Annotated in this window: 44 protein-coding genes (1 of these 44 cut by a window edge); 34 read left to right on the forward strand and 10 right to left on the reverse strand. The window is 61.3% G+C overall.

Going from position 1 to position 57,671, the window contains the following annotated elements:
- The first annotated feature begins 95 nt into the window (after positions 1-95).
- The 4 genes from O9Z63_RS17070 to rpiB all read left to right on the forward strand — a co-directional run bounded on the left by O9Z63_RS17070 (position 96) and on the right by rpiB (position 4,223).
- A complete protein-coding gene (locus O9Z63_RS17070; protein WP_270126575.1) occupies positions 96-869 on the forward strand; it encodes a porin family protein in 774 nt (257 codons plus the stop codon).
- A 506-nt stretch (positions 870-1,375) separates the two neighbouring features.
- Positions 1,376-2,668: a serine hydroxymethyltransferase gene (locus tag O9Z63_RS17075; RefSeq protein ID WP_270126576.1), complete on the forward strand. Its 1,293-nt coding sequence runs from the start codon at positions 1,376-1,378 to the stop codon at positions 2,666-2,668.
- A 150-nt stretch (positions 2,669-2,818) separates the two neighbouring features.
- The gene (gene tatC, locus O9Z63_RS17080; RefSeq protein WP_316963310.1) at positions 2,819-3,676 is read left to right on the forward strand and encodes a twin-arginine translocase subunit TatC; all 858 of its coding nucleotides are present in this window, start codon (positions 2,819-2,821) and stop codon (positions 3,674-3,676) included.
- A 106-nt stretch (positions 3,677-3,782) separates the two neighbouring features.
- Complete coding sequence (gene rpiB / locus O9Z63_RS17085) at positions 3,783-4,223, forward strand: ribose 5-phosphate isomerase B (RefSeq protein WP_044015210.1); 441 nt, start codon at positions 3,783-3,785, stop codon at positions 4,221-4,223.
- Positions 4,224-4,397: 174 nt separating this feature from the next.
- Here rpiB and O9Z63_RS17090 read toward each other — a convergent pair whose 3' ends face one another.
- Entirely contained in the window at positions 4,398-5,810 is a 1,413-nt protein-coding gene (locus O9Z63_RS17090) for a hypothetical protein (RefSeq protein WP_270126577.1), read from the reverse strand.
- Positions 5,811-6,064: 254 nt separating this feature from the next.
- Here O9Z63_RS17090 and rbfA point away from each other — a divergent pair, with 254 nt between their 5' ends.
- From rbfA to O9Z63_RS17110, 4 genes are all read left to right on the forward strand, one after another.
- Complete coding sequence (rbfA, locus tag O9Z63_RS17095; protein WP_270126578.1) at positions 6,065-6,502, forward strand: 30S ribosome-binding factor RbfA; 438 nt, start codon at positions 6,065-6,067, stop codon at positions 6,500-6,502.
- Positions 6,503-6,615: 113 nt separating this feature from the next.
- Positions 6,616-7,425: a class I SAM-dependent methyltransferase gene (locus O9Z63_RS17100; RefSeq protein ID WP_270126579.1), complete on the forward strand. Its 810-nt coding sequence runs from the start codon at positions 6,616-6,618 to the stop codon at positions 7,423-7,425.
- Positions 7,426-7,570: 145 nt separating this feature from the next.
- The gene (locus O9Z63_RS17105; RefSeq protein ID WP_270126580.1) at positions 7,571-8,800 is read left to right on the forward strand and encodes an ABC transporter permease; all 1,230 of its coding nucleotides are present in this window, start codon (positions 7,571-7,573) and stop codon (positions 8,798-8,800) included.
- Positions 8,801-9,048: 248 nt separating this feature from the next.
- Positions 9,049-11,937 (forward strand): DEAD/DEAH box helicase, encoded by a 2,889-nt coding sequence (locus tag O9Z63_RS17110; RefSeq protein WP_333490320.1) that lies wholly within the window; start codon positions 9,049-9,051, stop codon positions 11,935-11,937.
- A gap of 87 nt (positions 11,938-12,024) precedes the next feature.
- On the opposite strand, the gene O9Z63_RS17115 is transcribed toward O9Z63_RS17110, so the two are convergent.
- Genes O9Z63_RS17115 through O9Z63_RS17125 form a run of 3 tightly spaced genes read right to left on the reverse strand, consistent with a single transcriptional unit; the run spans position 12,025 to position 14,300 of the window.
- Entirely contained in the window at positions 12,025-13,023 is a 999-nt protein-coding gene (locus tag O9Z63_RS17115; RefSeq protein WP_270126583.1) for a sensor histidine kinase, read from the reverse strand.
- Between the two features lie 8 nt (positions 13,024-13,031).
- Positions 13,032-13,802 carry a hypothetical protein gene (locus O9Z63_RS17120; protein WP_270126584.1) on the reverse strand — a complete coding sequence of 257 codons (771 nt, stop codon included), beginning with the start codon at positions 13,800-13,802 and terminating at the stop codon, positions 13,032-13,034.
- 24 nt (positions 13,803-13,826) lie between these two features.
- On the reverse strand, positions 13,827-14,300 hold the full coding sequence (locus O9Z63_RS17125; RefSeq protein WP_270126585.1) for a hypothetical protein: 474 nt from the start codon (positions 14,298-14,300) through the stop codon (positions 13,827-13,829).
- Between the two features lie 109 nt (positions 14,301-14,409).
- Between O9Z63_RS17125 and O9Z63_RS17130 the strand changes: the two genes are divergently transcribed.
- From O9Z63_RS17130 to O9Z63_RS17155, 6 genes are all read left to right on the forward strand, one after another.
- Positions 14,410-14,886 carry an SRPBCC family protein gene (locus O9Z63_RS17130; protein ID WP_270126586.1) on the forward strand — a complete coding sequence of 159 codons (477 nt, stop codon included), beginning with the start codon at positions 14,410-14,412 and terminating at the stop codon, positions 14,884-14,886.
- Positions 14,887-14,968: 82 nt separating this feature from the next.
- Positions 14,969-15,523 (forward strand): hypothetical protein, encoded by a 555-nt coding sequence (locus O9Z63_RS17135; RefSeq protein ID WP_270126587.1) that lies wholly within the window; start codon positions 14,969-14,971, stop codon positions 15,521-15,523.
- Between the two features lie 121 nt (positions 15,524-15,644).
- Positions 15,645-16,835, forward strand: coding sequence for a class I SAM-dependent rRNA methyltransferase (locus tag O9Z63_RS17140; protein WP_270126588.1), 1,191 nt, complete (start codon positions 15,645-15,647; stop codon positions 16,833-16,835).
- 99 nt (positions 16,836-16,934) lie between these two features.
- Positions 16,935-18,416 (forward strand): 1-hydroxycarotenoid 3,4-desaturase CrtD, encoded by a 1,482-nt coding sequence (gene crtD, locus O9Z63_RS17145; RefSeq protein ID WP_270126589.1) that lies wholly within the window; start codon positions 16,935-16,937, stop codon positions 18,414-18,416.
- 77 nt (positions 18,417-18,493) lie between these two features.
- The gene (locus O9Z63_RS17150) at positions 18,494-19,180 is read left to right on the forward strand and encodes a carotenoid biosynthesis protein (protein ID WP_270126590.1); all 687 of its coding nucleotides are present in this window, start codon (positions 18,494-18,496) and stop codon (positions 19,178-19,180) included.
- An 87-nt stretch (positions 19,181-19,267) separates the two neighbouring features.
- Positions 19,268-19,882, forward strand: a complete 615-nt coding sequence (locus O9Z63_RS17155; RefSeq protein WP_270126591.1) for a TetR/AcrR family transcriptional regulator — start codon at positions 19,268-19,270, stop codon at positions 19,880-19,882.
- 78 nt (positions 19,883-19,960) lie between these two features.
- On the opposite strand, the gene O9Z63_RS17160 is transcribed toward O9Z63_RS17155, so the two are convergent.
- Both O9Z63_RS17160 and O9Z63_RS17165 read right to left on the reverse strand, forming a co-directional pair.
- The gene (locus tag O9Z63_RS17160; protein ID WP_044015186.1) at positions 19,961-20,203 is read right to left on the reverse strand and encodes a DUF6952 family protein; all 243 of its coding nucleotides are present in this window, start codon (positions 20,201-20,203) and stop codon (positions 19,961-19,963) included.
- Positions 20,204-20,214: 11 nt separating this feature from the next.
- Positions 20,215-20,532, reverse strand: a complete 318-nt coding sequence (locus tag O9Z63_RS17165; RefSeq protein ID WP_270126592.1) for a thioredoxin family protein — start codon at positions 20,530-20,532, stop codon at positions 20,215-20,217.
- Positions 20,533-20,834: 302 nt separating this feature from the next.
- Between O9Z63_RS17165 and O9Z63_RS17170 the strand changes: the two genes are divergently transcribed.
- A complete protein-coding gene (locus O9Z63_RS17170) occupies positions 20,835-21,410 on the forward strand; it encodes an arylesterase (protein ID WP_270126593.1) in 576 nt (191 codons plus the stop codon).
- 139 nt (positions 21,411-21,549) lie between these two features.
- Here O9Z63_RS17170 and glgP read toward each other — a convergent pair whose 3' ends face one another.
- Positions 21,550-23,199 (reverse strand): alpha-glucan family phosphorylase, encoded by a 1,650-nt coding sequence (gene glgP, locus O9Z63_RS17175; RefSeq protein WP_270126594.1) that lies wholly within the window; start codon positions 23,197-23,199, stop codon positions 21,550-21,552.
- A 344-nt stretch (positions 23,200-23,543) separates the two neighbouring features.
- Here glgP and O9Z63_RS17180 point away from each other — a divergent pair, with 344 nt between their 5' ends.
- The 5 genes from O9Z63_RS17180 (at position 23,544) to O9Z63_RS17200 (ending at position 31,419) form a co-directional block, all read left to right on the forward strand.
- Positions 23,544-24,896: a DNA/RNA non-specific endonuclease gene (locus O9Z63_RS17180; protein WP_270126596.1), complete on the forward strand. Its 1,353-nt coding sequence runs from the start codon at positions 23,544-23,546 to the stop codon at positions 24,894-24,896.
- Positions 24,897-25,185: 289 nt separating this feature from the next.
- Positions 25,186-27,096 carry a glycoside hydrolase family 13 protein gene (locus O9Z63_RS17185; RefSeq protein WP_270126597.1) on the forward strand — a complete coding sequence of 637 codons (1,911 nt, stop codon included), beginning with the start codon at positions 25,186-25,188 and terminating at the stop codon, positions 27,094-27,096.
- Between the two features lie 89 nt (positions 27,097-27,185).
- Complete coding sequence (locus O9Z63_RS17190; protein ID WP_270126598.1) at positions 27,186-27,893, forward strand: SDR family oxidoreductase; 708 nt, start codon at positions 27,186-27,188, stop codon at positions 27,891-27,893.
- Between the two features lie 300 nt (positions 27,894-28,193).
- Positions 28,194-29,873, forward strand: a complete 1,680-nt coding sequence (locus O9Z63_RS17195; RefSeq protein WP_270129283.1) for an alpha-amylase family glycosyl hydrolase — start codon at positions 28,194-28,196, stop codon at positions 29,871-29,873.
- A 133-nt stretch (positions 29,874-30,006) separates the two neighbouring features.
- Complete coding sequence (locus tag O9Z63_RS17200) at positions 30,007-31,419, forward strand: MFS transporter (protein ID WP_270126599.1); 1,413 nt, start codon at positions 30,007-30,009, stop codon at positions 31,417-31,419.
- A 110-nt stretch (positions 31,420-31,529) separates the two neighbouring features.
- Here the strand turns inward: O9Z63_RS17200 and O9Z63_RS17205 are convergent, their stop codons facing one another.
- Positions 31,530-31,937, reverse strand: coding sequence for a hypothetical protein (locus O9Z63_RS17205; RefSeq protein ID WP_270126601.1), 408 nt, complete (start codon positions 31,935-31,937; stop codon positions 31,530-31,532).
- A gap of 349 nt (positions 31,938-32,286) precedes the next feature.
- Here O9Z63_RS17205 and O9Z63_RS17210 point away from each other — a divergent pair, with 349 nt between their 5' ends.
- The 11 genes from O9Z63_RS17210 (at position 32,287) to O9Z63_RS17260 (ending at position 48,911) form a co-directional block, all read left to right on the forward strand.
- On the forward strand, positions 32,287-35,322 hold the full coding sequence (locus O9Z63_RS17210) for a M16 family metallopeptidase (RefSeq protein ID WP_270126602.1): 3,036 nt from the start codon (positions 32,287-32,289) through the stop codon (positions 35,320-35,322).
- A gap of 134 nt (positions 35,323-35,456) precedes the next feature.
- The gene (locus tag O9Z63_RS17215; RefSeq protein WP_270126603.1) at positions 35,457-35,861 is read left to right on the forward strand and encodes a hypothetical protein; all 405 of its coding nucleotides are present in this window, start codon (positions 35,457-35,459) and stop codon (positions 35,859-35,861) included.
- Positions 35,815-39,228 carry a DUF4175 family protein gene (locus O9Z63_RS17220; protein WP_270126604.1) on the forward strand — a complete coding sequence of 1,138 codons (3,414 nt, stop codon included), beginning with the start codon at positions 35,815-35,817 and terminating at the stop codon, positions 39,226-39,228. Before O9Z63_RS17215 ends, O9Z63_RS17220 begins: the two co-directional genes overlap by 47 nt.
- A 44-nt stretch (positions 39,229-39,272) precedes the next feature.
- Positions 39,273-39,728 (forward strand): ATP-binding protein, encoded by a 456-nt coding sequence (locus O9Z63_RS17225; RefSeq protein WP_270126605.1) that lies wholly within the window; start codon positions 39,273-39,275, stop codon positions 39,726-39,728.
- 16 nt (positions 39,729-39,744) lie between these two features.
- Positions 39,745-40,230 (forward strand): rRNA maturation RNase YbeY, encoded by a 486-nt coding sequence (ybeY, locus tag O9Z63_RS17230; RefSeq protein ID WP_270126606.1) that lies wholly within the window; start codon positions 39,745-39,747, stop codon positions 40,228-40,230.
- 222 nt (positions 40,231-40,452) lie between these two features.
- Positions 40,453-41,181 carry a GNAT family N-acetyltransferase gene (locus tag O9Z63_RS17235; protein ID WP_270126607.1) on the forward strand — a complete coding sequence of 243 codons (729 nt, stop codon included), beginning with the start codon at positions 40,453-40,455 and terminating at the stop codon, positions 41,179-41,181.
- Between the two features lie 308 nt (positions 41,182-41,489).
- Complete coding sequence (mnmG, locus tag O9Z63_RS17240) at positions 41,490-43,355, forward strand: tRNA uridine-5-carboxymethylaminomethyl(34) synthesis enzyme MnmG (RefSeq protein WP_270126608.1); 1,866 nt, start codon at positions 41,490-41,492, stop codon at positions 43,353-43,355.
- 329 nt (positions 43,356-43,684) lie between these two features.
- Positions 43,685-44,578: a class I SAM-dependent methyltransferase gene (locus tag O9Z63_RS17245; protein ID WP_044015164.1), complete on the forward strand. Its 894-nt coding sequence runs from the start codon at positions 43,685-43,687 to the stop codon at positions 44,576-44,578.
- A 347-nt stretch (positions 44,579-44,925) separates the two neighbouring features.
- On the forward strand, positions 44,926-46,545 hold the full coding sequence (locus O9Z63_RS17250) for an Ig-like domain-containing domain (RefSeq protein ID WP_270126609.1): 1,620 nt from the start codon (positions 44,926-44,928) through the stop codon (positions 46,543-46,545).
- 1,187 nt (positions 46,546-47,732) lie between these two features.
- Complete coding sequence (locus O9Z63_RS17255; protein ID WP_270126610.1) at positions 47,733-48,224, forward strand: DUF4385 domain-containing protein; 492 nt, start codon at positions 47,733-47,735, stop codon at positions 48,222-48,224.
- A 201-nt stretch (positions 48,225-48,425) separates the two neighbouring features.
- Positions 48,426-48,911 carry a hypothetical protein gene (locus tag O9Z63_RS17260; protein WP_052381321.1) on the forward strand — a complete coding sequence of 162 codons (486 nt, stop codon included), beginning with the start codon at positions 48,426-48,428 and terminating at the stop codon, positions 48,909-48,911.
- Positions 48,912-49,117: 206 nt separating this feature from the next.
- Here the strand turns inward: O9Z63_RS17260 and O9Z63_RS17265 are convergent, their stop codons facing one another.
- Complete coding sequence (locus O9Z63_RS17265; RefSeq protein WP_270126611.1) at positions 49,118-50,521, reverse strand: inorganic phosphate transporter; 1,404 nt, start codon at positions 50,519-50,521, stop codon at positions 49,118-49,120.
- A gap of 365 nt (positions 50,522-50,886) precedes the next feature.
- Here O9Z63_RS17265 and O9Z63_RS17270 point away from each other — a divergent pair, with 365 nt between their 5' ends.
- Both O9Z63_RS17270 and O9Z63_RS17275 read left to right on the forward strand, forming a co-directional pair.
- A complete protein-coding gene (locus O9Z63_RS17270) occupies positions 50,887-52,404 on the forward strand; it encodes a glycine--tRNA ligase (protein WP_270126612.1) in 1,518 nt (505 codons plus the stop codon).
- A 306-nt stretch (positions 52,405-52,710) separates the two neighbouring features.
- Positions 52,711-55,929 (forward strand): DUF7948 domain-containing protein, encoded by a 3,219-nt coding sequence (locus O9Z63_RS17275; protein WP_270126613.1) that lies wholly within the window; start codon positions 52,711-52,713, stop codon positions 55,927-55,929.
- 81 nt (positions 55,930-56,010) lie between these two features.
- On the opposite strand, the gene O9Z63_RS17280 is transcribed toward O9Z63_RS17275, so the two are convergent.
- Positions 56,011-56,409, reverse strand: a complete 399-nt coding sequence (locus O9Z63_RS17280) for a hypothetical protein (protein WP_270126614.1) — start codon at positions 56,407-56,409, stop codon at positions 56,011-56,013.
- 236 nt (positions 56,410-56,645) lie between these two features.
- Between O9Z63_RS17280 and O9Z63_RS17285 the strand changes: the two genes are divergently transcribed.
- Positions 56,646-57,671, forward strand: the 5' portion of a protein-coding gene (locus tag O9Z63_RS17285) for an efflux RND transporter permease subunit (protein WP_270126615.1). It continues 1,413 nt past the right edge of the window; only the first 1,026 of its 2,439 coding nucleotides appear in the window; the start codon lies at positions 56,646-56,648; its stop codon lies off the right edge, out of view.

Raw genomic sequence — 57,671 nt, forward strand, 5'->3', positions numbered from 1 at the left:
AACTGGCACGGTTTTGTAAAAGTCCCCATCAACAGCCCGCCTTTCAGCCCGCGCAGTGCGGCGGCCGGCACTTCACTTCAACCGTCCTCTTCGTTATGAAAGCTTCTTCTTTCTTTGGCCGCCTGGCCGCCGCTACGCTTCTCTTCTCTGCCGTAGGCACTGCCGCCCAGGCCCAGGTGCAAACCCACCGCGTGCCGGCGTATACCGGTAAGGCCCAGGCCCGTTCGGTATCGGCGGTGCGGAAGCCGGCGGCCAGCACGGGCGGCGCCCAGATCGGCATTCGGGCCGGCGTGAACGTGTCGGACTGGTCGGGCGATGCCGTGCAGAGCGTGATGGACCTGGCCGGCTACACCAACGGCGGCGTGACCAAGGAAATGAAAACCGGCTTCCACGCCGGCCTCTACGCCACGCTGCCCGTTGCGCCCGGCTTCTCCATTGAGCCCGGCGTGCTGTACTCCGAGAAAGGCGCCCGCCTGGTGGGCACGCTGCCCTTCGAGCAGCTGGACTTCCTGAATGCCCGCGTAACGGCCACCTCGCGCATGGCTTACCTCGACGTGCCGGTGCTGGCTAAAATCAACGTGACGCCTGGCTTCTACATCTTCGCCGGCCCGCAGGCCTCGTTCCTGCTCAGCAACAAGGTGCGCGTGGAAGCCGGCGCGCTGGGCTTCGATGCCTTCCAGCAGGACTTCGACGTGAAAGACCAGTTCCGCCCCGTTGATTTCAGCGTGACCGGCGGCCTGGGCTACCAGCACAGCAGCGGCATCGGCGTCAGCGCCGGCTACGACTACGGCCTGTCGTCGCTCGACAAAAACAACCGCTTCGACGCCCAGAACCGCGTCATCAAAGCCTCGCTGAACTACTCGTTCTAGGCCGGCTGTGGCACGGACTTCAGTTTGTAGCCCAACCAGCTGGCCCGGTACCGGCGGGCTGCGGACTGAAATCCGCGCCACAATCGACCAACAAAAAGACCCTGCCGGTTAGCCGGCAGGGTCTTTTGGCGTTAAACGGCACCGGCCGAAGCCGCTGCCAGGCCAGAGGTCAGGCCGGGTTCTGGCAAGTAGCGTAGCGCCGGCCGGCTGCAACCAGCCGGAGCCCCTTGCCGGAAGGGTGAGTGAAGCGCCCGACCTGACCCAATTTCTTTGCTGCTTAGGCAGTTACCCCCTTCGCAGGATACCTACTGAGCCCTTCACGTTGCATGCGTGGCGCGAACTGCGGCGCCGGCGCCTCCGCCAAACGCCCAAATCTGTTCTTCTGATGCGCCAGTGGGCCGGATTTCACACGCGGCCCCCTAAAAAATTTACGGCGCACGGCGCGCCCGCTGTGCCGCCTGCCGTATGTTCTTGGCAGTTCGGGCCGGTGGCGTACCTTTGGAAGTATGGAAACGCAAGCCCCCGCCCTCGTGCAAGACACCGCCATTTTCGACCTGATTGAGCGCGAGAAAGAGCGCCAGACCCACGGCATTGAGCTCATTGCCTCCGAAAACTACGTTTCGGAGCAGGTGATGCGGGCCCAGGGCTCTATTCTGACCAACAAATACGCCGAGGGCCTGCCCGGCAAGCGCTACTATGGTGGCTGCGAAATCGTGGACCAGATCGAGCAGCTGGCCATCGACCGCGCCAAGCAGCTGTTTGGCGTGGAGTGGGTGAACGTGCAGCCGCACTCCGGCGCCCAGGCCAACGCCGCCGTAATGCTGGCCATCCTCAACCCCGGCGACAAAATTCTGGGCTTCGACCTCAGCCACGGTGGCCACCTCACCCACGGCTCGCCCGTCAACTTCTCGGGCAAGCTCTACCAGCCGTCGTTTTATGGCGTGGAGAAGGAAACCGGCCTCATCGACTGGGAGAAAGTAAAGGAAACTGCCCGCCGCGAGCAGCCCAAGCTCATCATCTGCGGCGCCTCGGCCTACTCCCGCGACTGGAACTACCAGGCCCTGCGCGAAGCCGCCGACGAAGTAGGCGCGCTGCTGCTGGCCGACATCTCGCACCCTTCGGGCTTGATTGCCAAAGGCTTGCTGAATAACCCGTTTGATTATTGCCACATCGTCACGACGACCACGCACAAGACGCTGCGCGGCCCCCGTGGCGGCCTTATCATGCTGGGCAAGGACTTCGAAAACCCCTTCGGACTGAAAACGCCGAAAGGCGAGCTGCGCATGATGAGCAGCCTGCTGGACTCGGGCGTGTTCCCCGGCACGCAGGGCGGGCCGCTGGAGCACGTCATCGGCGCGAAGGCAGTGGCCTTCGGCGAATGCCTCTCTGACGCCTACACTGACTACACCCACCAGGTGATCCGCAACGCCCAGGCGTTGGCCAGCGGCTTCGTGGAGCGCGGCTACCAGATCATCTCGGGCGGCACCGACAACCACCTGATGCTCATCGACCTGCGCAGCAAAGGCCTGACCGGCAAGCTGGCCGAAAACACCCTCGTGAAGGCCGACATCACCATCAACAAAAACATGGTGCCCTTCGACGATAAGTCGCCCTTCGTGACCAGCGGCATGCGCATCGGCTCGGCCGCCGTCACCACCCGCGGCCTCAAGGAACCCGATATGGCCCGCATCGTAGACCTCATCGACCAGGCCTTACTCAACCACGACGACGACGCGTATCTGCTGCGCGTGCGTGGCCAGGTAAACGAGTGGATGCAGCAGTTTCCGCTGTTTGCCTAGCGGTGCCGTAGTGAGGTGGTGAACCGCTAAGCATCACTACCGAAGCCGGGCCCGTACATCCTGTCGGCCGGGTTTCTCGTTTGTGTCTTGCCGTTTCGTCTGCCGTCGCCGCCCTCACCCGTTCACCACCTCACTATTTTGCTGTCTGCTTTGAATACAGAACAACCCGTCCTGGGCCAGCCCCAGGAAATGTCTTTCATCGACCATCTGGAGGCCTTGCGGTGGCACATCATCCGCGCGGCCATTTCGATTGTCGTGTTTGCCAGCATTGCCTTCTTCTCCAAGGAATTCCTGTTTCACGATTTGATTCTGGGCCCGTCGCGGGCCGATTTCTGGACCTACAAGGCCTTCTGCCGCTTCGGCGCGTGGGTGGGCGCCCCGGACCTGTGCATCGACCAGATCGGGTTCGTGATTCAGAACCGCGAGATGAGCGGGCAGCTGACCATGCACATCAGCACCTCGCTGGTGGTGGGGCTGGTGCTGGCGTTTCCGTACACGTTCTGGGAAATCTGGCGCTTCATCAAGCCCGGCCTGTACCCGCACGAGCGGGCCAATTCGCGCGGGGCGGTGTTCTTCGTGTCGCTGCTGTTCATCGTGGGCTTGCTGTTCGGCTACTACATTGCCGCGCCGCTGAGCATCCAGTTTCTGGCTTCCTACCAGATCGACTCGACCATCGAAAACCAGATCGACATGCAGAGCTACATCAGTACGCTCACCACCATGTCGGTGTCGTGCGCCGGGGTGTTTGAGCTGCCGATGATTGTGTTCTTCCTGGCCAAAGCCGGCATCGTGACGCCCGAAATCATGCGCCTCTACCGCAAGCACGCCATCGTGGTCATCCTCATCGTGGCAGCCATCATCACACCGCCCGATATTTCGGCCCAGATCATCGTCACGATTCCCATCGTGCTGCTCTACGAGCTGAGCATTCACATTGCCCACATCGTGAGCCGCAACCGCACCAAGATGCTGAACGAGCGGCTCGCGGAAAACAACGGCATAGCGTAACTCCGAAATCCAGCACTGCACAATGGCCGGCAAAAAATGATGTTCTGAACTTCCAGACCCATTTTTTGCCGGCCATTTTCCGTCTTCACCCTCTCCTTCTTTTCCCATGTCCGACCAGACTCCCATTGCCCTCGGCTCCGACCACGCCGGCTTCGCCTACAAACAGATGCTCGCCGACTGGCTGCGCGACAACGGCTACGCGGTGCGCGACTTCGGCACCCACTCCGCCGACTCCGTGGACTACCCTGACTTTGTGCACCCGCTGGCCACGGCCATTACGGGCGGCGAGCTGGAGCGCGGCATTCTGGTGTGCGGCTCGGCCAACGGCGTGTGCATCACGGCCAACAAGCACCGCGGCATCCGGGCGGCCATTGCCTGGGAGCCGGAGCTGGCCGAGCTGGCCCGCCAGCACAACGACGCCAACATCATCTGTGTGCCGGCTCGCTTCGTGAGCGAAGAGCAGGCCCGCGCCATTGTCAGCCAGTTCCTCAACACCGCCTTCGAAGGCGGCCGCCACCAAAACCGGGTGAATAAGATTGATTGCTAACCCCTTGTCATTGCGAGGAGGCACGACGAAGCAATCCTTCCTCTCTTTGCGCGACACAACCCTAAGCGAAAAGCCCTCCGACGTTAGGTTACTAACCTACTGCCGGAGGGCTTTGCTACGAGAAAAATGTCTGCCACGAGAGGAAGGATTGCTTCTCTCTGCTCGCAATGACAGCTACTTCAACCGATACACGCGCTGGGTGGCGGTGGGCTGGTAGCGGCCGAACACGGCGGGTATCTTGTATTGCAGCTCCTCCAGGCGGTTGGTTTGGTCGATGAGGACCGTGGGCGGGGCGGGCGCCAGGTTGCGCGAGAGCCGGTAGACGGCCGCGTACTGGCTGAGGTGGCCGAAATCGGCCTGGGCGAGGCGCCAGTCGAGGTAGGGTGAGGCGGGCTGGTTGTTGATGTAGGGGCGCAGATCGGGCCCCAGCACCAGCAGGCGCTGCCCGCTCAGCTGCGCGTAGGCCGGGTGCAGCTGCATGGCATACGTGCTTTCCGACGGGAAGCGCAGGGCTACATCGAGGCCGGCCAGCGTGCGGTAGCGCACGGCCACCACGCCGCCCAGAACCACCAGAAACAGCACGTCCACGACCCAGGCACGGGGCGCTTTCTGCCACAGAAACAAGCTGAAATACGTGACGGGCGGCAGCACCAGCACCAGCGTGCCCGGCGCTGTGCCGCGCCCGGCGGCCACCATCAAGGCCGCCACCAGCAGCCACACCAGCATCAGCTGCTGAAACTTGATCTGAAACACCAGCCCCAATGACGTGGTGAACGAGCGGGCCAGTGCCAGCAGTAGCACCGCCCCCGGCAGCACCAGCAGCTTCCACTGCAGCGCCAGCGGCAGGCCGTCGGCGCCCAGCACCAGCCCGCTCAGCGTGGGCGTCAGGTGGTACTGCCGGAACTCGGGCAGGGCATCGTTGTAGAGCAGAAAGGTGGCCACCACCGCGTACGGAAAACCAAAGCCGCAGAGCAGCAGCAGAAAGCTCCGGAACGAGTTGGCGGCGAAGATGATAACGGCAAACAGGCCCACCAGCAGAAACAGCGCCAGCGGCAGGTAGCACAGCGCCGCCACGCCCACCAAGAAGCCCGCCCGGAACAGCCGGCGGTTGTCGTAGCCTTCCCGCGAGGTGGGCAGCAAGGCACTCAATGCCAGCATGATGAACGTCTGTCCCAGCAGCAGCGGCGACAGCACGTCGAGGTCGGTCGTGACGCTGGCCAGCACCATGTACACCAGCGCCGCCACGTAGCCGCGCTCCGGGTGCACATCGGCCCGGTTGAGCACGAAGCTCAGGCGCAGGGCCTGGGTCAGGAGCAGGGCCAGAGCCAGAATCCGGTACAGCCAGAGCGGGCGCGAGGCCACTACGTCGAGCAAACCGAACAGGGCCGCCGCCAGCGGAGCCGTGGCGTCGTACAGGTCGCGGTAGGGCAGGGCGCCGTCGTGCAGCCGCTCGCCCACCAGCAGGGCCCGCAGCTCTACGGCCGACAGCGGAATGCCCCACCAGAGCAGCGGCAGTCGCACGGCCAGTACCAGCAGCAGCAGCGCCAGCAAACGGGAAGGCAACGGGCTTTTAAAGAATTGAAGCAAGGGGGTGACAGGTTACAGGTGACAGGGTGATGAAGTGAATGGTGATGGGGTGAATGGTGATGAAGTAATGAGGGAATGAGGGGACAGGTGACGGGAGGCGGGAGACAGAAGGGGGTACAGGATTCAAATGTACTGTCATCCTCACCTACACCATCACTCACCTCATCCCCTCATCACCATTCACCCCATCACTTCATCACCATTCACGCCATCACCTATTCCCTGCCCCCAAGTTCCTATCTTTGCTTATTCATATGGAAAGCAAACGACAACAGAAAGTATCCAGCCTGCTCCAGCAGGAATTGGCCGCCGTATTTCAGCGCGACCTGCCGCACCTGTTTCCGGGCCTGGCACCGGGCATCAGCACCGTGCGCGTTTCGCCCGACCTGGGCGTGGCCCGCGTGTACCTGAGCCAGCTGCTGGCCCGCGAGGGTAGCGGCGAGGCCACCCTGGAGCTGGTGCGCGAAAACCAGAAAATCGTGCGCCAGGCCCTGGCCAAGCGCATCCGCCAGCAGCTGCGCATCGTGCCCGATCTGGTGTTCTTCCTCGACGACTCGGCCGCCTACGCCGCCAAGATGGACCAGGTGCTGGGTACGCTCAACATCCCGGCCCCCGAGCCCGAAACCGACGACCAGCCCGACACCGCCGTCCCCAAGCGCCCCAAGCTGTTCGCCGACGACGATGACGAGTAACTGAGTAATGGAGTAGCTGAGCAGGATGTTTTGATAATGAACGTCTTACTCAGTTACTCGTCTTACTCAGTTACTCGTCTTACTCAGTTACTCCGCTACTCAGTTACTCTCTCTTGCATTACGACCCGATCAAACGCTCCCTGGGCGAGGTATTCAACCGCACCCCGCTGCTGCGCCGCCTGTTCTATCATCTGCTGGATCTGCTGCTGCTGCGCACCTGGCACGTGCACCGCGAGCTGCGGGAGTGGGCCCGAGGCCGCACCGGCGAGGCCCTGAACATCCTCGACGCCGGTTCCGGCTACGGCCAGTACACCTACTGGCTGACCGGCCAGAGCAAGAAGTGGCAGGTGCTGGCCGTGGACGTGAAAGACGAGCAGGTAGCCGATTCCAACCGCTTCTTCCGCGAAATCGGGCGCCCCAACGCCCAGTTTGCCGTGCAGGACCTCGTGCTGTACCAGGAGCCCAACACTTTCGACCTGGCTTTGTCGGTGGACGTGATGGAGCACATTCTGGAAGACGTGGAAGTGTTCCGCAACATCCACGCCTCCCTCAAAGATGGCGGCATGCTGCTCATTTCCACCCCCTCCGACCAAGGCGGCTCCGACGTACACTCCGACGGCGAAACCAGCTTCATCGAGGAGCACGTGCGCGACGGCTACAACATCCACGAGATTCAGCAGAAGCTGCGCACCGCCGGCTTCGAGCGGATTGAGGCCCGCTACAGCTATGGCGAGCCAGGCCAGATTTCGTGGCGCCTGAGCATGAAATACCCCATCTTGATGCTGGGCCAGTCCAAGCTGTTTTTCCTGCTGCTGCCGTTCTACTACCTCGTCACGTTCCCGTTCTGCCTGCTGCTGAACTGGCTGGACGCCCGCACCCAGCACGACTCCGGCACCGGCCTGATTGTGAAAGCCTGGAAGTAGGGCTATTTTAGCTGCCACCTTTTTAGCCTAGGCGGCGTATCTTGCCCCATTGCTTACCCAGTAACCCCAACAAACAGCAGCGGGCCGGGAAAATTATCCGACCGCCCTCCGGGCCCGCGCTGCCGTTTCACCTCCCACGCCCCGCATGGACGTTCCGTTGCTCATTGCCCGGCGTTACTTTTTCTCGAAGAAGAAGCGCAACATCATCAGCATCATTTCCAACATCTCCATGATTGGCGTGGCGGTGGGCACAATGGCGCTGATTATCGTGCTGTCAGTATTCAACGGCCTCGAAGACCTAGTGCGCACGCTCTACGGCAAGTCGGACCCCGACCTGGTGGTGACGGCCGTGCAGGGCAAGTCGTTTACCGTGTCGGAGCCGCTGCTGGAAGGGGTGCGCCGCATTCGGGGCGTGGGGCTGCTTACGGAGGTGATTGAGGACAACGCCCTGCTGCAGTACCACGACCGCCAGATGGTGGTGAAGATGAAGGGCGTGTCGGAAAACTACTACACCCAGAGCCGCATCGACTCCTCGATTGTGGAAGGCGACCACCGCCTGCGCCGCAATGGCGAGCCCTACGCCCTGCTGGGGGCCGGCGTGCAGCACGAGCTCAGCATTGCCCTCAACAACCGCTTCGCCCCGCTCCACCTGCTCTACCCGCGCAACACGGGCAAGAAAACGCTTTCTATGAACCCCGAAAGTGCCTTCACCGAAAAGAGCATCACGGCGGGCGGCGTGTTCCTGATTGAGCAGCACATCGACGACAGCTATGTGTTCGTGCCGCTGGAATTTGCCGAGGAGCTGCTGCACTACGGCCCGCGCCGCACCGCCCTGGAGGTCAACGTGGGCGACGAGCACGACATTCAGAAGGTCAAGGAGCTCATCAAGAAGTACCTCGGCCCCAAATTCAAAGTCCTCGACTCCGACGAGCAGCACGTGAGCTTGCTCAAGGCCATCAAGGTGGAGAAGATGTTCGTCTTCATCACCTTCGCCTTCATTCTACTAATTGCCTCGCTCAACATCTTCTTCTCCCTGTCGATGCTCGTCATCGACAAGCGCAAGGACGTGGCGATTCTGCTGGCCATGGGCGCCACGCCGCGCCACATCCGGCGCATCTTCCTGCTTGAGGGCGCCATCGTGGCCTTGGTGGGCGCCGTGACGGGCCTGTTCCTGGGCATCACCATCTGCTGGGTGCAGCAGACGTTCCACGTCGTGAGTATGGGCATGGCCACCAGCGTGGTCGATTCGTACCCGGTTAAAATGCAGTTTTCTGACATTGCTCTCACCGGCCTGGCCATCGTGGTTATCACTATTGCCGTTTCCATTCGGCCCGCCCTTAACGCGGCGCGCCTGGATGTACGCGAAAACCTGTAACCTTCTGCCAACCCTTGCAGTAGTTCGTCTACCCAGAAGGTTCTTCCGGGAGCTATTCCTGTACCCTTCGTCTTTGAAATATAATTATATATAGAATATATTTTACTTTTTGGCAAATAATATAGTATTTAGCATTTGTCCTTACATTCAACGCTGCATTTTAGCTGCTGTTTATCCTCATGAAGGTTTCTACTGCTCTACCTTTTCAGATTGTTTACTCGCTGCTTGAGCACGAATATTTAGGCTATTTGTTTGAATCTTATGTTGTTCAGCGCAACGCGAAGGGTCAGCTGACCCTACAGCACCAGACAGTTTCGGCCAAGAATGCGCCCGAGTTTGCCGATGGCCTGGACGCCACCGACTTCGAGCTGGTGGCCCTCACCGACCAGATCCAGCAGGACGCCGTCATCAAGGAGTTCTGGCCCAAAAAAACCACGCCCGCTGACTTCTTCCTGAAGGTGTACGACCCCGAGAAAGGCGACAAAGCCCTGCAGGATGTTATCTGCCAGCACGTGCAGGAACGCATGGGCCAGATTCTGGAGCGCCTGCCCGGCAAGTGTGTGTTTATCATGGGCAAGGACGGCGAGCCAACGTGGCGCGAAATTGGGCTGGCCCCGGAGGCGGCGTCGGTGCTGTTCCACTTCCGGCGCAACGAAGACAACACGCACTACTTCCCTACCATCCAGTACCAAAATCAGCGGCTCGATTTTCAGTACAAAAACGCTGTTATCGTGTCGGAGCAGCCGGCCTGGCTGCTGGTAGACGATGTGCTCTACCACTTCCGCAACGAGGTGGATGGCAAGAAAATCAAGCCCTTCCTCAACAAGAAGTTCATCGTCATTCCGCGACAGGTGGAGGAAAGCTATTTCCTGCGCTTCGTGGCGCCGCTCGTCGAGTCGTTCGACGTGCACGCCCGCGGCTTTGATATCCGGTCGGAGCGCTACGTGGCGCGGCCGCAGCTCACGTTTTCGGATGCGCCCACGGCTAAAGTGGTAGAGGAGGTGCGCCCCACGGCCCGCCGCGCCGCCACCGAAACTGGCGGCACCAGCGTGGCCACCGCCCTTTCCGACCATATCCACTTCGACCTGTCGTTCCGCTACGGCGACCATACCGTGCACAACAGCTACGACAAGCGGGTGTGCGTGAAGCTGGAAAAGCAGCAGGACAACTACATTTTCCACCGCCTCGTGCGCAACCTCGACCGGGAGCAGGAAATCATCCGGGAGCTGGCCGACCGCGCCCTGGAAGTGCGCAACGGCCGCGCCGTGCTGGAAAAGGCCACTGCCTTCCGCTGGCTGCACCACCACGCCGACGAGCTGGCCCGCCTGGGCTTCACGGTGCAGCAAGGCAGCACTTCCGGCAAAGACTACTTCATTGGGGCGGTGAGCGTGGAAGTGGGCATCACGGAAGCCAACGACTGGTTTGATGTGCGCGGCACCGTGCGCTTCGGCGAGTTTGAAATTCCTTTCATCAAGCTGCGCACCTACATTCTGCAGCGCCGCCACGAGTTCCGGCTACCCAACGGCCAGATTGCCATCATCCCGGAGGAGTGGTTTACGCAGTACCTGGAGTTGTTTGCCTTCGCCGAGGAGCACGCCCAGAACCTGACGCTGCGCAAGCACCACCTGGCGCTGGTATCGGACCTGCAGAACGGCAACCTGGCCACCGTGGTCATCAGCCGCAAGCTGGAGAAGCTGCGCGGCTTTGAGGCCGTGGAAGACCAGCCCATGCCGGTGGGCTTCCAGGGCGAGCTGCGCCCCTACCAGAAGGCCGGCTACAACTGGCTGCACTTCGTGAAAGACTACCATTTCGGCGGCTGCCTGGCCGACGATATGGGTTTGGGCAAAACTATTCAGACGCTGGCGCTGCTGCTGCACCGCAAGGAAAGCGGCGAAGCGGGCGGGGCGGCGTCGTTGCTAGCCATGCCTACTTCACTGGTATACAACTGGTTGAGTGAGGCCCAGAAGTTTACGCCGGCGCTGCGCCTGCTGGTGTACACAGGCACCTACCGCGACAAAAACGTAGACCAGTTTGCCGACTATGATGTGGTGCTCACCAGCTATGGCATCGTGCGCTTGGATGCTGAGCTGCTCAAGACCTACAAGTTCGACTACGTGATTCTGGACGAGTCGCAGGCCATCAAAAACCCCGGCTCTACCACCTCGCACGCCGTGCGCGGGCTGCACTCGCGCCACCGCCTGATTCTGACCGGCACGCCGGTGGAAAACAGCACCATGGATTTGTGGTCGCAGATGTCGTTCATCAACCCGGGTTTGCTGGGCACCCAGACGTTTTTCCGCAAGGAATTCCTCAAGCCCATTGAGAAAGGCAAGGACGAAGGCCGCACGCGCAAGCTCCACGCCTTGATCAAGCCGTTTATCCTGCGCCGCCACAAGGCGCAGGTAGCCAAGGAGCTGCCCGAAAAAATCGAGAACCTGAGCTACTGCCCTATGACCGAGGAGCAGCAGCACTGCTACGAGGAAACCAAGAGCTACTACCGCAACAAGATTCTGCAGAATATTGAGGAGCACGGCACGGCCAGCACCCAGTTTATGCTGCTGCAGGGCCTCACCAAGCTGCGCCAGATTGCCAACCATCCCCGCATGGCCGACGAGGAGTATGCGCACGAGTCGGGCAAGCTGCGCGAGATTGTGCGCATGATCAAGAGCGTGGTTTCGGAAGGCCACAAAGTCTTGGTTTTCAGCCAGTTTGTCAAGCACCTGGATATTGTGCGGGCCTCGCTCGATGAGCGCGACATCGAATACGCCTACCTCGACGGCAACACCCGCGACCGGCACAAAGTGGTGACCCGCTTCCAGGAAACCGAGGAGCTGCGGGTGTTTCTGATCAGCCTGAAAGCCGGCGGCGTGGGCCTCAACCTGACGGCTGCCGACTACGTGTTCATCCTCGACCCATGGTGGAACCCGGCCGTGGAGGCTCAGGCCGTAGACCGGGCCCACCGCATCGGGCAGCAGCGCACGGTGTTCACCTATAAGTTCATCACCCAGAACACGGTGGAAGAGAAGATCCTAGCTCTGCAGCACAAGAAAATCCAGCTCGTCACGGACCTAATTACCACCGACGAAGCCATCATCAAGAGCCTCACCAAAGAGGACATTGAGGAGTTGCTGGGGTAGGGACCGACTAAGCGGCCAGGGTATTGTTTCCCATAAAATAGGCCTTTCCTACTCGTGCCTATTATGGCTTCGGCTGTAGGCAAGCCGCTATGCCGGCAGCCGCATGATAAACTCAGTGTAGGCGCCCTCTTGCGTCTGGCAGAGCAACTGCCCGCCGTGCCCCTGCGTCACGATATCGTAGCTAATGGACAGCCCCAGGCCCGACCCTTCGCCGGTGGGTTTGGTGGTGAAGAACGGCTGAAATATTTTGTCCAGCACGTCTGCCGCAATGCCTGGTCCGTTGTCGCGCACGCGCAGCTCCACCTGACCGGAGCGGCACTGCGTCGTGACCTGCAGTAGCGGTTTATAGCCGGGCTCCTGGGCTTGCTGGCGCTTGCGCAGGGCATATAGCGCATTGTTGAACAGGTTCAGCAGCACCCGCCCAATATCCTGCGGCGCCACGCTGACCAGGCCCATATCGGGCGCGAAATGCGTTTCGATAGTGACGTTGAACGCTTTGTCTTTGGCGCGCATGCCCTGGTAAGCCAGCCGCAGAAACTGGTCGGTGAGGGCATTGAGGTTGGTGGGCTGCCGCTCACTGGCCGAGGTGCGCGCGTGCAGCAGCATCCCCTGCACAATGCCGCCGGCCCGCTGCCCGTGCTGCGTGATGCGCTGCAAGTTGTCTTCCAGGTTCTGCAGCAACTCGGCGGCCGGCGCCATAGTGGTGGCGGGCAGCTGGTGCAGCACTTCTTCCTTCAGCTCCTGCACCAGCTCCACACTCACCTCTGAGAAATTGAGCACGAAGTTGAGGGGGTTCTGAATCTCATGCGCCACACCCGCCGTCAGCTCGCCCAGCGAAGCCAGCTTTTCGCTCTGAATCAGCTGGCGCTGCGTGGCCTGCAGATGATCCAACGACTGCTGCAAATCGGCGGTGCGCTGCTGCACCTGCTGCTCCAGCAACTCGTTCTGCTGCTCCAGCAGCAGATGCTTCTCGCGTTCCTGCTGCAACCTGCGGCGCTGCTCCCGCACCAGAATACCGATAATGCCGCCTACCAGCAACAGCAGCACCGGACCAATCAGCAGGAAGGGCAGCAGCGCGTCGGGCATAGCGAGAATCAGGAATAAATCCCCGGCAATATATTGTTTCCCAGTAATTTATACGACCGTTGCCGCCAGCGGCTGTAATGCAGCCAGTAGGGGAGGGCCTGCCTGGGGTTGATGCTCAACGGAAAGAAGCTGAACATCCAGGCCAGCAGCCCCATGTGCACGGCGTACAGCAGGGCATCGGGGGCGCTGATGAGCGTGTCGAGACGAATGTTGGTGGCCTTGTCGTAGCCGGCGCTATAGATGATATTGGAAGCCACGTACGTCACAACTGAGTAGGAGGAGTACACCAGCACGGCGATGCTGAAGAAGAATTCTGGTTGCTGCTCCAACAGCTGCGCGTTTCGGCTGAGTTGCAGAATATGCAGCAACGACAGCGTAATGAGGATGGTACTGCCGCAGGCCTGCGAATAGCTGTTGATATCGATAAACAGCTTATTGAGAAAAAGCGCGTCGGCCACTGCCACCAGCATAAACACGCCAATTGCCGGGGGCAGCAGTTTCTTTACTGCCCCCAAATCAATCAGCCGGTAATACACCCGGGACAGCAACAAAACAGTCACTATCGTGGAGAGGTGGAAAAGGTAAACGTTGTTGCGAAATACACTCCTGCTGACTACATCCAGTATATAGAAAAGCGACTTTGCGCCGACGTAGTAATACACCAGACGGTACAGCGGCGGCAGGTTCACCCGCCGCAGGTAGCCAGATATGAATGGCAGCAGTGGTGCGGCTTCCAGCACTCGGTTGGTCAGGTGGAGTGTGTCGGCCCAAGTGGTCATCAATCGTCTGACTATCGGTCGATACTATTTTCCTTTGTATAAAAAGCTTGATACATCGCAATTATCAGGACACTTCATAGTTGTCTGTCCTATGATATATTGTTCATCTATGTTTTTATCATTTTTATAGGTTCCTGTCAAATCAACACCTTCGCTATTAACGGAAACGACTAACAATGTCATTTCATCGTCTTTGGCATTTGCTAAATAAAAATTAAGTCCAACACAATCTTTTTGATTTTTCATTATATCCAAGAATCTATTGGTGAAATAATAACTCCTACCTCCCTTCTCTTTTGCTTGATTGACTATAAAATTATTGTTTGTATGCCTCTTGGCCCACTTATAGGCATCTTCTTTATTTACAACTGGCTCACCTCCCAAATTTGGATTTATAGGATCTGTCTTCAGCTTCCCGTCCGTGGAGAGATTGTCACATGAAGAAGACAAGATACAGCATGCGCTGAAAACTATTGAACTGAGAGTGCTGTACTTCATGTGTTCAGGTGCTAGGTAGCCCACGTTGGATCGTCGCTACAGTGAAAATCTAAACTTTTATATTATAATATTAATAAAATATATACATAAAACAAAATTTTACCCACCCATGCACCTCTACCTCCGCACTCACGTAGCCGCGCCACCCGCCCAAGTGTGGCAGGGCTTCACCCGCGACCTGTTTCTGGCCCTGGCGCCGCCATTTCCGCCGTTCCGGCTGCTGCGCTTCGATGGCTGCCACCGCGGCGACGAGGTGCACATCGAGCTGGGGGCCGGGCCCGCGCGCTTCCGCTGGAACTCGCTCATCACCGACCACGGCACCACCCCCGATGGCACCTACTACTTTGTGGATGAGGGCCGCAAGCTGCCCCCGCCGCTGCGCTACTGGCAGCACCGCCACCTGATGCAGCCCGCTCCGGGAGGCGGCACTTACATTGTGGAAGATCTGGAATACACCAGTGGCAATGGCCTGCTGGACCGGCTGCTGTGGCCGGCTATGTGGGCGCAGTTTGCGTGGCGGCGGCCCATTTATCGGCGCTGGTTTGGCAAGCCCGCCAAGGTGACGGCCGCACTGCCAGCGGGTTGAGGCAGCGCGCAGGCCGCCGCTCCCGTATACGGCCCGGGTTCCCGGCGCACCTAGCGTCGGAGCCGGCTTTCTCCTCTCCTCTATGCGCACCACTACTTCTGCCACCCCGGGCTGTTTGCGGCCGTTTTTTCGTTTGCTAAGCGCGCTGCTGGTGCTGGGCGCTACGGCCAGCTGCAGCAGCAGTCAGTCGGCTTTCCGGTTTCGGCCCGCGTCTTCCGAACGGGTGCCCGCGTCCGTAGCGGTTGTTTCCGCAGAGCCGGAAGCGGCGGTGCTGCCATCTGAAACGCCCGTTGCCGCGCAGGCCCCGAAGCCGCCAACGCGCGCAACTGCCACCGCCCGGCCCCGGCTGCGGCGTTTGGCGCAGCCGGTAGCGGCGTGGGCGCACGTGCCGGCCGCTTCGGCGGCCCAGGCAGCTCCCAAGGCTCGCGCAGCAGCGGCAAAGGCCAGGGTCCGGCGGGCGTTTGCGCCACAACGGCCCGCCGAGGTAGGGCTGGGCACTACGGTGCTGGGCGTGCTGGGCCTGATTGTCTTGCCGCTTTCCTTGCTGGGCCTACTGATCTGGGGTGGCCCCGTGTGGCTGGTGCTGGCCGGGCTATCGGCGCTGGCCGTGCTGATTGCCTACCTCGACCCGTTCTAACATTGTCCGGATTGCTCATTGGCGAGGGATATATCGGGTAGGGCAGGGGCAAAATCCGGAGCAGGTCCATCATCCTCGGCGGGTTAGGCTACCTTTGCAGTCCAATTCACTTCATTGCTCTATGACTGCTGCCATCGTCACCCTCAAACCCGGAAAAGACCAATCCCTGCGCCGCCGCCACCCGTGGGTGTTTTCGGGCGCTATTGGCCGCATGCAGGGTGAAGTGACCGAGGGCGAAGTAGTGACAGTGCAGGCCTCCAACGGCGAGGTGCTGGGCGTGGGCCACTACGCTCCCGGCTCCATTGCCGTGCGCATGCTCGATTTTGGCACCGAAGCCCAGCTGCCGGATGCGGCCTTCTGGGAAGCCCGCCTGCGCAATGCCTACCAGCTGCGCCAGGGCCTGGGCCTGACCGGCTCCGGCAACACCGACGTGTACCGCCTCACCCACGCCGAAGGCGACGGCCTGCCCGGCCTTATCATTGATGTGTACGGCGACACGGCCGTGGTGCAGGCGCACAGCGCGGGCATGTATAAGGCCCGCCCGCTTATCGCCGAGGCCCTGCAGGCCGTAATTCCGGGTTTGCGTGCCATCTACGACAAGAGCGCCGAAACCGTGCCCGCCAAAGCCGCGCCCGGTGCCCAGAACGGCTACCTGTTTGGCAGCAGCAGCGGGCAGGAGCACGTGGTGCACGAAAACGGCCAGCCGTTCGCCGTGGACTGGGAAACTGGCCAGAAAACCGGCTTCTTCATCGACCAGCGCGACAACCGCAGCCTGCTGGCCCGCTACGCGCCCGGCCGCCGCGTGCTCAACACGTTCTGCTACACCGGCGGCTTCAGCTCCTACGCGCTGCAGGCCGGCGCCGAGCTGGTGCACTCCGTGGACAGCTCCAAGCGCGCCATCGAGCTGACGGAGCGCAACGCGGCTCTCACTGGCCTCGAAAGCAAGCACGCCGCCTACGCCGAGGACGTGTTCAGCTTCATGAAAAACAGCCAGGAAGAATACGACCTCATCGTGCTCGACCCGCCGGCCTTTGCCAAGCACCTTTCAGCCCGCCACAACGCCCTGATGGGCTACAAGCGCCTGAACGCGGCCGGCATCCGGCAGATTGCGCCTGGGGGCCTGCTGTTCACGTTCAGCTGCTCGCAGGTGGTGAGCCCCGAGCTGTTTGAGGGTGCCGTGCTGGCCGCTGCCATTGAGGCTGGCCGCCCGGCCCGCATCCTGCACCGCCTCACCCAGCCCGCCGACCATCCCGTGAGCCTGTTCCATCCGGAAGGCGCTTACCTGAAAGGTTTGGTGCTGGCTGTGGAATAACCCGGCCAAGAGCCAAACGCTCAATCAACCCGTTTTTCACGGCGGCCCGCACAAAGGCGGCTCCTTTTTGTTGTATTGCCCGTGAATCAACAAGAATCTTTGGTACCTAAACCTTCCGCCGCCATCATCGGGGCCGGCATTGGCGGCATTGCTACGGCCGTGCGGCTGGCCGTGGCCGGGCACCGTGTCACGGTATTCGAGGCGCAGGAAAGCTTCGGGGGTAAGATGCACCAACTGGAGCTGCCCGGCGGCTACCGCTTCGACGGCGGCCCGTCGCTGTTTACGCTGCCCGAGCTGGTGGATGAGCTGTTTGCGCTGGCCGGCCGCAACCCCCAGGACTACTTCCGCTACCAGCGCCTCGACCCCATCACGCAGTACTTCTTCGCCGACGGCACCCGCCTCACGGCCTGGGCCGACGAAAAGAAGTTTGCCGACGAAGTACAGGCCAAGCTGGGCGTGCCGGCCGCCGAGGTGCTGGCGTTTCTGCGCCGCAGCGGCCAGGCCTATGATGGCACAACGGGCACGTTTCTGCAGAAGTCGCTGCACAAAGCCGCCACCTACCTCAGCTCCGAAACGCTGAAGGCCGTGGGCGTGCTGCCGCAGCTGGGGCTGCTCAGCACCATGCACCAGCGCCACGTCGCCGCCTTCCCCGACGACCCGCGCCTGGTGCAGCTCTTCGACCGGTTTGCCACCTATAACGGCTCCGACCCCTACCAGGCCCCGGCCACGCTCAGTTTGATTCCGCACCTGGAGCACGGCCGGGGCGCTTTCTACCCCGAAGGCGGCATCTACGCCATTGCACAGAGCCTCGTGCGGCTGGCCGAGGAGCTGGGCGTGGAGTTCCGCTACCAGGAGCCCGTACTGGAAATCCTGACGGAAGCGGGCCGCGCAACGGGCGTGCGCACCGCCCATGGCACATACCCATCGGGATTGATAATCAGCAATATGGACGTGGTGCCGACCTACCGGCGCCTACTGCCTACGCTGCCGGCTCCTGAGCGGACGCTTAGCCAACCCCGCTCCTCGTCGGCCCTGATTTTCTACTGGGGCATTGGCCGGCGCTTCCCGGAGCTGGGCGTGCACAACATCTTCTTCTCCCAGGATTACAAAGCGGAGTTTGAGGCCATCTTTCAGCACCAGACCATTGCCGACGACCCTACGGTGTACGTAAACATCACGAGCGGGCACACGCCCACCGACGCGCCGGCGGGCCACGAAAACTGGTTTGTGATGGTGAACGTACCCCACGACCAGGGCCAGGACTGGCCGGCCCTGATAGCGCGCACCCGCGCCGCTGTGCTTGCCCGCGTAAGCACCGCCCTTGGTACCGATGTGGGCGCCCTCATCCGGGCCGAGCAGGTGTGGGATCCGCCCGGAATTGCCGCCCGTACGTCATCGTTTGGCGGGGCCCTCTACGGCAGCTCCAGCAACAATCTGCTGGCGGCATTTCTGCGGCACCCCAACTTCTCGCGGAAGCTGGAAGGACTGTACTTTTGTGGCGGCTCGGTACACCCGGGCGGCGGAATTCCGCTGTGCCTGCTTTCCGCCCGCATTGTCTCTGAACTAATTAGCAACGAATAATTGGCAAGCTGCAGCAGCACGACCTGCTCGGCAGCAATCCACCGTGTTGTTCCTTGCTACTTACTACCTGCTCATAAATGCCCGAATCCATTCAACAACTACCGGCGGAGGCGCTTGCGCAACGTGCCCTGGCGCAGCAGCGCCGCCTGCGCTGGGCCCAAGGCATCCTGCTGCTGTTTCACGTCACGGGCTTTCTGGGGCTGGGCTTTTCGCAGGACCCGGCCTTCTTTCTGCAGTTCGTGCCGCTCAACCTGCTGCTCACGCTGGGCTTGCTGCTGGCGTTTCAGCCGGAGCGCAGTGCCACGTTCTGGTGGTTTTGCCTGGTGGCCATGGCCGTAGGCTTTGGTGTGGAAGTGGCCGGCATCCGGACCGGGCTGCTGTTTGGGTTCTATGAATACGGCAGCACGCTGGGCCTGAAGTGGCTGGGCGTGCCGCTCATCATCGGGGCCAACTGGCTGATGCTCACGTATACCGCCGGCATTCTGGCGCGCTACCTGCCTATTCCTGATTTTTTGCGAGCCCTAGTGGCCACGCTGCTGATGGTGGGCCTCGACGCCTGCCTGGAGCCCGTAGCCGTTCGGTTCGACTTCTGGCAGTGGCGCTTCGATGTGATTCCGCTGCAGAACTTCAAGGGCTGGTTTGCCGTCTCGCTCATCCTGCAGGTGTTTTTCAACCGCACGCAATTCGAGAAGCGCAATCCGCTGGCGGCGTTCGTGTACATGCTGCAACTGCTTTTCTTTTTCGGATTGGGGCTCCTGCACTAAAAATATTGGCACTTCGGAATACTTTTTGTTGGGCTATTCTTCGTTCTAGCCTAAATTCCGTTTTCCGCCTTTTATTCCCCATTCCCTATGGAGCAAGTTGTACTCCATCAACTACTTGATAAGGCTAACCTGTTACTGCGCGATATGGGCGTGCGGCTACTGCACGAAGAGCAGCTGGCTGTAGCCCTGGACCTGACGCCGGCCATGTTCCGCACTATTTTCGGCAACAAGGCCGAGTTTATGCTGCAGGTAACGCGCCACAACCTGGCCCGGCAGCGCCGCGAGCACGAGGAACTATTCGCCAACCTGGCCACCCCCGTAGAGTGCCTGCTGGGCATGCTGCACCACAGCCTGCACGAGTTGCGCCAGTCCCACCACGACTACCACGTGGTGCGCGAGCAGTTTCCGCTGGTCTGGGACGCCATCCAGGAATACACCCGCGAATATGCCTTTCCGCTGCTTACGCGCCTGCTGCAGGAGGGCGTGCAGGAAGGACAGTTCCGCGCCGCCCTCGACGCACCTTTCATTGCCCGCATCATCCTGGCGCAGTTCAGCTTGGTGCTGAACGAGCAGTTTTTCCCGCCCGACCAGGTAAACCTCGGCGAAGTGTACCGCAACATCTTCTTTCCCTACGTGCGCGGCCTCTGCACCGAAGAAGGCATGCGCCTAACGGCCCCGCACTTCGCCCGCATGTGGCAATAGCCCGCCGGGTACGGCCATAAAAAAAGGAGGACAGGCATAGCCAGTCCTCCTTTTTTTATAATACAGGTTTGCAGCAGCTTAGCTAATAGAAACCCGGACTTTCTTGGTGTATTCGCGCAGGGCGTCCTTGAACTCGGAGCCGTGGTCCTGCATGTGGTTGCGGATGAAGATGGCGGCAAACACGTGGGTCAGCTGTTCACCTTCGTCCTCGCCTTCCACCTCGAAAGCGGGCGTCTGCTCTTCCAGCAGGGCCTCTTCGGCGGCTACCAGGGCCTCCAGCGTCTGCGTTTCCACGAGGCGCTTGATGACGGGCATTTTCATGGCGGCAGCGGCTAGTTGAGGCGCGAAATGAGAGCGGCTACGGCTTCTTCTTTGCTGGCGGCTACGGTATCCAGCAGCTCGCCATTGCGGAATACGGCAAAGAACGGCAGGTTCGTAACGCTGGCCAGTTTGCGGGCTTCGGGGCTGGTTTCGGCATTCACATCCAGAAACTTGATGCCCTGCTCCTGCATGGCTTCGGCCATACGCTTGAACTTGGGCGAAAACAGGCGGCAGTTGCCGCACCAGTCGGCGTAGTATTTCACTACTACTTTATCGTTCGTTTCGAGGAGGGTCTGGAAATCAGCGTCGGTTGCTTTCGTAACGGGCATTGCAAAGAGGTTGATGGACAAAATATTGTCGGCAGATAAGAACAGTTCTTATCTGCCGACAAAGGTAAAGCCCAAATTTTCGAAAAAGGTTTGCCAGGGCCTGATTTAGCGGCCGGACTACGCATGGGCCCGGCAACTCTAGCAGGCCTATCGGCAGTATAGCAGGCAGAGCATCGGCTTTGATGCCCGCTTAGTTTGCTCTTATGCGCATCCTCCTGCTTGTTTTTTGCCTGGTGCTGGCCGCCTGCGGTGCTCCTGACTCCGCCGGCCGCCCCGTTGCGCCTCCCACGCCCCCTCCCCGTATGCAAAACGTCATTTTCTTCGGCAACAGCCTCACGGCCGGCTATCAGCTGCCCGCCAGCGCCGCTTTCCCCACGCTGCTGCAGCAGCGCATCGACTCACTCAGCCTGCCTTACAAAGCCTTCAACTACGGTGTGAGCGGCGAAACCACCGCCGGCGGTCGGCTGCGCGTGGCCAGCGTGCTGGAGCGCCAGCCCGTGGATGTATTCGTGCTAGAGCTGGGCGCCAACGACGGCCTGCGCGGCATTCCGGTGCGCGAAACCACCCAGAACCTGCAGGACATCATCGACCAGGTGCGGCGCCGGTACCCGGAGGCGCGTATTGTGCTGGTGGGCCTGGAGTTTCCGTTTGATCTGGGGCCGTTGGGCGGGCACCGCATGGCCCGCTACGCGCAGGAGTTCAAGGCACTGTTCCGGGAGCTGGCCGAAAAGAATAGCCTGCCGTTCGTGCCATTCCTGCTGCAGGGCGTCATCGGGCAGCGCGCCCTCAACCTGCCCGACGGCGTGCACCCCAACGCCGCCGGCCAGAAGATTCTGGCCGACAACGTGTGGGCGGTGCTGAGTGGGGTGCTGAAGTAGCCCCGGAAAAGCAGAGCGTCATGCAGAGGCGCCGCCGAAGCATCTCGCCAGTGTGGTAACCTCTTTGATTACCACACTGGCGAGATACTTCGGCGGCGCCTCTGCATGACGCTCTATTTCAAGACCTAAGCCCTATACGCTACGCTTTGTACAGCTTCTGGTAGTACTCCGTAGCCATGCGGCCCGACTCGAACTCGGGCTCCACTTCGCGCATGGCAGCTTTGGCCACGGCCAGGTACTTGGCGGGCTCGTTGTAGTAGAGCGGCACGATGTCGTTTTCCAGCACGTCCAGCAGGCTGCTGGCTTCGGTGGCGTCCTTCACGTGGTCGGGCTGGTGGATGTCGGTGTGAGGAATGATGAAGCCGTTTTCGCCGTGGCGCACGAACTCCGGAATCCAGCCGTCGGCGATGCTGAGGCTGAGGCTGCCGTTCATGGCGGCGGTCATGCCGCTGGTGCCGCTGGCCTCCCGCGGGAAGCGCGGGGTGTTCAGCCACACATCAGAGCCGCGCTTGAGGTAGCCGGACAGGGCCAGCTCGTAGCCGGTGAGCACGGCGCAGGTTTTCAGGTGCTTGGTTTTCTGGATGATGTCGTTGAAGAGGCCGATGGCGCCGTAGTCCTTGGGGTAGGGCTTGCCGGCCCACAGCACCTGCACTGGCCGGTCGGTGTTGTTCACCAGGGCCTGGAACCGCTCGAAATCGTGCAGAATCAGGTCGGCGCGCTTGTAGCCGGCAAAGCGGCGGGCCCACACCACGGTCAGCACCTCGGGGTCGAGGAGGGTGCCGGTCTGGTCGGCCACGAGGTCGAAGAGCTGCTTCTTGAGCTTACGCTTGCGGGCGAGCAGGGCCTGGTCGTCGTTGGCTTCCAGGGCTTCGTGCAGCTGCTGGTCGCGCCAGTAGCGGCCGTTCTGCGAGTTGGTGATGGGAATGATGGGGCAGATGCCCTTGTTGGCGCCCCACATCTGGTTGGCCACGGTGCCGTGCACCTTGCTTACGGCGTTGGCTTTGCGCGAGAAGCGCAGGGCCGTGAGCGTGTAGTTGAGCATCTCATGCTCCACGCCCGCCACGCGGCGAATTTCGTCGGCGGGCACCGAGCCGAAGAAGGTCATGTCGGTGAGCAGCTTCATGGGGTGCTCCTCGTTGCCGGCCAGTTCGGGCGTGTGCGTTGTGAACACCAGGCGCTTCTGCACTTCTTCCAGCTTGCGGCCGTGCTTTTCGTAGAGGTAGAACGCCAGCGGCAGGCCGTGGCCCTCGTTGAGGTGGTACACGTCCATCTTCACGCCCAGCAAATCGAGCAGCTTGCCGCCGCCCACACCCAGCAGGATGCTCTGCGCCACGCGGGCCGCCGTGTCGGCGTCGTAGAGGTGGTGCGAGATGGTGCGCGAGATATAGTCGTTTTCGGGAATGTCGGTGGTCAGGAAGAACATCGGGGCCGTGCCGAACGTGTCGGGGGCCAGGTACATGGCCTTCACCTGCACGGCCGCGCCGTGGATGGTGATGGGGAAGATCAGGCCGGTGTCCTGCAGAAACGAGTAGTCTTTGTGGCGGAAGTCGCAGCGCATGGTCTGGTCTTCGTTGCGGCCCTGGTCGTAGTAGCCGAAGCTCCAGAGGATGCCGATGCCAATCAGGTTCTGCTTGAGCTCGTAGGCCGAGCGCATGTGCGAGCCGGCCAGGAAGCCCAGGCCGCCGGAGTAGGTTTTGAGGGCCTGATCCAGGGCAAATTCCATGGAAAAGTACGCCGCCTGGGTGCTGAACTCGGGAGCGGGCGTGTAGGGGTTGAACTCGAAAGCCATAAAGGGAAGGTCAGAAAACAGAAGATGCCGCGTAGTCAGGCGGGCGCGGCGGATTCAAATATCGGATTTTCCGCGGGCTGCGCCACCAATGCGGGCTCAGAAGGCAAAAGCGGCCGCAAACTGGTCAACGCAGCATTAGCCGTAGGGCATTTTCGGGCGCAGTGGGTCCCGGTATCGGGCTCCGCCGTCGCCGCCGGCCTGCCCCACGCCGGGCGGCAGATTACGACCTCATTCGATGGTGGTTAACTTAACGCAAGCTTAACAGTTGGGGCCGTCATACCGGGCGATGGAGAGGGTAGCTTTGCGTTCTTTTTCGCTCTTTCCAACCATCTCCAACCAACCGCATGAAATTTCACTTTGCCTGGGCAGCCGCGCTGCTGCTCACAGCCTCCTGCGCCAAGCAGGACCTGAGCCCCGCCACGCCGGCCGCCACCGCCACCAGCACTGCCGACGTGAGCAGCGCCGGCTTCCCGGAAGGCTTCAACACCGGCACCAAAACCGCCTACACCACCGGCTCCGTCACGCTCGGCTCGGGCTCCTGGACCCTCAACGACGCCCTGCTGGGCAACACCACCGCCGACCGTAAAACCGGGGCGCAGTCGGTGCGGGTGCGCAACGTGGGCTCCCTCACCATGAACTTCAACGCCACCACCGGCGCGGGCGTGGTTACGGTGCAGCACGCCGTGTACGGCACCGACGCCGCCTCGCAGTGGGAGCTGTGGGTGAGCCAGAACAGCGGCAGCAGCTACGCCAAAGTGGGCAGCACCATCACCAGCAGCAGCACCGCCCTGAGCACAGCCTCGTTTACGGTGAACCTGAGCGGCAACGTGCGCCTGCAGATCCGCAAAACCAGCGGCGGCACCAACCGCATCAACTTCGACAACGTGACGGTGGAGCAGTACAGCGGAACCACGCCGCCGCCACCACCGCCCGTGGCTGGCGACAACCAGCACCTGACCATGGGCAACCCCAGCGGGGCTGCGGCCGACGTCAGCATGCCCACCAACTACCTACTCAATAAGCCGCAGTATGCGCTGAGCTACCACCGCGACCGGGGTATTCCTAACTGGGTCAGCTGGCACTTGGATACCAGCTGGCGCGGCTCCGCCGCCCGCCAAGATGACTTCCGGGCCGACAACACCCTGCCCGCCGGCTGGTACCAAGTGCAGGCTACCAGCTACAGTGGTTCCGGCTTCGACCGTGGCCACAACTGCCCCTCCGCGGACCGCACCAACACCGTGGCCAACAACTCGGCCACGTTCCTGATGACCAACATGATTCCCCAGTCGCCCAACAACAACCAAATTACCTGGGCAGCGCTGGAAAACTACTCCCGCACGCTCATGGACCAGGGTAACGAGCTCTACATCATCATGGGCGCCTACGGCCGCGGCGGCACTGGCTCGGCCGGCTACTTCGAAACCATCGACCAGGGCCGCATCCAGGTACCGGCCCGCGTGTGGAAGGTTCTCGTGGTGCTGCCTGTCGGCAGCACCGATGTGAGCCGCGTGTCGGCTGCTACCCGCATCATCGCCATCGACACGCCCAATCAGCAGGGGCTGACCAGCAACTGGGGTCAGTATCGCACCAGCGTCGACGCCATTGAGGCTGCCACCGGCCTCGACCTACTTTCCGCTTTGCCCGCCAGCGTGCAGCAGGTGGTGGAAGCCCAGGTCGACAACGGCCCGACCAACTAAGGTGCCCTGGCCCACCTGCGAGCCACGCCCGCCTGCACCTGAACGCCTCGCTGTGGCTGGCCAAGTTGCAGTAGTCCGCTAACGCCGGCGGCGTCCCGCCCCCTTTTTCCGAAGCCCCGCTGCCTGGTTTGCAGGCGGCGGGGCTTTTTCGTTGGCGGGGTGCCGGGCCGGCCCGCCGAAACCACAAAAACCAGTCAACAGGACACCATTTCCGCGCAGTTCAGCATTATCTTCTCCGGGTGTTCCGGCCGTAACTTGGCGGCCTTTCCGATCAATTCCCCCAGTGCTCATGATTTCTTCCCGCTTTCTGCCCTTGCTGGCTGGCGTGCTGCTGGCTACGGCGCCTGCCGCCACCGCCCTGGCTGCCCCGGCCCCGGCCGTTACCGAAGCTGCCGCCCCGGCCGCCAAAACCGCCGCCATCCAGCGCATAGACCCCACCTTCTGGTGGGTGGGCATGAAAAACCCCAAGCTGCAGTTGCTGGTCCACGGCCCCGGCATTGCCGGCAGCACCGCTACACTCAAAGCCTACGAGGGCGTGACGCTGGACGGCGTGCAGAAGCTGGAGAGCCCCAACTACCTGCTCATCAACCTCACCATCAGCCCCACGGCCAAGCCCGGCAAGCTGCAGCTGGAGTTTCAGGGCGCCAAGAAAACCACCTTCGCCTACGAGCTGAAGCAGCGCACCACGCCCGGCGACAAGCAGAAGGTGCAGGGCCTCACGCAGCAGGATTTCATCTACTTCCTGATGCCCGACCGGTTCTCGAACGGCGACCCGAAAAATGACTTCATTAAGGACATGCGCGCCCCCAAAGTGGCCCGCGACTCGATGTACGCCCGCCACGGCGGCGACCTGAAGGGCATCGAAAACCACTTCGACTACTTCAAGAGCCTGGGCGTGACGGCCCTGTGGATGACGCCGGTGGTGGAAAACGACATGCCCAAGGCCAGCTACCACGGCTACGCCCTCACCGACTACTACAACACCGACCGCCGCTACGGCACCCTAGAAGAGTACAAGCAGTTTGTGGACCGGGCCCACCAGAACGGCCTGAAAGTGGTGCACGACGTGGTGCTCAACCACATGGGCAGTAAGAACTACCTGTTCCTGGACCAGCCCGCCAAGGACTGGTTCAACCAGTGGCCCAACTTCACGCGCAGCAACTACAACTCGCAGGCTCTCAACGACCCCTACGGCTCCCAGCTGGATGGCAAGCTGTACAACAAAGGCTGGTTCGACACCACCATGCCCGACGTGAACCAGTCCAACCCACTAGTAGCTACCTACCTGATTCAGAACTTTTTGTGGTGGGTGGAATACACCGGCCTCGACGCCTACCGCATCGATACCTACCCGTATTCTGACCCCAAGTTTTTGATGCAGTGGGGCCAGGCCCTGAACGACGAGTTTCCGAACCTGTTCAAGTTTGGCGAGGCCTGGGTGGGCAGCACGGCCCAGCAGGCCTTCTTCGCCCGCAACATCTTCCAGCCGGTCGATGGCTTCAAGTCCAACCTGGAATCGGTGTTCGATTTCCAGTCGCAGAACGCCATTCACGAGGCGTTGCGGGGCGACCAGCCCAACCTGAACCGGGTGTACGAAGCTTTGCAGGGCGACTGGATGTACGAGGACGCCACCCGCAACGTCACCTTCCTCGACAACCACGACATGAGTCGCTTCTACTCGGTGATTGGGGAGGACTTCAACAAGTACAAGCTGGGCGTGGCCTGGCTGCTCACCACCCGCGGCATTCCGCAGCTCTATTACGGCACCGAGGTGCTGATGAAGAACTTCTCCAACCCCGACGGCAAGGTGCGCGAGGACTTCCCCGGCGGCTTCAGCGGCGACAAAATGAACTACTTCACGGCGGCCGGCCGCACGGGCCAGGCGGGTGAGGCGTTCAACTACCTCAGCAAGCTGAGCCTCTACCGCCAGGCCCACCCGGTGCTGGCTACTGGCAAGCTCATGCAGTTCATCCCGCAGGACGGCGTGTACACCTACTTCCGCTACAACGACCAAGGCGAGGCGGTAATGATCCTGCTCAACGGCAACAAAGACGAGAAAACCGTGGACGGCGCGCGGTTCGTGGAGCGCACCGGCGGCTTCTCGTCGGGCACGGAAATCACCACCGGCGCTTCTGTTTCGGACCTCAAGAGCTTTAAGGTGCCGGGCCGCACGGCTTGGGTGGTGGAGCTGAAAAAGTAAGATCTGTGAGGAGCAGCCGGAACCACGGCCGCTCCTTGCTATTTATTACCACCAACGGGTAGTATCTTCATCTTCAACCAGATAAAGCCATGACCGACCTAACCGACCAAGTAGCCATTGTATCCGGCGCGAGCCGCGGCATTGGCAAAGCCATAGCCCTGCTGCTGGCCATGCAGGGCGCCAAAGTAGTATGCGTGGCCCGCTCCGCCGAGGAGCTGGAGGAAGTAGCCCACAAAACCCAGGGCCTCGCCGTGCCCGCCGACGTGTCGGACGCCGACGACGCCCAGCACGTGGTAGACCAAGCGCTGCGCCACTTCGGCCGCCTCGATATCTTGGTCTGCAACGCCGGCGTGGGCTCGTTTGGGCTGCTGGAGCACTTCGATGCCGCCGAGTGGGACCGGATTTTCGACGTGAACGTGAAGGGCACCTTCCTACTGTGCAAGGCCGCCGTGCCTCACTTCAAGTCGCGCCACCGGGGCCACATCGTGGGCATTACGTCCGACGTGGCCCGGCGCACTTTCGAGAACGGCACGGCCTACGGGGCCAGCAAGTTCGCGCAGGATGCCGTGCTGGCCAGTTTGCGCAAGGAAGTCCGCTCGCACGGCATCAAGGTCAGCACCATCTTCCCCGGCCTCGTCGATACCTACTTCAACGACTCGGTCCCGGGCGGCCCCGACGCCGAGAAAACCCACCTCAAGCCCTCTGACGTGGCCCAGGCCGTGCGCTATGTGCTCGAAGCCCCGGCCCACGTGGTCATCGACGAGCTGATGATTCACCCGCTCACGCAGGAATGGTAGGATGGGCTTTAAGAACGTCATGCCGGGCGCAGCGAAGCATCTTGCCCGAGTAGTAATCTAGGCTATACCAGCGAGATGCTTCGCGCCGCCCGGCATGACGTTCTTAATTACCCAATCACCTATCTTACGCGGTATATGAAGAAAATCCTTCTCCCGGCTGCGGCAGCTGCATTTGCTTTGGCTGCTTTCACTCTTCCTTTCTCGCCTGATTCCACTTCCGTGTCTGACTCCGTTTCCCTGGCGGACCCCAACACTACCGATGAGGTACCCCAGGACAATAAAATCGTCATCTATCAGTTGATGACGCGCCTGTTCGGCAACAAGACTGCCCTCAACAAACCCTACGGCACGGCCCAGGAGAATGGCGTGGGCAAGTTCAACGACATCACCGACAAGGCGCTCCAGGAAATCAAGAAGATGGGCGTGAGCCACGTCTGGTACACCGGCGTGATTGAGCACGCCACCATGACCGACTTCACCAAGGCCGGCGGCCCCGGCCCCGACGATGCCGACGTGGTGAAGGGCCGCGCCGGCTCGCCCTACGCCATCAAAGACTACTACGATGTGGCCCCAGACCTGGCCGTGAACGTGAAAACGCGCATGCTGGAGTACGACGCCCTCATCAAGCGCACCCACGCCAACGGCCTGAAGGTGCTCATGGACTTCATCCCGAACCACGTGGCCCGCAGCTACAAGTCGGACGGTAAGCCGGTGGGCGTGGTGGACCTGGGCGCCACCGACGACAAAACCAAGGCCTTCGCGCCCAACAACAACTTCTACTACCTGCCCGGCCAGCCGCTGGTGGTGCCCAAAGCCGGCAATCCGCTGGGTGCTGCTCTGGGCCCCAAGGAAGACGGCAAGTTCCTGGAAAACCCCGCCAAAGCCACCGGCAACGACGTCTTCTCGGCCACGCCGAAGGTAGACGACTGGTACGAAACCGTGAAGCTCAACTACGGCGTGGACTACCAGAACGGCCGCAAGCTGTACCTGCAGCCCGTGCCCGACACCTGGAAGAAGATGCGCGACATCCTGATCTTCTGGGCCCAGAAAGACGTGGACGGCTTCCGCTGCGACATGGCCGAAATGGTGCCCGTGGAGTTCTGGACCTGGGTGATTCCGGAGGTGAAAAAGGTGAAGCCCGGCATCATCTTCATTGCCGAAGCCTACACGCCCAAGGAGTACAAAACCTACCTCGACAAAGGCAAATTCGACTTCCTCTACGACAAAGTGGGCCTCTACGACGGCCTGCGCCGCCTCATGACCGGCACCGGCACCACCGACGACATCACGAAGGTGTGGAGCGAGGAAAGCCGCGGCTTCTCGTCGAAAATGCTGCGCTTCCTGGAAAACCACGACGAGCAGCGCATTGCCTCCAAGGACTTCGCCACCGACCCGCGCACCGCCATTCCGGCCATGACCGTGTCGGCTACGCTGGCCTCGGGCCCGGTGATGCTCTACTCGGGGCAGGAGGTGGGCGAGCCCGCCCTAAAGTCGGAAGGCTTCTCGGGCGAGGACGGCCGCACCACCATCTTCGACTACTGGGGCGTGCCGGAGCACCAGAAATGGATGAACGGCGGCAAGTTCGACGGCGGCAAGCTCGACGACAGCCAGAAGCAGCTGCGCGACTTCTACAGCCGCCTGCTGAACCTGGCCAGCTCCAGCGAGGCCATCCGCAAAGGCAAGTTCTATGAGCTGCAGGACGCCAACAACCTGGGCAAAAACTACGACCAGAAGCACATCTACAGCTACCTGCGCTACACCGACACCCAGCGCCTGCTGATTGTGGTGAACTTCAGCCGCGACAAGACGATGACGCCAACCATTGAGATTCCGCGCGAGGTACGCCAGCGCATGGGCCTCAACCCCGACATCTTCTGCACCTACACCGACCTGCTCAACAACACGCCGCCCACCGAATTCCTCAACCTGACGATGCCCCCGCTGAGCGCCTACGTGTTCGAAATCAAGCCTAAAAAGTGATGAGGTGATGGGGTAAATAGTGATGAGGCGACTATCATAGCGTCCTGTTCTTTCACCACTATCCACTTCATCACCATTCACCTCATCACCCCATCACCATCCTTCCCCAAAACTCCCCCAATTCTTTCCCCTGATGGCAACAAACGTAGCGGCTGCGCCGAGCATCTCCCGCGAAAAACCCCGCCTGAGCTTCTGGCAAATCTGGAACATGAGCTTCGGCTTTTTGGGCATTCAGTTTGGCTTTGCGCTGCAGAATGCCAACGTCAGCCGCATTTTTGAAACCCTGGGCGGCACCGAAATAGCCCTGTATTGGCTGGCCGCGCCGCTCACGGGCATGCTCGTGCAGCCGATTATCGGCTACATGTCGGACCGGACGTGGAGCCCGAAATGGGGACGCCGCCGGCCGTTTTTCCTGATTGGCGCTATCTTGGCCTCGTTTGCGCTGCTGGTGATGCCCAACGTGTCGGCGCTATGGATGGCCGTGGGCATGCTCTGGATCATGGACTCCAGCATCAACATCAGCATGGAGCCGTTCCGGGCGCTGGTCGGTGACCTGCTGCCGTCGGAGCAGCGCACCACGGGCTTTGCGGCCCAGACCTTCTTCATTGGGGTGGGTGCGGTAGTGGCCTCGTCGCTGCCGTGGATGTTTACGAACTGGTTCGGCATTGCCAATACGGCTCCGGCCGGCCAGATTCCGCCCTCGGTGAAATATGCGTTTTACCTTGGCGGCGTTATTTTCTTCCTGGCAGTGCTCTGGACGGTGCTCAACACCAAGGAATATCCGCCCGAAAACATGGCCGAGTTCGAGGAAGAGAAGCGGCGCACGGCCGGCTTCTGGAACGGCATCCGCGAGTCGTTCAGCGGCATCTTCCACATGCCCAAAACCATGGCCCAGCTGGCCATCGTGCAGTTCTTCTCCTGGCTGGCGCTGTTTTCGATGTGGATTTACACCACGCCGGCCGTCACGAGCCACATCTACCACACCACTGACGCTACTTCCAAGATTTACAACGAGGGCGCCGACTGGGTAGGCATCTGCTTTGCGGTGTACAACGGTATTTCGGCCATTGCGGCGCTGCTGCTGCCGGCTATTGCACGCGCCACCAGCCGCCGCTTCACGCACATGCTGTGCCTGGTAGCGGGCGGCCTGGGCCTGATTTCCATCTACTTCATCCAGGACCCCAAAATGCTGCTGCTCTCGATGGTGGGCGTGGGCATTGCCTGGGCTTCTATCCTGAGCGTGCCGTACGCCATGCTGGCTGGCGCGCTGCCCGCCAACAAAATGGGCTACTACATGGGCGTGTTCAACTTCTTCATCGTAATTCCGCAGGTGGTAGCGGGCCTGATTCTGGGCTTCTTCACCAAGTCGGTGTTCGGCGGCGAGTCGGTGTACACGCTGGTGCTGGGCGGCTGCTCCATGATTATTTCGGGCCTGCTCACGCTGCGCGTGCAGGACGCCGACGACATCCGGCTGCCTGCCAACTCTACTGCCGCTCCCGTCAGCGCCGGCTACGACGCACCGGTGCAAGCTGACCCGCGCGTGTGAGGCAAGCTGCCCGTAAACAAAAAGCCCCGCCTGATAAGTCAGGCGGGGCTTTTTGTTTACGGGCAGCGCAGGATTATAACAGACAGCGCGGCCTTATGCAGAATATGGGGCTAGCGGGCCTGCAGCCACGCCTGGGCGGTTTGTTCTTCGGTGAAGGCGCGCACGGCTACCGTGTCCAGCGCGTCGGTGGCCATTTCGTCGGCCAGGCGCTCGTTGAGCAGCTCGGCGTGGTAGGGGGCCACGAGGTAGGCTAGGCGGGGCCGGGTGCCAGGCAGCGCGGCCGCCAGCGAGGCCCGGAAGTTGTGCATCAGCCACCGGAAGTCGGCGGCGTCGGCCAGGCCGCGGCTGCGCAGGTCAATCAGCCAGCGGGTCACTTTTTCCTGCTCAGCCAGCTTCAGGGCCACGGCGTAGCCGTCGCGGTGCTCGGTGGAGGTAGCCGGCCGCGTCCAGCGCAGCACCAACTGGCCCAGATCAGGACGGTGGGTGAGGAGCAGATAATCGAGATTGGCAACGAGCATAGGGTGGGGGAGGAAGAACCACAAAGGTACGTAGCGCAAAGCCCAAACGTATAGCGCACCGATGAATAGTGCGTGAAGTCCGGACTGATTTATGGCGCCGGCACCTATGCCGGGAGCCTTTCCGAATCCGGAGCGTTGCATTTGGCCTTGCTTTTTCTTTGCTGTTTTTCCCGATATGAGTAACGCCCGCGGGCATTCGGTAGCCCTGCGGTGCCGGCCCAGCCGTCGGGCGCCTTTTCCCGCCACCAACGAGCGGGGCGCCCTGCACAGGCCGCGCCATGCAGCCCCGGCGTTGCGCGGCAGTCTATTGCGCGTATTTTCACGCATCCATTTACCTATTCCCTCCCCCATGACCTTTAAACCGCTTTGGCTGCTGAGCCTGGGCTTGGCCCTGACCGCACAACCAGTGGCTGCCCAGCAGAAAGCTGCGGCCAAACCTGCTGCGGCCTCGGCCACCGGCACCCGCCTCGTGGAGAAAGTGACCCGTAAGGGCTCCGAGCTGGTGATTCCGTACGAGAAATACGTGCTGCCCAACGGCCTCACCCTGCTCATTCACGAAGACCACTCCGATCCGCTGGCTCACATCGACGTGACCTACCACGTGGGCTCGGCCCGCGAAACCATCGGCAAGTCGGGCTTTGCCCACTTCTTCGAGCACATGATGTTCCAGGGCTCCGACCACGTAGCCGACGAGCAGCACTTCAAGCTCGTGACGTCGTCGGGCGGTACGCTCAACGGCACCACCAACCGCGACCGGACCAACTACTTTGAAACCGTGCCCAGCAACCAGCTGGAAACCGCGCTGTGGCTGGAAGCCGACCGCATGGGCTTCCTGCTGGATGCCGTGACGCAGCAGAAGTTTGAAGTGCAGCGCTCCACCGTGAAAAACGAGCGGGGCCAGAACTACGACAACCGCCCCTACGGCCTGGCCAGCGAGAATATCGCCAAGACCCTGTATCCGTACGGCCACCCCTACAGCTGGCTCACCATCGGCTACCTCGAAGACCTGGACCGCTCCGACGTCAACGACCTGAAGAACTTCTTCCTGCGCTGGTACGGCCCTAACAACGCTACCGTAACGGTGGGCGGCGACGTGAAGCCGGCCGAAGTGGTGAAGCTGGTGGAGAAGTACTTCGGCAGCATCAACCGCGGCCCGGCCGTGCAGAACATGAAGCTGCCCGAGCCCGTGCTGACCCAGGACCGCTACGTGAGCTACCAGGACAACGTGCGCTTCCCGATGCTGCAGATGGTGTTCCCGACCGTGCCCCAGTACCACCCCGACGAGGTGGCCTTAGACGCCCTGGCCGATATCATTGGCGGTGGCAAAACGTCGTTGCTCTACAAGAACCTGATCAAGACCCAGAAGGCCGTGCAGACGCAGGCCTATCACCCCAGCTCCGAGCTGGCCGGCGAGTTCACCATCGTGGCCCTGAGCCTGCCCGGCAAAGGCCTCGACAGCACCGAAGCGGTGGTGCGCAAAACCCTGGCCGAGTTTGAGAAGCGCGGTGTCAGCGACGACGACGTGGCCCGCTTCAAGGCCACGCGCGAGGCCAGCGTGGTGAACGGCCTGGCCAGCGTGAGCGGCAAGGTGAGCCAGCTGGCCGCCTATCAGACCTACGTGGGCAACCCCAACCGCCTGCCTCAGGAGCTGCAGCGCATCCGCAGCCTCACCAAAGCCGACGTGCAGCGCGTGTACAACCAGTACATCAAAGGCAAGAAAGCCGTGGTGCTGAGCGTGGTGCCGAAAGGCAGCAACGCCCTGGTAGCCAAGGCCGACAACTACACCGTGAGCAAGGACGGCTACAAAGCCCCCGCTACCGATGAGTACGCCAACCTGAAGTACGTGAAGGCCACCGACAGCTTCGACCGGGCCACGCAGCCGAAAGGCGGCGCCAACCCTGTGGTGCAGGTGCCGGCCGTATGGCGCACCGATTTCGACAACGGCCTGCGCATCATCGGCAACCGCAACGCCGAGATTCCGACCGTGACCATGCTGCTCAACATCAGCGGCGGCCACCGTCTGGAGCAGCAGAACCCCAACAAGGCCGGCATTGCCTCGCTCACGGCGGCCATGCTGGAAGAAGGCACCCAGAAGTACACCGGCGAGCAGTTTGCCGGCGCCCTGGAGAAGCTGGGCAGCGACGTGCAGACGTACGCCGGCGACGAAAACACGACCGTCGTAATCCGCAGCCTCACCAAAAACCTGCCCGCCACGCTGGCGCTGGTGGAGGAAATGCTGCTGCGCCCGCGCTTCGACCAGGCTGATTTCGACCGCCTCAAGAAGCAGACCCTGGAAGGCATTGCCAACCAGAGCACCCAGCCCGTGGCCATTGCCAACAACACCTACGCGCGCCTGCTCTACGGCCCCGGCAACGTCATGAGCATCCCGGCTTCGGGCTCGACCACGACGGTGCAGGGCATCACGCTGGACGAAGTGAAGCAGTTCTATCAGCAGAACTACGCCCCCAACGTGAGCTACCTGACCGTGGTAGGCGACGTGGACCAGAAAGACGTGCTGCCACAGCTGGGCTTCCTGAAAACCTGGGGCCGCAAGGCCGTAACCGCGCCGGCCAGCCCCACCGCCGAGCAGCCCGACAAGACGCGCATCTACTTCGTGAACAAGGACGGCGCCGCGCAGTCGGAAATTCGGGTGGGCTACCTCACGCCGCTCACGTATGACGCCACCGGCGACTACTACCGCGCCTACCTGGCCAACTACATCCTGGGCGGCGCCTTCAACTCGCGCATCAACCTGAACCTGCGCGAAGACAAAGGCTACACCTACGGCGCCCGCTCGGGCTTCCAGGGCACCCGTTTCGTGGGCCCGTACACGGCCCAGGCCGGCGTGCGCGCCGATGCCACGGCAGCCTCGGTGAAGGAGTTCGTGAAGGAAATCAAGAACTACCGCGACGGTGCCACCGACGAGGAGCTGCAGTTCCTGCAGGCCTCGGTGGGCCAGAGCGACGCCCTCAAGTATGAAACCGGCCAGCAGAAGGCCGCCTTCCTGGGCCGCTTGCTGGAGTACGACCTGCCCACCAACTACGTGAGCAAGCAGAGCGAAATCCTGAAGGCCCTGAAGAAGGAAGACCTGCAGGCCAGCGCCCAGAAGTACCTGCCCATCGACCAGATGTACATCGTGGTAGTTGGCGACCGGGCCAAGGCTTTCCCGGGCCTGGGCGAGCTGGGCTACGAAGTGGTGGAGCTGGACCTGAACGGCACCCGCGTAGCGGCCCCCGCTCCGGCTGCAGCTCCGGCCACCGCGCCTGTAGCTGGCGCACCGGCACCTGCTGGCGAGAAGGTGAAAATGGTGAAGAAAGACAAAGAGGGCAAGCAGAAGCGCAAGCAGAAAACCAACGCCGACGGCACCGCCGGCAAAGGGGAGTAAGCCTTCCTTCAGCGAATAAAAAAAGCCCGATTCCAGCTGGAATCGGGCTTTTTTTATTATTCCCTGTTGCCGGGAACTTCCCGAAGCGGCGGCGGGTTGACGCGTGCCTGCCGGCCCTACCTTCGCCCATTTCTATGACCCTGACTTCTCCGCCCAATCATCTGCACACGCTTGACGAGCAGGATGCTGTACAACAGCGGTACCTGCGCCGCATTTCGCCGGTCATAGGCTACATCGTGCTGCTGCTACTGCTGCTTTATGTGCTGTATAGCAGTCAGGTGCCGGTGCCGGTATCCAAAGGAAAGCCTGTCAAGAAGCCCTGGTCTATCAGCCAGGGCTTTTTTTATGCTGGCTGCCGCCAGAAGACCGGGACGCCTGGGCCGCGGCTTTCGGAACCGGCCCGCGCCAAACCCGGTTGTATCGGCACGGGGGCGTGCAGCCCACGCCGCTTAATCCGTATCTTTCCCCGGAGGCCATTAGAGGCCGTTGGATATGCCTGTGTCGCAAGAATCATCTGCTACTACATCTGCGTTGCGTGAAGTGCTGGCCCGGCTGGAGGCCTTCAAGCGTAAGTTCTACCTGAGTCTGCTGGTGCGCGGGGCCCTGGTGGCGGGCGCGCTGCTGTTAAGCCTGTTTCTGGTGCTCAACCTGCTCGAATACTTCCTGTACTTGCCCACCTGGGTGCGGGGCGGGCTGCTGTTCGGGTTTCTGGGGCTGGTGGCCTACACCTTCATGCGCTGGATCTGGCAGCCGCTGGCGGCCCTCACCAACCTGCGCCGTTTGCTGAGCGACGAGCAGGCCGCCCAGCGCGTAGGGGAGCTGTTTCCCGACGTGCAGGACAAGCTGCTGAACGCGCTGCAGCTCCAGGACCAGGCCCGGGGCAACGCCCTGATTGCGGCCAGCCTGGAGCAGCGCGCCGGCCAGCTGGCGGGCGTGCAGTTCGAAAACGGCATCAATATCCGGCAGCAAACCCGGCCGCTGTGGAAGTTTGTGGCCGTGCCGGCCCTCGTGATTATGGCCGTGCTGCTGGTGTATCCGGCGTTTTTCGTGCAGGGCACGGCCCGCATCCTCAACTACCGCCAGAAGTACGCGCCGCCGGCCCCGTTCCGGTTCATCATCGAAAACAAAGCCCTTACCGCTTTTAAAGGCGAAGATTTCAAGCTGCAGGTTTCGGTGGAAGGGGAGGCCCTGCCCAACGACGTCACGATTGAGTACGGCGGCCGCGAGCGGCACCTCGTGCAGGACCGCCCCGGCCACTTCAGCTACCAGTTTCAGCAGCTGCAGCAGGACGTGGCGTTTCAGCTGTCCGCCGCCGACGTCACCTCAGCCGACTACGACCTGCGCTTGCGCCAGCGCCCCAACCTGCGCGACTTTCAGGTGGACGTGACCTACCCGGCTTACCTGGGCAAGCCCGCCGAAACTATCCGCAACACCGGCAACCTCACTGTGCCGGAGGGCAGCACCGTGCGCTGGCGCTTCGCCACCCAGGCCACCGAGCAGCTCCAGCTGCTGTTCCGGAACCCCGACGTGACGCTGACCGCCGCCCGCGACGAGGACGCCTTCACGGCCACCCGCTTGGTGAGCCGTACTCAGAACTACGCCGTGCGCCTACGTAACCCCGCCAGCCTCAACCGCGACCCAATCGAGTACCAGCTCACGGCCATTGCCGACCAGGGCCCGGAAATCAGCCTGGAATCCTTCCCCGACACCACCTCGCTGCGCTACCTGGCCCTCGGCGGCAACCTGCGCGACGACTACGGCCTCTCGCGCCTGCAGCTGCACTACCGCATTGCCAGCAAGGCCCGGCCCAATGCGGCGTTTCAGGCGCGGGCGCTGCCGCTGGCGCGTGGGCCGGTGCAGGCCTACGCCTACCAGTGGGATTTGCGCCCCTTGAAGATGCAGCCCGGCGACCGGCTAGAGTACTTCGTGCAGGTCTGGGACAACGACGGCGTGCACGGCCCCAAGTCGGCGCGGACGCGGGCGGCGGAGTTCCGGCTGCCCAGCCGCACCGAGCTGCGCGAGCAGTTGAACTCGCAGGCCGAGTCGGTGCAGAGCCAGCTCAGCAAAGCCAGCGAGCAAAGCAAGAAGTTGGAGCGCGAGCTGGCCAAAAGCCAGGACAAGCTTAAGACCAAGCGCGACTTGAACTTCCAGGACCGCAAGCAGCTGCAGGACATGCTGCAGCAGAAGCAGCAGATGGACCAGCAGATGCAGGACATGAAGAAGCTGTTTGATGAGCTGACCCAAAAGCAGGACGAGCTGGACCCCAAAAGCCAGGAGCTGGCCGAGAAGGCCCAGGAGCTGCAGAAGCTGATGGAAAGCCTGCTCGACCCCGAAACCAAGAAACTCTACGACGAGCTGCAGAAGCTGCTGGAAAAGCAGCAGGACATGACCCAGCCCGACATGCAGAAACTGCTTCAGCAGCTCGAAAACAAGGAAAACACTTTGCAGAAAGAGCTTGAGCGCGCCCTCGAGATGTTCAAGCAGCTGCAGTTTGAGCAGAAGCAGGAAGCCGCCCTCGACAAGCTGGAGCAGCTGGCCAAAGACGAGCAGAAGCTAGCCGACGAAACCCAGAAAAACGACAAGCAGAACCCCGACAACAAGCTCAGCAACGAACAGCAGAAGGCCAAAAACGACCAGCTTCAGAAAGAGCAGCAGCAAAAGCAGCAGGAGTTCAACGAGCTGAAGAAAGACATGCAGGACCTCAAGAAGATGGACGACCAGCTCGGAGGCGAAAACGGCGCCGACGAGATGAAGCCCGAGCAAGAGCAGGTGGACGAGCAGATGCAGGACGGCGAGCAGCAGCTAAGCAAAAACCAAAACCAGAAAGCCAGCCAGAGCCAGAAGCAGGCCGCCCAGAAGATGCAGCAGATGGCCCAAAAGATGAAGCAGCAGATGAGCGAGGAAGAGCAGGACCAGCAGCAGGAAAACATCGACGACCTGCGCGACATCCTCGAAAACCTGCTCAAGCTCAGCTTCGACCAGGAGGCCCTGGCCAAGGACTTTCGCCGCGTTGACCAGAGCGACCCGCGCTTCGTGCAGCTCGGCCAGACCCAGCGCAAGCTCAAGGACGACGCCCGCGTGGTGCAGGACTCCTTATATGCTTTGGCCAAGCGCGTGTTTCAACTGCAGAGCTTTATCACGCGGGAAGTAGGCGAGATGAACGGCCGCATGGATGAAAGCCTCGACCACATTCGGCAGCGCGACGTGGGCCGCGCCACCGCCACCCAGCAGCAGGCCATGACCAGCATGAACAACCTGGCCCTGATGCTGAACTCGGCGCTGCAGCAGATGCAGCAGGAGCAGCGCGACAGCCAGAGCCAGCAGCAACAGGGTGGGGGCAAGCCCGGCAAAAAGAAGAAAAAAGGCAGCAGCCCCGGCGAAGGCCAGCTCGGCAAAATGCAGCAGCAGCTCAACCAGCAGATTCAGCAGCTGCAGCAAAGCGGCAAAACCGGCCGCGCCCTCTCCGAGGACCTGGCCAAGCTGGCCGCCCAGCAGCAGATGCTGCGCCAGGCCTTGCAGGAGCTGGAAAAGCAGCAGAAAGGCGGTAAGCCCGGCCAGAAAGAAGGCAAGGGCGACGCCGGCGGTGGCGGCACCGGCGAGGCGAAAAAATTAATGGAACAAACCGAAACCGACCTCGTAAACAAGCGGCTGACGGAGCAGACTATTATGCGTCAGCGTCAAATCCTTACCCGTCTGCTGGAAGCCGAGAAATCGGCTCGGGAGCGGGACCAGGAGGAGAAGCGTGAAGCCCAGACTGCCCAGACCCGCCCGCCCGTATTTCCGCCCGCCTTCAACCAGTACAAGCGCCAGAAAGACCGCCAGACCGAGCTGCTCCGCACCGTGCCGCCGGCCCTCACGCCCTACTATCAGCGGGAGGTAAGTGAATATTTTCAGAAAATGAAATAGCGACTCGCTAAGTTTGCGCCCCGCCGCCTCCTCACCACTACCTAATGAAGCAAGTTAAAATCCAGATTCCTTCCCTCGTCGAGAACATTCGCGTAGTGGAAAGCTTTATCGACAATTCGAAAGACGCCTTCCACATCGAAGACGATATCTACGGCAATATCATGGTGGCTGTCACGGAGGCGGTCAATAATGCTATTCGCCACGGCAACAAGTTCGATAAGGACAAGAACGTGTACCTGTCGCTGTACGCCGACCAGACCAAGGTGCGGTTTGAGGTAGAGGACGAAGGCCAGGGCTTCGACTACACCAACCTGATTGACCCCACGGCCCCCGAGAACCTGGAAAACCCCGGCGGCCGCGGCATCTTCCTGATCCGTCACCTCGCCGACGAGGTGGAGTTCCACAAAGACGGCCGCAACGTGCAGCTCACGTTCCTGCTGCCCGCGCCTTCCACCGATTCCGATTCGGCCGTTAATGGCGCCGAAGTACACTCCCACTAACCAGCCTGCCCCGGCCATGAGCGACCTGCCAACCCAGCACGACGACCAGGACGAAGACGACTTCGGCCCCAACGAGGGCTCGGGGATTGAGTTTTTGGTGGAGGACGTGGACTTCAAGGTTGCTGAGGCCGAGGAGCTGACCTCCTGGATTGAGCGGGTAGCCGAAGTGCATGAGTACGAAATCGTGCAGCTCACCTACATCTTCTGCTCCGACGAGTACCTGCACAAGATCAACGTCGAGTACCTCGACCACGACACCTACACCGACGTCATCACCTTCGACAACGCCGACGACGCTGACATGATCGAGGGCGACATCTTCATTTCGGTAGAGCGGGTGCGCGAAAACGCCGTTACCCACGGCGTATCGTTCCGCGACGAGCTGCACCGCGTGATGATTCACGGCGTGCTCCACCTGCTCGGCTACGCCGACAAGGACCTGCTCAGCCAGACCGCCATGCGCAAAAAAGAAGACGACTGCCTGCTGCTCCGCACGTTCTAGCCTGCACGGCCCTAATTGATTGAAACGCCCGCCATCTGGTGGGCGTTTTTTGTTGCACGGTGTAGAGACGCAATATTTTGCGTCTCGTCGTTGAACGACCGGAACCACGCTGCCTGCACAACCTCAGCAACGACGAGACGCAAAATATTGCGTTTCTACACCGTGCAACGTCATATTCGGCTTCGCTCTGCATGACGTTCTTCGTATCCTTGCGACTCTGCTATGTCCGCTACTCCGCAACCTATCCGCATCATTCCCGGCCCGGCGCTGGACTACTACCTGGCCCAGGGCTACTACCGCATGCACCAGGACCTGTTTACCTGCCGCTTTCTACCCATCGACGGTGGGCTGTACACGGTACACTGGCTGCGGCTGGAGCTGGCCCGCGTGCACTACGGCCCCGAGCAGCGCCGCCTGCTACGGGTGGCTGAGCGCTTTACCATCCAGCGGCGGCCGTTCCGGCTGACGGCTGAGCTGGAGGAGCTGTACGCGGCGTACCGGGCCTTTATCACCTTCGATGCGCCGCCTACCGTGGAGGCGTTTCTGCTGGCCGGCTCCACCCACAACGTGTTCAGCACGGAGGTGCTGGAAATCCGGGACGGGGCGCGGCTGGTGGCGGCGGGCATCTTTGATAATGGAGCCCGCACGCTGGCCGGCATCATGAACTTCTACCATCCCGAATACCGAAAATTCAGCCTCGGCAAGGTGCTCATGCTGCTGAAACTGGAGCACGCTCGCGCCCTGGGCCACACCTATTACTACCCCGGCTACGTGGTCCACAACTACCCCAAGTTCGACTACAAGCTATTCCCGTGCCCGGCCGCCACCGAGGTGTTCGACTGCCTGACCGGACAGTGGCTGCCGTTTTCCTGGCCGGAAGTCAACCGGCAGGCCGCCGAGCTACTGGCCGGCTGGAACGAGGACGACTTCGCGCCCGAGGACGAAGCATAAGCCCCGGCCGCGCAAAAACGCGCCGGTCTGCGTATCTTTGCCCACGTTTTGAGCGTGTTGCGTGGGGCGTTCAGCCACGGTTTTCCTGACAAAGCGCCTGCCAACCGCGGGCGTTTTCTGTTTAACTGTAGCGCGTCGAACAACGGAGTAGCGTGAAGCCTTTGCTTCGCGCAGCGTTGAACGACTACCGGGCTGAATATTGTTCACTACGGACGCCCTCGCAGCTTGGCGCTGTTATGCACGAAGCAAAAGTTTCGCGTCAGGCCCGCCAGAATCCGTGTAATCCGAGAAATTCGTCTAAATCCGTGATGCAACAAGAAGAATACGATGTCATTGTAGTAGGAGCCGGGCACGCCGGCTGCGAGGCTGCCGCCGCGGCCGCCAACATGGGCTCCAAGGTCCTGCTGGTGACGATGAACATGAACACCATCGCGCAGATGTCGTGCAACCCGGCCATGGGCGGGGTGGCCAAGGGCCAGATTGTGCGCGAGGTAGACGCGCTGGGCGGCCAGTCGGGCATCATCACCGACAAAACCATGATTCAGTTCCGGATGCTGAACCGCTCCAAAGGCCCCGCCATGTGGAGCCCCCGGGCGCAGTCGGACCGCATGCGCTTCGCCGAAGAATGGCGCATGACGCTGGAGCAGACGCCCAATGTGGATTTCTGGCAGGAAGCCGTGACGGGCCTCGTGGTGGAAGACGGCGTGTGTGTGGGCGTGAAAACCCAGATCGGCATCGAGTTCCGGGGCAAGTCGGTGGTACTCACCAACGGCACGTTCCTGAACGGCCTCATCCACATCGGGGAGAAGCAGTTTGGCGGCGGCCGCGCGGCCGAGAAGGGCAGCACTGGTATCACGGAGCAACTGATTGAGTTGGGCTTCGAAGCCGGCCGCATGAAAACCGGCACCCCGCCCCGCGTAGACGGCCGCAGCCTCGACTACAGCAAGATGGAGGAGCAGGCCGGCGACGCTGAGCCCAGCAAATTCAGCTACCTCGACACGCCCGCGCTGCGCAACCAGCGCCCGTGCTACATCACCTACACCAACTCCGAGGTCCACGAAATCCTGAAGGAGGGCTTCGAGAAGTCGCCGATGTTCCAGGGCCGCATAAAGGGTCTGGGGCCACGCTACTGCCCCTCGGTAGAGGACAAAATCAACCGCTTTGCCGACAAGGACCGCCACCAGATTTTTGTGGAGCCGGAAGGTTGGTCTACGGTGGAAGTGTATGTGAACGGCTTTAGCTCTTCGTTGCCCGAGGACGTGCAGTACCGCGCCCTGCGCAAGATTGCCGGCTTCGAAAACGCCAAGATGTTCCGCCCCGGCTACGCCATTGAGTACGACTTCTTCCCGCCGACGCAGTTGCAGCTTACCCTGGAGACCAAGCTGATCCAGAACCTGTACTTCGCGGGCCAGATCAACGGCACCACGGGCTACGAGGAGGCCGCCTGCCAGGGTTTGATGGCCGGCATCAACGCCCACAACAAGGTGCACAGCAAGGCCCCCTTCGTGCTCAAGCGCAGTGAAGCCTACATCGGCGTGCTCATCGACGACTTGGTGAACAAGGGCACCGACGAGCCCTACCGCATGTTCACGAGCCGCGCCGAGCACCGCCTGCTGCTACGCCAGGACAACGCCGACCTGCGCCTCACGCCGCTGGGCTACGAACTGGGGCTGGCCTCGGAGGAGCGCATGCAGCTGGTGCGCGAAAAGGAGCAGCAGACTAAGGAAGTAGCCAAGTTGCTGAAGAACTTCGGCATCGAGCCCCAGGACATCAACTCCTGGCTCACGGAAATCGGCTCGGCCGTTATCAGCGAGAAAACCCGCGCCGTAAACCTGCTGCGCCGCCCCGGCATTGATTTGCCGGCCCTGGCCCGCGTGCTGCCCGAACTCACCCTGGCTTTGGCCCCGTACCGACCCGACGCGCTGGAGCAGGCCGAAATTCTGGTGAAGTATGAGGCTTACCTGGAAAAGGAGCACCAGCAGGCCGCCCGCGTGCAGGAGCTGGAAAACTTCGTGATTCAGGGCCGCCTCGACTACACCGCCATGCCGGCCCTCTCGCACGAAGCCCGCGAGAAGCTGCTCAAGATTCAGCCCGAAACCCTGGGCCAGGCCAGCCGCATCAGCGGCGTGTCGCCTGCGGATGTGTCGGTGCTGATGGTGTACCTGGGGCGGTAGAATGGTGTCATCCTGAGCAACCAGCACGTCATTCCGAGCGGAGCGAGGGAACTCGCCCGAGGCTAACTGTCATTCCGAGTGCAGCGAGGAATCTCGCGTGCTGATGTTGGATTACCATTGCAATGTCAGCACGCGAGATTCCTCGCTCCGCTCGGAATGACGTTCTGATGGAATGACGTTCTTGCTAGTGACGTTCCTGTTATCAAAACCGGCCGCCGTTTCTTTCCGAAACGGCGGCCGGTTTGGTTTTGTACCTTCGCCTTGCGGCTGGCTTCTCTGCGCAGGCTGGTCGTCGCAATCAGCGGAATCAACATAATCAGCGAGCATCTGTGATTTACGAGCGTTTGGAGAAGTGCCCGGTTTGCGGCAAAACGGAGTTTCGCAACAAGCTGGTGGTCGAGGATAAGTCAGTCAGCAAGGAGAGTTTCGCCATTCAGCAGTGCGAGGCGTGCTCGTTCCAGTTCACCAACCCCCGGCCCGACGCCGCCCACATCGGCCGCTACTACGAGTCCGACGAGTACGTGTCGCACAACAGCGGGGCAGGGGGGATGATTAACCAGGCCTACAAAGTGGCGCGCTTCTTCACGATGCGCCGCAAGGTGGGCCTGCTCAATAAGCTGGCGCCGCGCAAAGGCCGCCTCTTCGACTATGGCTGCGGCACGGGCCACTTCTTGGCCGCCGCCAAGGCCGACGGCTGGCAGGTGGCCGGCTGGGAGCCCAACGCCCGCGCCCGCGAGGAAGCCAGCCACCGCGTGGGCCAGCCCGTCGGCACCGAGAGCCTGGTGACCTATCAGGCTGGTTCCTTCGATGCCATTACGCTCTGGCACGTGCTGGAACACGTTCATACCCTGAACGAAACCCTCACCCAGCTCATCAGCTTGTTGAAGCCCGACGGCGTGCTGCTAATTGCGGTGCCCAACGTGGATAGCCTCGACGCCCAGCACTATCGCCAGGACTGGGCCGCCTACGACGTGCCACGCCACCTCTATCATTTCAGCCCCAAAACCATGACCCAGCTGCTCAAAAAGCACAAGATGCAGGTGATGGAAACGCTGCCGATGGCCCTGGATGCCTATTACGTGAGCATGCTCAGCGAGAAGCACCGCGCCGAGCGCAACGGCGGCATGCTGGCCGTGCTGAAGGCCGGCTACAAGTCCAACCAGTACGCCGAGCAGCACGAAGGGCAGTATTCGAGTCTGATTTACGTGGCCACCAAACGCTGAGCTGATGCGCACGCCGGCGGCTCTGGTACTCGGACTCCTGCTGGCCGCCGGGCCTTTGTCTGGGCGGAGCGGTAGGGTAGGGGAGGGGCTACCGCGTTGGCAGTCAGCCAGTGTCACTCAGCCGCTGCCGGCGCATACGGCCCGGCCCCGGTCCGGCGTTAGGGTAGCCTCGTATACGCCCGATACCACCCGCCGCCCTTTTGCCGACACGCTCCAACAACGCCCCGCCTTGGTACCCGACCCGCCCACGCCGGCGGCCGAGGACGACGACAAGCCGACCCGCAAGACGGCGCTTTTTGCCGCCCTTGCGTTGGCCCTAATTACCATTTCCACGCTTCTGCTCTACAATGTCCGCTCGCGCTAGTTTCCTGTTCCTGCTTTCGGCCGCTGCTGGTCTGGCCGGTTGCGCTTCCATCAGCTCGCCGCAGGGTGGCCCGCGCGACACGGTGCCGCCCAAGCTGGTGCGCTCGGTGCCGGCCAATGGCGCCCGCAACTCCCGCACCCAGGTGGTGCGGCTGGAGTTTTCGGAAGCCGTGCAGCTTAAGGATCTGCAGAAGAACCTCATCATCGCGCCCACCATCCCCGACGACAACAAGTACAAGGTGCGCGAGGAGCGCAACGCCATTTCGCTGGTGTTCGACAAGCCCCTCGACGAAAACACCACCTACTCGTTCAACTTCGGCAACGCCATCAGCGACATCACTGAGAGCCTGCCCGCCACCGATGCCCGCGTGAGCTTCAGCACCGGGGCTGTGCTCGATTCGGGGGCCGTGGTGGGCACCGTGCGCACCCTGCTCACGCAGCAGCCCGCCGATGCCGCCGCCGTGCTGCTCTACCCCGAGGCCGACACCGCCGGCCTGCGCCGCGGCAAGCCCTACTACCTGGCCCGCACCGATAAGAGCGGCGCGTATAGCCTGCGCAACCTGAAGGCCGGCCGCTACCGCCTCTACGCCCTGCTCGACAAAAACCAGAACACCCGCTACGACGACGGCGAGAAGATTGCCTACCTGCCCCAGCCCATTACGGTTGGCGCCCGGCCCGATACCGTGCGCCTAGAGCTGGTGCGTCCCGATGCCCGCCGCCCCGTGGTGAGCGGCCAGCAGGCGGCCCCCACGCAGTTTCGGGTGAGCTACAACGAGGGCCTGCGCACGGTCGTGCTGGCTCCGCTCGGGGCGGCCGCCACCGCGCCTTTGGCCGAGGCCCTGCAGTTGCAGGAGCAGGGCCGGGCCGTGGCGCTCTACCGCACCGCCGCCCTGCAGGAAGGCCGCTACCTGCTGGCCGCCACCGACAGCGCCGGCAACACCAGCCGCGACACCATCAACGTGAAGTTTCAGGGCACGGCGCCCACCCGCCGCCCGCCGGTGTACTCGGTGGAAGGCAGCCCGCGCGAAGTGTATAGGCAGGGCGAGGTGCGCTTCGTGTTCACGGAGCCTGTACGCGTGGCGGCCAGCAAGCCTGCCGTGCTGCTGCAGGAAGATTCCACTACGCGCCGGGCGCTGCCGCTGGGCCCTGAGGTGAAGCTCAGCCCGGACCGCTCGCGCCTCACGGTGCTACTCAATACCAAAGCAAAAACCACCGTCACGCTCCGCCTCGATACCCTGAACGTCACGACCATTTCGGGGCAGCGACTGGGGGCCCGGCCGTTGCGGCTGCGCGTTACGGAGCAGTCGGGCACGGGCAGCGTGGCCGGCACCATTCAGACCAAGTACACGCGCTACGACGTGCAGCTGCTTGATGCGCAGGGCGCCGTGGCCGCTACCCTGGAGAGCCCACGCAACACCTTCCGCTTCGACCGGCTGGCCCCCGGCACCTACACCATCCGGGTGCTGATTGATGCCGACGCCGACGGCCGCTGGCGCAGCGCCGACCCGCTGCTGCTACAGCCTGCCGAGCCGGTGTACCTGCTGCCCCAGCCTGTGCAGATACGTGCCAACTGGGAAGTGGAAGACATCCGCCTAGCGTTCTAGCCGATATTCACGCCGCAACCTTGCCCTCGGGTTAGCGCCTGTTCCGTTTCAACGGCCAGACGCTAACCCGAGGGCTTTTTCGTGGCTGTTAGGGTGGCCCATAATACTGCAGCCATGATAAGCCCAGAGGGAGGAAACGTGGGTGTTCAGAGCCAGCAGCTCCGGTCCGGCGGCTTCATCACCTGCCGGGTCGGCCAGGGTAGGCCTGCGAGTTGGCATGCGGGAGCCGGCCGGTAGTTCTGATGACGACCGGCCCGACGGCTAAAAAGAACCGACGGACCGGAGCTGTTCCGCAGTTCACGTTGGGCAGTTGCAGCGGATAAGAGTCCGGCTTTAGCTGGTTGCGCACTGGCAGGCCAGAAACCACCTTTACAGGCCGAAAAAATGCGTGGAACGCTTTTTCAAGTTACTTCTATTAGGGTGAAATGCGAGTTTCTGATGCGTATGGCCGCTTTTCAATGATTTATGTTCCACGGCTGGCCGGCCGTGTTCGGGCGGATTCCGGCCGATTTGTGGGGTTTCACCCCCTGTGCGAAGCGCTATCCACATTCAAAACCGGCTTATTCCAGTCACTGAGCGGGTTTTCTTCTCCTTTTCCACAGGTTTTGCACAGCCTTTTCCACTGGCATTCGGCTAAACGGCTTAACCTGTGGATAATACTGCCGCAACCTGGGGATAACGCGTGGAGAAAATCAGGATAAGTTTTTTTGCGTTTCTGGCTGCCCCTACACCCCCATTCTGCTATCCACACCGCGTGGATAAGGGTGGACAACTTCCCCCGGTTTTCACCACAATCCACACACCCTGCTGGCTGTGGATTGTGGATTAGTGGATAAGCTATGTGGATTGTGAAAAAGATGGTTATGATTCTTATTGTCAGCAATTTACTATCCACATACCCTGTTGATAGACGGTGCATAAACCCGAAGCTGTACACAAGTTATCCGCGCTGTGGATTACTCCCGCCGATTGTCCACTTATACACAGCCCTAACGATGGAGATTAAAAAGATTTCTTAAAATTTCTTCTTTTAAAAAGTTATTAACCCTGTGGACAACCCGGCCGGCCCTCAAAAAAAAAGAGGCTTCCGGTCCAGCGTTTCAAATGGGCCGGAGGAAAATCAAATCCAGCGCGCCGGAAACTCAGGGAGCCGCGGCCGCCGTATACAGCGGGCAACCTCTCCCGCCATGCCCTTCAACTACGACCAGGATTTCCGGCACCTCAACCTGCGCGAGCAGCCCGAGCTATACCGCGTGGGCAAGGGCGAGCAGGGTGTGCTGCTGGTGGAGCCCTACAAAAGCGAAATTCTGCCCCACTGGCGCTTCCGCACGCCCGCAGTGGCCCGGGAGTCGTCGGAAACTATTTATGGGCTGTTTGAGGCCTATCTGAAGGCGCACGACTTTGTGGGAGCCGACATGGCCCGGAAGTTCCTGCAGATGGGCTTCACGCGTGCCCGGCGCTACGCCAACCACCAGGGCGGCAAAAAGTACGCGGGGCCCGTGCCGGCCGATAAGAAGGGCCAGAGCGGGGCCCACGGCCGCGAGGAGCTACCCCGCTCGCCCGAAGACCCCGAAAAAGCCGAAGCCGCCGCCATATTTAAGCGCAAATGGGACCAGGCCAAAACCCACCCCGACTACGTGCAGCAGCGCGCCGATTTTGAAGCTCGCTACGGGAAATGAGCCGTGAAATGTTGATAAGCCGGTGCATAGTGTTGATAGGTGGCCGGTAGTTGCCGCTGCCAAATAAAGCCGGCCCCGATTGCGCCCGCGCGGTGCCCCAGTAAGCAGGGAATCCGCCTGCACCTACTAGGCCGCCGCCACTTATCAACCCTCAACCTCCTACCTTTACTTTCTCCAAGAACTACCCCCAACCCAAGCGCTATGACCCCGACAAACGCAACGCCTCAGAGCCTCGACGAAAACGAAATTACCCTGGGCACCGGCATGGGCCCGCTCCGCTTCGGGGCCACCATGGACGAGGTGCGCGCCCTGATGGGTGAGCCCGAAGAAATCGAAGAGTCGGAAGACGACGACGAGTTTGAGCACCAGGCCTGGAACTACCTCGAGGAAGGTTACTCTCTGTACTTCGACCGCGAAGACGACTTCCGCCTGAGCTGCATCGAAACCGACCACCCCGGCATGCGCCTTTATGGCGAGAACATCCACGGCAAAACGCCCGACGAAATCCAGGCCCTCATGAGCCGCCACGGCCACGAAGCCAGCGAGACCGAGAAGATGGATACCGGCGAAATGCGCATTTCCTACGAGAAGGAAATGATTGACCTTTACTTTGATGAGAACGAGCTGCAGTTTGTCAACTTCGGGGTGTTTATATCCGAAGACCTTGACGTACAGTGGCCTGCCTAAAACCAAGGTTATCCACAAAACACGGCAAAAACCGTGTGGATAAGTGGATAAGTGGCTGATTTTGTAAGTATTTAGCCTGCACTATACTACAGCCAGCCAGCAGTTATCCTCATTTTGCCCACTGCCCAAAAAGCAGGCACATAAAAAAGCCGCTCTTGCAAAAGAGCGGCTTTTTTGTATTAAGGCAGGAAAGGTGCCGCTGGCTGCTAGCCCAGAATGGCGCGGAACAGCAGGAACAAACCGCCTGACAGCGCCATCGTTACGGGCAGCGTGAGCACCCAGGCCAGGGCAATGTTGCGCACCATCTGCGGGTTCAGGTTCTTGATGCCGCGGTTGGCCACCATCGAGCCGGCAATGGCCGATGACAGCACGTGCGTGGTGGAAGCCGGCAGGCCGTAGGCGGTGTTCACGCCAATCATGGCGGCGGCCACCAGCTCCGACGAAGCGCCCTGGGCGTAGGTCAGGTGCTCCTTGCCGATCCGTTCGCCGATGGTTTTCACGATGCGCTGCCAGCCGATCATAGTGCCGCAGGCCAACGACAGCGACACGGCCAGCAGCACCCAGAAGGGGGCGTAGTCCGTGAACGACTTCATGTTGGCAATGGCCGTGTCGTAGGTGGCGCGGTCGGCGGTGCTCAGGCTTACCCGCTCGCTGCCGAGCAGCTTCTTGGCGCGGTTCGAGGTCAGCAGGATGCCTTTGCGGATCTGGAAGCGGGCGTCCTGTGGGAGCTGGGCCACGCTGGTTTTGCCGGCGAAAATGGCGTCGAGCGTGTCGGTCTGGCTTTTGATTTCGGCCAGCATCTTCTGGTCGGCGGGGCTCAGCTCGGTGGGGTTTACTTTGCCCATCACCTGCTCAATCTTCACCAGCGAGTCGCGCATGTCCAGCGGGTTCTTGCCGTTGTCGAGGGCGAAATAGGTGGGCACGATGCCGATCAGGATCAGCATGATCAGACCCACGCCTTTCTGGCCGTCGTTGGAGCCGTGGAAAAAGCTCACCAGCGTGCAGGTGGCAATCAGGATCAGGCGGATCCAGATGGGCGGTGGCTTGTGCTTGTTGGGCTCCTTGAAGATGGACTTGTTGCGCACAAACCGCTTCAGTAAGAACATCATGATGATAGTGAGCGAGAAGCCGAACAGCGGGCCCGTGAGCAGGGCAATGCCGGTTTCGCCGGCCTTGCTCCAGTTGACGGCCGCGTTCTGCGAGCCGGGCAGCAAGCTGAAGGCAATGCCTACCCCCAGGATAGACCCAATCAGGGCGTGCGACGACGACGAGGGCAGACCGTAGTACCAGGTGCCCACGTTCCAGATGATGGCCCCCAGAATCAGGGCCCCCACCATGGCAATGCCGTGGTAGACGTTCTGATCGACGAGGCTTTCGACGGGCAGCAGGTACACGATGCCCATGGCCACGGCAATGCCGCCGGAAAACACGCCGATGAAATTCCAGAACGCCGACCAGACTACGGCCACCCAGGGCCGCAGGGCGTTGGTGTAGATGACCGTGGCCACGGCGTTGGCCGTGTCGTGAAAGCCATTAACAAATTCGAACGCGCAGGCCGCTACCAGGCAGGCAGCCAGCAACAGCAGCACGTGAGGCTCTAAGCCAAACATAAGAAGGGAATTGGTGAAAAGACGGTTTTCATCATCCAAAGGTAGACTTACCCTTAGGGGCGGCAAGATTATGAAATTGTTACGGCACTACCCGGCCGGCTCCTATTTGAGGCGCTAAACGCAGGAAGCCGTTCGGGGTTAGCCCCCAATATTCAGGAACCGCTAAATTACTGATTGGCACGCCGACAATGCCTCTTCTGCGGCTGCGGCTAGGCTACTAGCGCCGGCTTTAGCTACTTTTGCCGGGAGCAACTGTCATTCCGACGAAGGAGGAATCTCGCTAGTGTAGCATAATCAGTTACCGTACTAGCGAGATTCCTCCTTCGTCGGAATGACAGCCAACGCCTCTTACTTCTCTATACAGCATGAGCAACGAGCAGAAACCCGCCGCCACGGCCGAAAACACCCTGGCCGATATCGTGTCGCACGCCAAGGAATACGGCTTTGTATTCCCTTCCTCGGAAATCTACGACGGCCTGGCCGCCGTGTACGACTACGGCCCCAACGGCGTGGAGCTCAAAAACAACCTCAAGCAGCTCTGGTGGAAGGCCATGACCCAGCTCAACCAGAACGTGGTGGGCATCGACGCGGCCATCTTCATGCACCCGCTCACATGGAAAGCCTCCGGCCACGTCGACGGCTTCTCGGACCCCATGATCGACAACCTCGACAGCAAGAAGCGCTACCGCGCCGACGTGCTGCTGGAAGACAAAGCCGCCGAGTACGAGAAGAACGGCGAGCTGGCCCGCGCCGAAACCCTGCTGGCTGAAATGGGCCGCCTGCTGACCTCGGAAGACCTGGCCGGCGTGAAGCAGCTCATCATCGACGAGAAAATCATCTGCCCCATCAGCAAAACCAGCAACTGGACCGACGTGCGCCAGTTCAACCTGATGTTCTCGACCCAGATCGGGGCCGTGGCCGAAGACTCCAGCAAGATCTACCTGCGCCCCGAAACGGCCCAGGGCATCTTCGTCAACTTTCTGAACGTGCAGAAGTCGGCGCGGCAGAAGGTGCCGTTTGGCATTGCCCAGATCGGTAAGGCCTTCCGCAACGAGATTGTGGCCCGGCAGTTCATCTTCCGCATGCGGGAGTTCGAGCAGATGGAAATGCAATTCTTCGTGCGGCCTGGCACCGAAGGCGAGTGGTACGACAAGTGGAAGGCCACCCGCCGCCGCTGGCACGAGGTGATGGGCTTACCCGCCGCCAAGCTCCGCTTCCACGACCACGACAAGCTGGCCCACTACGCCAAGGCCGCCGTGGACATCGAGTACGAATTCCCGTTTGGCTTCAAGGAAATCGAGGGCATCCACTCCCGCTCCGACTTTGACCTGATGCAGCACCAGGAGCTCAGCCGCAAAAAGCAGCAGTACTTCGATGCCGACGTAAACCCCGAAACCGGCAAGCCCTACGGCAACTACGTGCCCTACGTGGTGGAAACCAGCGTGGGCGCCGACCGCCTGTTCCTGGCCACGCTCTGCCAGGCTTACACCGAGGAAACCATCACGGAAGGCGAAGGCGAGAAGGAGCAAACCAAAACCCGCACCTTCCTGAAGCTGCACCCGGCCGTGGCCCCCATCAAGGCCGCCATTTTCCCGCTCGTGAAAAAGGACGGCATGCCCGAGAAGGCCGAGGAAATCTTCAACAGCCTGCGCTACGACTTCCGGGTGGTGATGGAGGAGCGCGACGCCATCGGCAAGCGCTACACCCGCCAGGACCTGATCGGCACGCCGTTCTGCATCGTGGTAGATGGCCAGACTTTGGAAGACAACACCGTGACTGTGCGCCACCGCGACTCGCGCGAGCAGACCCGCATGCCTATTTCGGAGCTGCGCGGCTACATCGGCGAGGCCGTAAGCCTGTCGCGTATTTTCGAGCAACTATAGGAGTAATTGAATATTATTCGGGCATAGAAGAGCCCCATCCTGTTTGCACGGGATGGGGCTCTTCTATGCCCGAAGGGTGGGGCCGGAAAAGCCGCGGCCCGCAGTTAGGTTCTCATTCACAGTTGGATAAGTTGAAATTTTTCCTGTAAAATAGCTACTGCCTTGTCGGCATTCGAAAAGAATATTGCTTACTTGGGGGAAGTTTTTTTGCTGACTGTCCTTTGCTTGCCGCTCATGCGTGCCTTGGGTTAGCAGTTGGTTTTCAGTCAGTTTCATTGTCTTTCATCCAACACATAAATTTTTTAGATGGGAATTTCTACTATTTCGGGGTACCGTACTTCTGCTTTCCAGGGGTTGCTGGCTGCTGTGGGGCTGCTGGCAGCGGCGCCGGCCGTGGCGGCAGCATCTGAGGGCCCCGTGGCGGCTCCCACCGAAGCACGCCACCTGCAGTTTATAGCTAACCGCAACCAGTGGGCGCGGCCCGTATTGTTTGCTACCGATGTGCCCGGCGGCCGCCTGTACCTGGAGCGGGGGCGCCTGTTGCAAACCCTCTACGACACCAAGGCTGTGGAGGAGCTGCACCACCACAAGCCCGACGGGCGCGACCACCGCATCAAGGCGCACGCCTACTCGGTGTCGTTTGTGGGCGCCAACCTGCAGGCGCTGGTGAAGGGCGGCGACGAAACCGGCGAGGTGACCAACTACTTCCTGGGCAAGGACCGCAGCAAGTGGGCCAGCAACGTGCCTTCCTATAACGAGGTACGCTACCAAGAACTGTACCCCGGCACCAACCTGCGCTTCTACACCCACGACGAGCAGCTGGAGTACGACTTCGAGCTGGCGCCCGGTGCCGATGCCAACCGCATCAAGCTCCGCTACGAAGGCCAGCAGAAGCTCGCCATCGTGAAGGGGGCTTTGCAGGTTACTACCTCGGTGGGTACCGTGCTGGAGCAAAGCCCGGTGGCGTACCAGCTGCAGAACGGCCGCAAAACGCCGGTGGCCTGCCGCTACGTGCTGAGCGCCGACAACACCCTCTCGTTTGCTTTCCCGCAGGACTACAACCACGCCCTGCCACTGGTGATTGACCCCGTGCTGGTGTACTCATCCTACACCGGCTCGACGGGCAGCAACTACGGCTACACGGCCACCTACGACGCGCAGGGCAACCTGTACGCCGGCGGGGTGGTGTTTGCCGCCGGCTACCCGACCACCACCGGTGCCTACGACGTGAGCTTTGCCGGCAGCCAGGACTACGGTATCATGAAGTTCAACCCGTCGGCTACCACGCGGGCGGCTTCGCGCATCTACGGCACTTACATTGGCGGTGCCTCCGACGACCATCCGCACAGCATGGTGGTGGACCCCGCCGGCAACCTGGTGATTCTGGGTACCACCAGTTCCTCCGACTTTCCTACTACCACCGGCGCTTATGATGTGAGCTTCAACACCGGGGCCGACATTGTGGTGTCGAAGCTGAACCCAACCGGTACGCAGCTGCTGGCTTCCACCTTCTTTGGCGGCAACGGCGCCGATGGCCAGATTACCGGCACGCTCGACAAAAACTACAACGACACCTACCGCGGCGACGTGACCACCGATGCCCAGGGCAATATCTATCTGGCCACGATGACCTCGTCGGCCAACTTCCCTATCGTTAACGGCTTCCAGGGTACCAAGGGTGCCAACTCCGATGCCGTGGTAGCCAAGTTTACCTCCGGCCTCAACAGCCTGACGTGGAGCACGTTCCTGGGAGGCTCGGGTGAAGATGCGGCCTACTCGGTACAGGTAGATAGCACCGGCACGGTGTTCGTGAGCGGCGGCACTACCAGCACCAACTTCCCCGGCACCACGGGCGGCCTCAACCCGCAGTACCGCGGCGGCAGCGCCGACGGCTTTGTGGCGCGCATTGCGGCCGCCGGCAACGACCTGTTCCAAGCGTCTTACATCGGCACGGCCGGCTACGACCAGGCTTACTTTCTGCAGCTCGACCGCCAGGGTGAGGTGTACCTGTTCGGGCAGACCGACGGGGCGTACCCCGTGTCGCCGGGCGTGTATTCTAACCCCAACAGCCTGCAGTTTATCCACAAAATCAACCGCCTGCTGACAACCACGCGCTTCTCTACGGTGATAGGCAACGGCAACTCGGGCGGGACCAACATTTCGCCCACGGCTTTCCTGGTAGACAACTGCGGGCAGATTCTGCTGTCGGGCTTCGGGGGCAACGTGGCCAACATGCCCGTAACGCCCAACGCCATCCAGACGTCGTCGTCGGGCTCGTCGGGCAACTTCGGCTATTTCTACATCATGCAGCTCTCGGCCAACGCCGGCGGCCTCGTGTACGGCACCTACTTCGGTAACGGCAGCTGCCACGTAGACGGCGGTACCTCGCGCTTCGACAAGAAAGGCATCATCTACCAGTCGATGTGCGTGGGTAGCGGCTCGGCTACATTGCCCATCACGCCCAACGGCTTCTCGGCCACCAACAACTCCAGCTGGAACAACGCCGCCTTCAAGATTGACGTGCTGCAGCTGGATGCCACGTTTACGCCTTCAGCCACACCTGGCGGCTCACGCATCCGGACGGGCTGCGCGCCGCTGACTGTGTATTTCACCCGGCCTTCGGTGAGTGGCACTTCCACCAACTGGACGTTTGGTAACGGCCAAAGCTCCAGCAATGCCACCACCACGGTAAGCACGGTGTACAACACCCCGGGCACCTACATTGCCCGCCTCACCGTCACGGACCCTTCCAACTGCATCCAGAGCGCCACGGCCACCGACACGATTGTGGTGTTTGGCCTGCCGCCCGCCGCCGCCGGCCCCGACCGCACCATCTGCGAAGGCGGCTCCGTGACGCTGAGCGTGCCGGATGCCGGCCCGGGCGTGACGTATGCCTGGTTTCCGCCTACGGGCCTTAACACCACCCGGGGTCGCACGGTAGTGGCCTCGCCCACGGCTAATACGTTCTATATCCTCACCACCACCACGCCCAACAACTGCACCGGCAAAGACACCGTGCTGGTATCGGTGGCGCCGCGGCCGCAGGTAACGGCGGCGGCGGGCGTAGTCAATGAGTTTACGGGCGTGCCCGTGGCCTTCAGCAGCACGGCTACGGCCGCCGTGGGCAGCTACGTCTGGGACTTCGGCGACGGCACCTTCGGGACGGGCGCTACGCCCAGCCACACCTACACCCGCCCCGGCACCTACCAGGTGCGCCTGACGGCCAAGTATGGTCCTAACGGCCAGTGCGAGGAAGCCAGGGTGGTGACGGTGAATATTTTCAAAGAAGAGAAGCCCAACGTCATTACGCCCAACGGCGACGGCCTCAACGACACGTTTAAGCCCTTCGTGACCCTGCAGCCGGTTGACATCCAGATTTTCAACCGCTGGGGCAAGAAGGTATTTGAGCAAAGCAACTACACCCAGGGCTGGGGCCAGGACAACGTGCCCGGCGGCGTGTATTTCTACCAGCTCAAGAGCAGCACCGGCGAAAGCTGGAAAGGCTGGGTGGAAGTAGTGCACTAGCCACCTGACTTCTCGGGCATAGAAAAGCCGTTCCGGACAACTTCCGGGACGGCTTTTTTTATGCGCCAGAGGGCAGGAGAATCAGTTTTCGCTCAGCCACTGGGTGGCGTCGCGGCGGGAGGTGAAGTAGTTGAACTGCACCTGCGCGGGCGGCAGGGGCGCGGTGGCCAGCAAGCTGCCGATCTGGTGATGATACTGCCCCTCGGACACCACGGCCGCAATAAACAGCGGGCGGGTGGCGTGGTCGGCCAGGGCTTTGGTGAGGGGGCGCAGCAGCTCCGCGTCTTCGTCGGTAGGCGGGGCGTTGCGCTTCAGGTCCAGCAGCAGCTTATCGACGTTCTGGATGCGCATTTCTTCCAAGGCCCGCTGGTAGGCCTGGTTGAAGGCCGCCGATAGCTGCGGGGTGCTGCAGCTCAATAGCAGGGTTTCGGAAACCGGATTGTAGGTCAGCAGGGCCTCCGGGGAATTATACAGGGTCATGGCAAAAGAAAAACACTACACCCGGCGCGGTATAATTCAATTTCTGAGTGCTGCAACGGCTTGTAGTGGGCCTACTTACGCTGGAAGTGCCATAAAATGTTCCCTGGTGCGGCAGTAAAAAAACGCGGCCCGGCCGCGGCGCCCGGCCCGCGGCCCGCACCTCGGGTTTCTTTAATGGCTGAGCCTCACCGGATAGCTGCCTGGGGTTGCGTACCTTTGCTGCATTTTAGCAGCCTATGTGGAGAAACCTCGCCCTGTTCGTCATCAAGAACCGCCGCCTGCTGGTAGGGCTGCTGGCCCTCATTACGGTGTTCATGGGCTGGCAGGCCCGCAAAATCGAAATGACCTACGATTTTGCCCAGGTGGTGAGCCCCACCGACCCGGACATGGTGTACTTCCAGCAGTTCAAGCGGCAGTTTGGCGAGGACGGCAACGTGCTGGTGCTGGGCATGCAGGACAGTTCGGTGTACCAGCTCGGCAACTTCAATGAGCTGCGGCTGCTGACGGACACGCTCAGCCAGGTGCGGGGCGTGAACGGCATTCTGGGCGTTACGCGGTTGCCGCGGCTGGTTAAGGATACCACCCTGCGCACGTTCCGGGCCGAGCCCATCTTCCGCAACTTCCCCCAGACTCAGCCCGAGCTGGACTCCTTGATGCGGGTGGTGAACTCCCAAGAATTCTACAAAGGCCAGCTGATTTCGCCTACCACCGGGGCCACGCTGCTGGCCCTCACCATGGACCCCAAGTACCTGAACTCCAGCAAGCGGGAAGCCGTGATGAAGGAGATTCTGGGCCACGCCGAACGGTTTCAGCAGAAAACCGGCATCAAGATGCACTACGCCGGCCTGCCCTATGTGCGGGCCACCATGACCACCAAGGTGGCTTCGGAAATGAAGCTGTTCGTGGGCCTGACCATCGTGATGATGGCCCTCACGCTGCTCATGTTCTTCCGCACGTGGTCGGCGGTGGTGTTTCCGCTGCTGATTGTGCTGATTGTAGTGGTGTGGTGCATCGGCTCGATGGTGCTGATGGGCTACAAAATCAACCTGCTGACGGGGCTGATTCCGAGTATTATCATCGTAATCGGGATTCCGAACTGTACTTATCTGCTCAGCCGCTACCACTACGACTACCGCAAATCGGGCAACCAGGTGCTGGCGATGGCCCGGGTGGTGCGCAAAATTGGACTCGTAACCTTGATGAACAATACCACCACGGCCATCGGCTTCGTGGTGTTCTGCTTCACCAACATTGCCATCTTG

It is taken from the genome of Hymenobacter yonginensis (assembly GCF_027625995.1).
GTDB classification, from domain to species: Bacteria; Bacteroidota; Bacteroidia; order Cytophagales; family Hymenobacteraceae; genus Hymenobacter; species Hymenobacter yonginensis.

What these genes read in the sequence shown, in the direction of transcription:
- O9Z63_RS17070 (WP_270126575.1), top strand. Translation starts at nt 96, where the DNA reads ATGAAAGCTTCTTCTTTCTTTGGCCGCCTGGCCGCCGCTACGCTTCTC.
- O9Z63_RS17075 (WP_270126576.1), top strand. Translation starts at nt 1,376, where the DNA reads ATGGAAACGCAAGCCCCCGCCCTCGTGCAAGACACCGCCATTTTCGAC.
- rpiB (WP_044015210.1), top strand. Translation starts at nt 3,783, where the DNA reads ATGTCCGACCAGACTCCCATTGCCCTCGGCTCCGACCACGCCGGCTTC.
- rbfA (WP_270126578.1), top strand. Translation starts at nt 6,065, where the DNA reads ATGGAAAGCAAACGACAACAGAAAGTATCCAGCCTGCTCCAGCAGGAA.
- O9Z63_RS17105 (WP_270126580.1), top strand. Translation starts at nt 7,571, where the DNA reads ATGGACGTTCCGTTGCTCATTGCCCGGCGTTACTTTTTCTCGAAGAAG.
- O9Z63_RS17115 (WP_270126583.1), bottom strand. Translation starts at nt 13,023, where the DNA reads ATGCCCGACGCGCTGCTGCCCTTCCTGCTGATTGGTCCGGTGCTGCTG.
- O9Z63_RS17120 (WP_270126584.1), bottom strand. Translation starts at nt 13,802, where the DNA reads ATGACCACTTGGGCCGACACACTCCACCTGACCAACCGAGTGCTGGAA.
- O9Z63_RS17125 (WP_270126585.1), bottom strand. Translation starts at nt 14,300, where the DNA reads ATGAAGTACAGCACTCTCAGTTCAATAGTTTTCAGCGCATGCTGTATC.
- O9Z63_RS17130 (WP_270126586.1), top strand. Translation starts at nt 14,410, where the DNA reads ATGCACCTCTACCTCCGCACTCACGTAGCCGCGCCACCCGCCCAAGTG.
- O9Z63_RS17135 (WP_270126587.1), top strand. Translation starts at nt 14,969, where the DNA reads ATGCGCACCACTACTTCTGCCACCCCGGGCTGTTTGCGGCCGTTTTTT.
- O9Z63_RS17140 (WP_270126588.1), top strand. Translation starts at nt 15,645, where the DNA reads ATGACTGCTGCCATCGTCACCCTCAAACCCGGAAAAGACCAATCCCTG.
- O9Z63_RS17150 (WP_270126590.1), top strand. Translation starts at nt 18,494, where the DNA reads ATGCCCGAATCCATTCAACAACTACCGGCGGAGGCGCTTGCGCAACGT.
- O9Z63_RS17155 (WP_270126591.1), top strand. Translation starts at nt 19,268, where the DNA reads ATGGAGCAAGTTGTACTCCATCAACTACTTGATAAGGCTAACCTGTTA.
- O9Z63_RS17160 (WP_044015186.1), bottom strand. Translation starts at nt 20,203, where the DNA reads ATGAAAATGCCCGTCATCAAGCGCCTCGTGGAAACGCAGACGCTGGAG.
- O9Z63_RS17165 (WP_270126592.1), bottom strand. Translation starts at nt 20,532, where the DNA reads ATGCCCGTTACGAAAGCAACCGACGCTGATTTCCAGACCCTCCTCGAA.
- O9Z63_RS17170 (WP_270126593.1), top strand. Translation starts at nt 20,835, where the DNA reads ATGCAAAACGTCATTTTCTTCGGCAACAGCCTCACGGCCGGCTATCAG.
- glgP (WP_270126594.1), bottom strand. Translation starts at nt 23,199, where the DNA reads ATGGCTTTCGAGTTCAACCCCTACACGCCCGCTCCCGAGTTCAGCACC.
- O9Z63_RS17180 (WP_270126596.1), top strand. Translation starts at nt 23,544, where the DNA reads ATGAAATTTCACTTTGCCTGGGCAGCCGCGCTGCTGCTCACAGCCTCC.
- O9Z63_RS17185 (WP_270126597.1), top strand. Translation starts at nt 25,186, where the DNA reads ATGATTTCTTCCCGCTTTCTGCCCTTGCTGGCTGGCGTGCTGCTGGCT.
- O9Z63_RS17190 (WP_270126598.1), top strand. Translation starts at nt 27,186, where the DNA reads ATGACCGACCTAACCGACCAAGTAGCCATTGTATCCGGCGCGAGCCGC.
- O9Z63_RS17195 (WP_270129283.1), top strand. Translation starts at nt 28,194, where the DNA reads ATGACGCGCCTGTTCGGCAACAAGACTGCCCTCAACAAACCCTACGGC.
- O9Z63_RS17200 (WP_270126599.1), top strand. Translation starts at nt 30,007, where the DNA reads ATGGCAACAAACGTAGCGGCTGCGCCGAGCATCTCCCGCGAAAAACCC.
- O9Z63_RS17205 (WP_270126601.1), bottom strand. Translation starts at nt 31,937, where the DNA reads ATGCTCGTTGCCAATCTCGATTATCTGCTCCTCACCCACCGTCCTGAT.
- O9Z63_RS17210 (WP_270126602.1), top strand. Translation starts at nt 32,287, where the DNA reads ATGACCTTTAAACCGCTTTGGCTGCTGAGCCTGGGCTTGGCCCTGACC.
- O9Z63_RS17215 (WP_270126603.1), top strand. Translation starts at nt 35,457, where the DNA reads ATGACCCTGACTTCTCCGCCCAATCATCTGCACACGCTTGACGAGCAG.
- O9Z63_RS17220 (WP_270126604.1), top strand. Translation starts at nt 35,815, where the DNA reads ATGCCTGTGTCGCAAGAATCATCTGCTACTACATCTGCGTTGCGTGAA.
- O9Z63_RS17225 (WP_270126605.1), top strand. Translation starts at nt 39,273, where the DNA reads ATGAAGCAAGTTAAAATCCAGATTCCTTCCCTCGTCGAGAACATTCGC.
- ybeY (WP_270126606.1), top strand. Translation starts at nt 39,745, where the DNA reads ATGAGCGACCTGCCAACCCAGCACGACGACCAGGACGAAGACGACTTC.
- O9Z63_RS17235 (WP_270126607.1), top strand. Translation starts at nt 40,453, where the DNA reads ATGTCCGCTACTCCGCAACCTATCCGCATCATTCCCGGCCCGGCGCTG.
- mnmG (WP_270126608.1), top strand. Translation starts at nt 41,490, where the DNA reads ATGCAACAAGAAGAATACGATGTCATTGTAGTAGGAGCCGGGCACGCC.
- O9Z63_RS17250 (WP_270126609.1), top strand. Translation starts at nt 44,926, where the DNA reads ATGTCCGCTCGCGCTAGTTTCCTGTTCCTGCTTTCGGCCGCTGCTGGT.
- O9Z63_RS17255 (WP_270126610.1), top strand. Translation starts at nt 47,733, where the DNA reads ATGCCCTTCAACTACGACCAGGATTTCCGGCACCTCAACCTGCGCGAG.
- O9Z63_RS17260 (WP_052381321.1), top strand. Translation starts at nt 48,426, where the DNA reads ATGACCCCGACAAACGCAACGCCTCAGAGCCTCGACGAAAACGAAATT.
- O9Z63_RS17265 (WP_270126611.1), bottom strand. Translation starts at nt 50,521, where the DNA reads ATGTTTGGCTTAGAGCCTCACGTGCTGCTGTTGCTGGCTGCCTGCCTG.
- O9Z63_RS17270 (WP_270126612.1), top strand. Translation starts at nt 50,887, where the DNA reads ATGAGCAACGAGCAGAAACCCGCCGCCACGGCCGAAAACACCCTGGCC.
- O9Z63_RS17275 (WP_270126613.1), top strand. Translation starts at nt 52,711, where the DNA reads ATGGGAATTTCTACTATTTCGGGGTACCGTACTTCTGCTTTCCAGGGG.
- O9Z63_RS17280 (WP_270126614.1), bottom strand. Translation starts at nt 56,409, where the DNA reads ATGACCCTGTATAATTCCCCGGAGGCCCTGCTGACCTACAATCCGGTT.